Here is a 50,553-nt window from a genome sequence, read left to right as displayed (position 1 = left end):
AACGGCGCGGCAACGAGATCGAGCCGCAGCATACCCGACAGCGGGCCTCACCCGATGGGTGAGCGGGCGGGCTCGTGCAGGTGGCTGTGTGGTGCGGTTTGGCAGGGAGAGGTCACGGAGTCAGGTTATTGACACTTAAAGTCAGAGCCGAAGGGTGCATTATTTACGCGTAATCGATACCGATCTATTGAGAATTATCAAACTCGCTTATTCCGGCGCAGCGCCGTGCAAGGGACTGAATCTTCCGTCGTCAATCCCTACCCCTGCGCCCGGATCCCCGCCCTTCCCGCCAGAATCTGCGCCAGCACATCCGGCGCGTATTCGAACGAGTCGTAGTAGAGCCGGTCTTCCGGCAGGCCGGCGTCGACGAAGCGGTGGCGGGCGCTGTCGATCATGGCGGGCGGGCCGCTCATGTAGAGGTCGTGGGCGCTGAGGTCCGGGTGGTCGGCGAGCACGGCTTCGTGCACCAGGCCGACGCGGGTGTGGGCATCGTCGGCGTCGGACAGCACGGGGATGAACAGGAGATCGTGCGCGTCGCGCTGCCACTGTTCGGCCAGCGTGCGCAGGTAGAGATCGCCGTTCTGGCGCGCCCCCCAGTACACGCGCATGGCGCGGCGCGTGCCCAGCGCCAGGAAGTGCTCGACGATGGCCTTGACCGGCGCGAAGCCGGTGCCGCCGGCCATGAAGATCATCGGCCGCTCGGAATCCTCGCGCGGCACGAAGGTGCCCAGCGGGCCTTCGATGCGCAGCGTGTCGCCCACCTGCGCCCGTTCGCTCACCCATGAGGTGAAGCCGCCGCCGGCGACGTGGCGCACATGCAGTTCCAGGCTGCCGTCGGGCGCGGGCATGTTGGCGATGGAGAACGGGCGGCGCTTGCCGTCGTCCAGCAGCACGTCGAGGTATTGCCCGGCCAGGTGGCGCAGTGGGCGCTCGCCGGGCGCGGGCAGCAGGCGCAGGCCGATCACTTCCGGCGCCAGCCGGCGCTTGTCGACGATGGTGACGGTGAGCGCGCGGCGCGCGATGTCCTCCACCGAGGTGACTTCGCGTGCGGCGATGGTGAGGTCGCTGGCGGGCACGGCCTGGCACAGCAGCACGGCATGGTGCGCCCGTTCGCCGGCGTCCAGCGCCAGCGGCGGATGGCGCGGATAGTCCACCTGGCCCTCGAGCAGGATCGCCTTGCAGCTGCCGCACACGCCCGAGCGGCACGAGTACGGCAACGCGATGCCGGCACGCTGCGCCGCTTCGAGCACGGTCTCGCCCGGCTGCGCCGCGAAGCGGTGGCCGGTGGCCTGGAGGGTGATGGTGAACACGATGCGATTGTCGCCGCGGCGGGAGTGGATCGACAATGCGGCTTCGCCTCACGAGTATCAAGCATGCGCATCTGGAAGCAGGACACCGACCTGGCCCGCGTCAACGGCTGGTGCAACAACACGATGATGGAGACACTGGGCATCGCGATCACCGAGATCGGCGATGACTGGCTGCGCGGCACCATGCCGGTGGACCACCGCACGCACCAGCCGTTCGGCCTGCTGCACGGCGGCGCCTCGGTGGCGCTGGCCGAGACGCTCGGCTCCACCGCCGCCATGCTCACGCTGGACCCGGCGCAGGAACTCACCGTGGGCCTGGACATCAACGCCAACCACATCCGCGGCGTGCGCAGCGGCACCGTCACCGGCACCGCGCGGCCGCTGCACGTCGGGCGCACCACGCAGGTGTGGGAGATCCGCATCGAGAACCAGGAAGGCTCGCTGGTGTGCATCTCGCGCCTGACCATGGCGGTGGTGCCGGCACGGATGATCGGTAAGTGAGCCTGCTGCTGACTCCCTCTCCCCCTCGGGGAGAGGGTTGGGGTGAGGGGATGGGCTTGCCGAAGAGATCGGCCGTGGCGTCGAGTTCTATCTGTACTTCTTTGAGGCCTTCCCGCAAGCCCCGGCCCCTCACCCCGGCGGGGAGAGGGAGCTGGCTTTGTCGCAAGCCCCGGCCCCTCACCTCAATCCTCTCCCCGGCGGGGAGAGGAGGCGGACGCGAAAGGGGTATGTATTGAACACGGCCGCCCCCTACGCCGACCTCAGCCCCGACCTGGTGCTCAATGCGATCGAGGCCTGCGGGCTGTGGCCGGACGGCCGGCTGCTGGCGCTGAACAGCTATGAGAACCGCGTGTGGCAGGTGGGCATCGAGGATGCCGCGCCGGTGATCGCCAAGTTCTACCGGCCGGGCCGCTGGAGCGACGAGGCGATCCGCGAAGAGCACGCCTTTGCGCAGGAGCTGACGGATGCGGAGCTTCCGGTGGTGGCGCCGCTGCGCTTCGACGGGCACAGCCTGCTGCAGCACGGCGGCTATCGCTACGCCTTGTCGCCACGCCACGGCGGCCGCGCGCCCTCGCTGGAATCGCGCGACCAGCTGGAATGGCTGGGCCGGTTGATCGCGCGCATCCACACCGTGGGCGCACGCGCGCCGTTCGCCCATCGCGGGCGGCTGGACCGCGACACCATGGTGCGCCAGAGCGTGCAGGCCGTGCTCGACTCCAGCTTGCTGCCCGGTTCACTGGCCGGCCACTACCGCGCCGCCAGCGCGCGGCTGGATGACGCCATCGCGCAGCGGCTGGACGCGGTGGGCCCGGTGCGCACGCTGCGCCTGCACGGCGACTGCCATCCCGGCAACGTGCTGTGGACCGACGCCGGCCCGCACTTCGTCGACCTGGACGACGCCCGCACCGGTCCGGCCGTGCAGGACCTGTGGATGCTGGCCAACGACGAGGCGGCGATGGAGGCCCTGCTCGAGGGCTACGCCACCATGCGCGACTTCGACCCGGCCGAACTGGCGCTGGTGCCGGCGCTGCGCGCGATGCGCCAGGTGCACCACGCTGGCTGGATCGCCCAGCGCTGGCACGATCCGGCGTTCCCGCGGGCCTTCCCGTTCGTCGCCGAACCGCGCTGGTGGGAGCAGCACATCGCCGACCTGCACGAACTAGCCGACGATCTGGAATAAACCCTTCCTGTAGGAGCGCACCCTGTGCGCGAATGCTCTTGCTCCTGATCGACATCAAAGCGAAAGGCGTTCGCGCACAGGGTGCGCTCCTACAATGCACACCTTTTCCTGCCTGGAGTCGCACATGCGCAGCACGTTGTTCCGCCTGATCGGCGTCCTCGAAATTGCCGGCGGCTTGCTCGGCGTGGTGGCGAGCGTGCGCCGGCTGCTGCCGCTGGGCTCGACCTCCGAGTCGCTGATGGCGCTGATCGCGCTGGCGGTGTTCGGCTTCATCCTGGTCGCCGGCGTGCTGCTGCTGGAAGGCAGCGAGCGCGGCGTGGCGTTTTCGCGCGTGGCGCAGTTGCTGCAGCTGCCGCTGCTGGCCACGCCGGTGCTGAGCTACGCGCTGCACGCGGGCGGTTTCGTGAACGTGTTTGCCATCGTGCACGGCGGCGTGCGGCTGGGGCTGGACTACCGCCTCGGCTCGCACGGCTTCGTGCTGGCGGTGGCGGGGCCGGCGGTATGGCATATCGGCCTCAACCTGCTGGCGCTGCTGTCGTGGCTGGTACTCAAGCTGCGCTGATCTCCCACCACGATCTTCCAAAAACCTGAGGAGAGGTTTCATGGCCCGCCCCAACTACATCGAATTGCCCGCCACCGACCTCGCCGCGTCGAAGGCCTTCTACACGCAGGCGTTCGGCTGGACGCTGGCCGAGTTCGGCCCGACTTACGCGTGCACCACCACCGGCGATGTCGACATCGGCCTGCAGGGCGACCTGAGCGAAGCACCGACCGCGCCGCTGCCAGTGATCCAGGTGGACGATCTGGACGCGGCGCAGGTCGCGGTGATCGCCGCGGGCGGCAGCATCGTGCGGCCCACCTTCGCCTTTCCCGGCGGGCGCCGCTTCCAGTTCCGCGATCCGCACGGCAACGAGCTGGCGGTGATGCAGGCGGACTGAGCGCGTGACATGCCGCTCGCTGACCGCGAGCGGCGCCGGCTGACCGCGCGCAGCCGGTAGAATGCGGCGATGAACACGCCCGCCGAACTCCCCGTCATCCGCCTCAAGTCCGATCGCCCGCCGGGTCACCCGTGGGTGTGGTCGGCGCAGGTCTACAAGCCGGAAGGGCGGCTGCCGCCGGGCAGCGTGGTGGAGGTGCACGACGCGCGCGGGCGCTTCGTCGGCCGCGGCTTCTGGAACGGCCACGCGCGCATCGCGCTGCGCCTGCTGTCGACCGATGCCGCCGAGACCATTGACGCCGCATGGATCGCCGCGAAGATCGCCCGCGCCGTGCAACTGCGCCGCGAGCTGCTGCAACTGGACGCGGTGAGCGACGCCTGGCGGGTGGTGCACAGCGAGGGCGATGGCCTCTCCGGCCTGATCGTCGACCGCTATGCCGACATCCTGGTGATGGAGTATTTCGCCGCCGGCATGTGGAAGTTCCGCGAGGCGATCCACGCCGCGCTGCAGACGCACTTTCCCGGCGCGCGCATGGTGTGGTTCGCCGAGAGCCACGTGCAGAAGCAGGAGTCGTTCGACTGCCGCAGCGGCGAGATGCCTGCGCCGGTGGAAGTGCACGAGCACGGCCTGCGCTTCCACGCCGCGCCCGGGCTGGGCCACAAGACCGGCTTCTTCGCCGACCAGCGCGACAACCGCCAGCGCTTCGCCCAACTGGCCCGCGGCCGCCGCGTGCTCGACCTGTGCTGCAACGCCGGCGGTTTCGCCGTGCACGCGATGGCGGCCGGCGCACGCGAGGCGGTGGGCGTGGACATGGACGCCGGCATCCTGGAGATCGCCCGCGCCAACGCCGCCGCCAACGGCGTGGAGGTGGCGTTCGAGCAGGCCGACATCTTCGACTGGGTGCGCGCCGCGGTGGCGCGCGGCGAGCGCTACGACGCGGTGATCCTCGACCCGGCCAAGCTCACCCGCGACCGCGCCAAGGTGATGGACGCGCTGAAGAAGTACTTCGCGATGAACCGCATGGCGCTGGACATCATCCCGTCCGGCGGCCTGCTGCTCACCTGCTCGTGCACCGGGCTGGTCAGCGAGGCGGATTTCCTGGAGATGCTGCGCCGGGTGGCGCTCAACGCCGGCCGCGAGATCCAGGTGCTGGACGTGCGCGGCGCCGGCGCCGATCACCCGTTCCGCACCGACGTGCCGGAAGGGCGCTACCTCAAGGCGGTGTTCTGCCGGGTGGAGTGAGGCAGCACGCGCTCGGCTGCGCCAAGCGCGTGTTGCCTGCCCGAGTGGGCGTCCTTCGGTGCGGCTCGACGCCGCGCGTGGTGGCAGGTCTTGCTGCGAACCGTCAAAGGTGAGCAAGCGCCCGCCCGTCATCTTGAAGGCAGCTACAAGCTATGCGAGCGGCAGCAGGGAGGCGATGCCTCGGTCCTTGGTGGTGGGCAGGCGAGTGAGCGTAAGCGCCCGCCCGCCGCACCTTGAAGGTGACAGAAGCCTATGCCAGCGGCAGCAAGGATGCGATGTCGCGATCTTTGGTGGTGGGCAGGCGGGTGAGCGTGTCGGTGAGCCAGGCGTGGGGTTCGAGGCCGTTGGCCTTGGCGGTGGCGAGCAGGCTCATGATCGCGGCGGCGCGCTGGCCGGCGGTTTCGGAGCCGGCAAACATTGAGGTCGTCGAGCCTGGGCGCGAGGTAGCGTTGTCGCTCGCGGTGCCGGGCGCCGTCGTCGAGATCGCGCAGCTTCGCTTCGATGGCGTAAAGCGTACCGATGCGTTCGAGCGCTTCTTTCGCCAGCGGGCTGGCGCTGGCCTTGTGCACATCGAAGAACTTGCGTCGCGCATGCGCCCAGCAGCCGAGCTCGGTGATGCCGTTGGCAAACAGCGCCTTGTAGCCACCGTAGTCGTCGACCATCAGCGCACCGCACCAGTCGTCGAGGAAGTCCGCGGCATGCCTGCCGGCACGGCTGGCGCAGTAATCGAAGAGGATGATCGGCGGGCCATCGGCGCTGCGGTAGGCAAAGAGGTAGGCACGCTTGGTCTTGCCGGCCCCCGGATCAAGCTGCGCCACCGGCGTCTCGTCGGCGTGCAGCACGGGCGCGTCGAGCAGGCGGGTACGCAGGGCATCGACCAGCGGCTGCAGCCGCAGGCCGATCACGCCGATCCATTCGGCCAGCGTCGTGCGCGACAGTTCGATGCCGTGGCGCGCGAAGATCGCTTCCTGCCGGTACAGCGGCAGGTGGTCGGTGTACTTCTGGATCGCGACCTGGGCCAGCAGGCCGGGGGCAGCGAGGCCACGGTCGAGGATCGCCGGGGCGACCGGTTCGGCGACGATGGTTTCGCACGCGCGACAGGCGTATTGCGGATGCACGTCGCGGCGCACGAAGAACGTCATCGGCTCGACGTCGAGTTTCTCGCTGACGTGCTCACCGATCTTCACCAAGGCGGCACCGCAGCGGGCGCACTCGCAGGAGGCCGGCTCATGAATCGTCTCGATACGCGGCAGCTCGGGCGGCAGCGGGCGGCGTGGCGCGGGGCGGCGCTCGGTGGGCGGCTTGGCCGGCGGCGTCTTGAGCGCGGCCAGCTCCGCTTCCAGCGCGGCGATGTCCGCCGCCATCGCCTCGTCGAACAGCTCGCGCTGCGCCGGGTCCATGCGCTCGGACCTGGCCGCAAACTGCACGCGACGCAGCCGCGCGATCTCGTGCGTGAGCTTGGCGATCTTCGCGTCCTTGGACGCGATCGTGTGATCGCGCTGGGCGATGATCTGCAGCTGTTCAATCACCATCGCGCGCAGCGTTTGGACGTCCGAAATGTCGTTGAGCGCTGCGTGATCCATGGTCACGAAGCGTAACCGCTCACACGCGTTTTTCAAGGGGCATCGGCGCGCTCAAGCGTTGCCAATCCACGCCCGCGCACAACCACGCGAACTGCGCACGACCCAGCGACCACAGCGTCTCAGCCGACGACGGCCAGACGAACCGTCCCTGATGCAGCCGCCGCGTCGACAACCACACGCCCTGGGCATCCACCACCAGCACCTTGATGCGCGTGCTGCGGCGGTTGCGAAGCGCTTCACAACAGCGAAGCTGGTCAAGACATAGGCCGAGCCGTCCAGCGGCTCCCGTCCCAGCACCTCGCGCACGTGCACCAACAACCGGTCGGCACCACAACGAAAATCCACCGGCGCGCTCACCAGCCACCACGCGGACACCCCCGATCCCATGCCTTGCTTGCCCATCGCTTCGCTCCTGGTTTGTGAGGGGCGTAGTGCAATGGGTCCGTCACGATGGGGAAAGGTGCGGTGGGCGGACGCTTACGAGTGAGCACGTGAGTCTGTAATTTGAGCTGTGTAGCTGCTTCTTGGTAGACAAGCGGGTAGTGCTTGCGCTCGACCTTGGCCTGCGCTGATACCTTCTTCTTCGTCATCTCTCTCACCTCAGTGATGCGGTAGTAAACCGCTTATCCGCATGTCCGAGAAACGGGGGCAGGATCAAAGCCTCCCACCGAAAGTTCGAGGTGTCGGCTTTTTGTGGGCACTAGCGCCTCAAGGTCCGGGACAGCCGCGGCGAGCCCACAGGGAAGTTCGAGAGGTTCGGCTTTTTGCGGGAGCGGCTTCAGCCGCGACGCGGCTGGCCAGGTTGTCCGGGTCGCACGGTTGGAGCGGGGCAAGACGAGACGCCCGGCGCGCTTGAACTCCACCGCGGCCGCCAGCACATGGGAGGGGGCGTATCATTGCCTTCTTTGCCGGAGCCCCGCATGTCCCTCGATCCCGCCACCCGCGAACGCATCCAGTCCCTGCTCAGTGCACACCGCGTGGTGCTGTTCATGAAGGGTAACCGCCAGCAGCCGATGTGCGGCTTCTCGGCCGCCGCCACCAATACCTTGAACGAACTGCTGCCGGACTACCACACGGTCAACGTGCTGGAAGACCCCGAGATCCGCGAGGGCATCAAGATCTACGGCGAGTGGCCCACCATCCCGCAGCTGTACGTGGACGGCGAGCTGGTCGGCGGCTCGGACATCATTCGCCAGATGTACACCAGCGGCGAGCTGCACGCGCTGTTCGGCGCCGCCGCGCCCGACCGCACGCCGCCCGCGATCACCATCACCGACAAGGCGGCCGAGATGATCCGCCAGGGCACCGCCAACGCGCAGGGCATGGCGATCCACCTGGAGATCGGTCCGGACCACAGCGCCGGCTTCCAATTGGCACCGGCGGGCGACCACGACATCGTGGCGGTGTCCAACGGGCTGGAAATCCACTTCGATCCGGCCAGCGCCCAGCGCGCCAGGGGCATCGTGATCGACTGGGTCTCCACCGTGCAGGGCGAGGGCCTCAGCCTGAAGTTCCCCGGCGCGCAGGAGATCAAATCGCTGAGCGTGCAGGAACTGCAGCAGCGCCTGGCCGCCGGCGACCTCACCCTGATCGACGTGCGCCCGGCCAGCGGCCGCGCCCAGGCCGCGCCGCTGGCGCAGGCCCGCGTGCTGGAGGACGAAGGCTACGACGCCCTCGCCGCGCTGCCCAAGGACACCCCGATCGCCTTCATCTGCCACCACGGCGTATCCAGCCGCGGCGTGGCCGAGCGCTTCGCCGCGCACGGTTTCAGCCAGGTGTTCAACGTCGAGGGCGGCATGGACGCCTGGGCCGCCGAGATCGATCCGGGCGTGCCGCGTTACTGAGCCATCGCGCTTGCCTCAGGACTCATAACCCCAACGCTGCAGCCACGGTTGCAGCGTCGGCATCGCCTCTTCGAATGCAGCGGCGAAGCGCTTCCAGCGGTACGCGGCCTTCCGGTTGAGCGGCTGCACCACCTGCGCATAGCTCGGTGTGCTGATGTAACCCTTCGCCTGCGCGTGGTGCTGGTAGCGCAGCATGGGATGCGCGTCGGGCAGATCCAGGAACCTGGCCAGCTTCGTCGCGGTGCCTTCGAGGTCGTCCAGCAAGTCCTCGTATCGCACGGTCAGGCACGCGGGCGAGAGCATGTCGGTGGTATGCATCCAGCCCTGCATCGCGTTGGCATAGGCCGTGGCGATGCTGGGCAGGTCGCGGCAGAGATACTGGAACACCGGCGAGCGGAAGTTCTGCATGTAGCAGCTCAGCAGCACGTCGCAGGGGTGTCGCAGGGCGAGGATGTAGCGCGCATTGGGAAACAGCGCGGCCATCATCGGCAGCCGCAGGATATTGAGCGGGTTCTTGTCGACCAGCCGCACACCCGGGGTCAACGCCACCTGCGTGGCCACCCGCTCGAAATAGCGCGCGCGCAGGCGATCAAGATCTCGGGTATCGAGTCCGGCCAGCCCATCCGGATAGATCAGCCCGTGATCGCGCTGCATGTCGTCGATGGCGTCCTGGATGAAGGTCCGCTCATCCATCGAGGCAAGCGCAGGGTGGGCGTCCAGCATCTGCTCCAGCAGCGTGGTGCCGGATCGCGGAAACCCGACCACGAATACCGGCGATGCGTCGGCCGCCGGAGCTCCCTGCAAAAGCGGCATCCAGCCTTCGGGAAGATCGGCGAGTGCCATCGTGAGCGGTTCCGGTGGCGCCTCCACGAATGCGGGCATCGCTCGCTTGAGCATGGACACCTGGCATGCGTGCGCGGCGCCCAGGGTGGCCAGCGCTTCTGACTCCCGTCCGTGCTGGTCGACCAGCAGGCGCCCCAGATCAAATCCAATGCGTGCCCGGGTGGCTTCCCCGGGTGACGAGGCCAGCAGGGCCGCGTAGCTCTCCACCGCCGCATCGACCCGACGATCACGTGCTGCCACCGCCGCCGTCGCCTGGAGAATCTCCTGCCTGATCACCGCGTCGCCCACGGCGGAAGGCACCGGCAAGCTCGCGAGCAAGGCACGGGCCGAATCGACCTGATTCAGCCGCTCATGCAGGCCTGCCAGCAAGGCGGTGGCGCGGTCGTGCGAGGCCGGGTCGCGTCGGGCCCGCTCCCACTGCCGACGGGCCAGTTCGGTATCCCCGATCTGCGCCGCAAGAGTGCCCACCTCCACACCGAGATCGGCCGGCAACTGCTCCAGCGGCAGCCGATCCAGGCAGCTCCGGACCTGGTCGTCCTCGCACAATTCCGCTTGGCAACGGGCAAGGAACACCAGCGGCACTGCCCACCCCGGCGCCGCCCGTACCGCCGCATCGAACCGCTCCCGGGCATCAAACACGCGGGCGTCATCCAGCGCCAGCAATCCGGCATCCAGCAGCAACTGAGGATCGCCAGGCAAGAGCGCGAGCGCGGCGGCATAATGGGTTTCGGCATCACCACGTCGCCCCAGCTGGCGTTCCACGGCAGCAAGATTCTGCAGGTGCGCCGGGTCCCACGGCTCCAGTGCCGCCAGACGCGCATAAGCCTCAACGGCGGCATCCAGCCGACCACACTCACGCCGTGCAGTGGCAAGCGCAAACAACGCAAGCACCGATCCGGGCTCGATCTCGACGCGACGATGCGCCACCTGCTCCAGTTCGCTCCAGCGCTCCTGCTGAAGCAGGGCGATCAGGGTGGCATCGTCCACAACGGTCATTCGGAAAAACCTTGGTTCCCGCCAAAAAAAAAAACCGCGCAATGCAGGGCATCGCGCGGCCATGGTGCCTACATCTTGTCGAACTTAGAACTTCACCGTCAGGCGGGTCCAGTAGTAACGACCCACGGTGTCATACGTACGCTCGTCGGTGTTGCCGTTGAAGCCATACTGCCACAGCATCGGGGGCTGACGGTCGAAGGCATTGTCCACACCCACGTCGATGCGCGCATTCCAGGGCTTGAACTGGTAGCCGAACTGGATGTTGGTCATCGCGTATGCGCCGGCGTGGAAGCTCTGCGCGCCGGTGTTCGGATCGCTCACTTTGGCCACCGTGTTGTAGCCGGCCGGGGTGGATACGGTGTCGCCGAAACGCACGCCGCTCACGTAGCGGGTACGGATCGCCGCATCGAAGTCACCCAGGTTCCACAGCAGGCCGACGATGCCACGCAGGCGCGCGTAGTTGCCGTCGCCGCCGGTGGCCGACGAGGTATAGGTGCCGGCGTAGTTGTACTGGCTGCTGATGTCGCCAGCGATGGCCTCGCGGTTGTAGCTCTTCAGGTAGGTCGTATCCAGTGTCAGCATGAAGTTGCCGAAGCTGAATTCCGGCAGTTTGTACTTCACGCCGAAGTCCAGGCCCGACACCGTAACGCGACCGACGTTCTGCGAGGTGTTGTTGACCGTCTCGATATCACCGGTCTGCGGGTTGCGGGTCAGCAGTCCGCAGTAACGGCTAAAGTTGTAGCACTGGTCGATGATCGTCTGGGTACCCAGCGAGCCGATCGTGTCGTTCAGATAGATGCGCCACAGGTCGGCCGACACCGACAGGCCCTGCACATAGTGCGGGTCATACACCACGCCCCAGGAGATCGACTTTCCCTGTTCCGGCTTCAGGCTGCTGTTGCTGCCGTAGAGCGCGCGGGTCTGCGCGGTGCCCTGCACGAAACCGGCCGAAGCGCCGGCGCAGGCCGGGTTGCCGGCGCTGTAGCCGGTACCCGAGCAGGGGTCCTTGTAGGTGTCGGCACTGGGGGTAACGCCGCCGAACAGGTCTCCGATGGTCGGCGCACGGAACACCTCGTCGACCGTGCCGCGGACCAGCAGGTCGTCGACCGGGCGGTACTCGATGCCCATGCGCGAGTTGGTGGTCGAACCGGCCGACGAATACTTCGAGTAACGCGAACCGAGCGTGACGTTGAGGGACTTGACGAACGGCATGTCGGCCAGCACCGGCACGAACAGCTCGCCGTAGAGTTCCTTCACGTCGACCGAACCGGCCTGGGCCGAACGGCAGGCGTCCTGGCTGGTCTGGCAGCTGCCGAGGTTCGGATCGGTGATCAGCGAGACGTAGTCCGGGGTCAGCGAGGACGTGTCCTTGCGGTACTCGGCACCGATCGAGGCGCTGACCGCGCCGGCCGGCAGGTTGAACAGCTCGCCGTTCGCCGTCGCGTAGGCGGTCTTCTCCGAAGCGTAGCTCTGGCTGCTCGGGGTCACGCGCAGGCCGTTGAGCACCGAGACCGACTGTGCCGGATCGAACAGGTTGACCGGTGTGCAGTTGGCGATCGGGTTGGCGGCGGTACCGCAAGCCGGATTGCCGTTGGCATCGATGTAGGACGGACCCACGGCAGCGGCCAGCGCCGATTTCGAGTAGTAACCACTGAAGCTGCCCTTCTGGGTGGTACGCGCCCACACCACGCCGGCATCCCACTGCCAGCTGGACTGGCCGAAGTTGCCACGGAGGCCGAGGTTCATCTGGTCGGCCTGGGTGCGGTACTGACCGATGCGGTTGCCGCCGATCACGTCGCGCCAGCCACCGCTGGAGACGTCCACGCCGAACGGGTTGTAGATGCTGTTCTTGGACAGAATCACGCCGGAGTCGGCACCGAAGATCAGCGGCAGCGGGGCCAGCTGGTAGTTTGAGCGGGTCTTCTGGGTGAAGCCGGTGAAGTAGGCCTGCACGCTGTCTGTAAGCTGGTAGTTGCCCGTCGTGAAGATGCCGCCGCGCTCGGCAGGGGTCATCTCGATGTTGTACGGAGCATAGTTGTAGGTGTCGTTGCCGGCACCCGAACCCTTGTAGCAGCGGAAGTCACTGCCCGTGGCACCGGTGGTGCCATCGATACGGGTCACTGAGACGTTGGCGGCGGTACCGGCGCAGCTCAGCCCGCTGGCAGCGGCCACCGTGCGCGGAATCACGAAGCGACCGTTGGGGATGTACGACGACCCCAGCGGGAAGATGCTGCCGAAGTAGTTGTACAGCGCCGGGTTGGAGAACTTGCGGTTGCCGGCACTGACGGCATCCTGCTTGTTGTAGTTCACGCCGACGGTGATGCCGCCCTTGTCGCTGGTCTGGCCGAAGACTGCCGAGAAACCGCGGCGCTTGCCATCGCCATGTCCGGACACGCCGTAGTCGACGCTGATCTGCGCTCCCTGATAATTCTTGCGGGTGATGAAGTTGACCACGCCGCCGATTGCATCGGAGCCATATACCGCGGAGGCACCGTCCTTCAGCACGTCGACCCGCTCGATCATCGCCAGCGGGATCGAGTTCAGATCCTGATAGGCGACGCGATGGCCATCCAGCAGGAGCAGCGTGCGCTGTGAGCCGAGGCCGCGCAGGGACACCGTGGAGGCGCCGTCGCCGCCGCCGTTGTTCACTGCCGGGTTGGTTGCGGCGCCGGCGATTTCCGGCAGCTGCTGCACCAGGTCACCCAGGGTGAGCTTACCCGCGCGCTCGATCTGCGCACGGTCGATGGTCACCACCGGGTTGGCGGTTTCCAGATCCACGCGACGAATGCGCGAGCCGGTGACCGTGATGGTCTCCAGCGTGGTGGGATTTTTCTGGTCTGCCGAGGCGCTCTTCGTCGCGTCCTGGGCAAACGCGGGGCCGGCGATGCCCGCGGCCAGCACGGCACTCAGGGACAGCGCGGCACGCACTGATATGGTCAGTTTCTTGGTACCCGAATTCATGTGAAACCCTCCCGGAAAATTGCGTTGAAAACGATCAAGTGCCTGGACGTAGCGAGCGCTTTTTATGGTTTGTGGCACACGTCTTTATCACGTTTTTCTTACAATTGGTCAACAGCTCTCGAATTCTGCCCAGGCATGTCTTCTGAAATCAATTGCTTGCGCTAGCATCCCGACGTTCTACCCGTGACAGGACGCCGCTGGCGGATACCTCGGCCGCCAAGACACCGTAGAGCTTATGGTGGTGCACGGCATCGGCATCGACCGGTTGAATACCGGGCCTACTCGATCTCTTCCTCGAAGCGCAGGTGCTTCACGCTGCGGCCGTGGCGGCGCACCAGCTTGAGGGCTTCCACGCCGATACGGATGTGGCGCTCGACGAACTGGCCGGTGACCTGGCGGTCGCTGGCTTCGGTCTTCACGCCTTCCGGGATCATCGGCTGGTCGGACACCAGCAGCAGTGCGCCGCACGGGATGCGGTTGGCGAAGCCGGCCGCGAAGATGGTGGCGGTCTCCATGTCCACCGCCATGCAGCGAGTGCGGCGCAGGTAATCCTTGAACGCCTCGTCGTGCTCCCACACGCGGCGATTGGTGGTGTACACCGTGCCGGTCCAGTAGTCGTAGCCGAGGTCGCGGATCATCGTCGACACGCCGCGCTGCAGCTGGAACGCCGGCAGCGCCGGCACCTCCGGCAGCAGGTAGTCGTTGGAGGTGCCTTCGCCGCGGATCGCCGCGATCGGCAGCACCAGGTCGCCGATCTGGTTCTTCTTCTTCAGCCCCCCGCACTTGCCCAGGAACAGCGCGGCCTTGGGCTCGATGGCGCTGAGCAGGTCCATCATGGTGGCCGCGTTGGGGCTGCCCATGCCGAAGTTGATCAGGGTGATGCCGTCGGCGGTGGCGTTGGGCATGGGGCGGTCGCGGCCCTGCACCTCCACGCCGTGCCACTGTGCGAACAACTCCACGTAGTGGCCGAAATTGGTCAGCAGGACATGCTGGCCGAACTGCTCCAGTGGCGTGCCGGTGTAACGCGGCAGCCAGTTGGAGACGATCTCTTGCTTGCTTTTCATGGGACCTCTGTGGGTCGGCGGGAAGGTTCCACCCCGCATTACCGGCGACGCCACGCCGGCACGATGCCAAAGTCGGTGCGTCATTCTAGGAGCGTGGGCCGTAGAAACTTTGGATAGCGAGATTGGGCTATCGCCATAGGATGCGTCTATCGGAGGGTGCGCATAGTCACACTATGCAAGCCCGATGAGAGGCACAGCCTATGGATGAGAGCACAATCGCAGCCCAAAGATTTCTACGGCCCACGCTCTAGGGGCGGCATGGTGCCGCCAGCAACGCCGGCTGGCGTCCTGCCGGCCGTCATCGCGCAGGCTCAAGGTCCGCGCGGCGGTGGTCGGTAGCCTCCCATAGGGCCTGGCCAAAATGCTGCTTTGCGGCGTGGATCACGGCGTGGAGGCCCGTGTTATGTTCGGCGCGCCTTCCAGAGGGGTGACATGTTATGCGCATGGGCCTGGCCATTGATGCTTCCTGCGACCTGCCGCAGGCGTTCATCGAGGAGCACGACATCGCGGTGATGCCGATCGCCGTGCACATCGACAAGGACGTGTTCAAGGACGACCGAAACCCGACGGAGATCCAGCGCTTCCTCGACCTGAAGATGGGCAGCCGCAGCCATTCCGCCTCCACCGAGCCGTGCTCGGTGGAGGACGTGCAGAAGCTGTTCCTGGAAAAACTGGTGCTGGAGAAGGACTGCGTGTTCTGCCTGACCATCACCGCCACGCGCAGCCCGATCAACGACCACGTGATCAAGGCCAGCTTCGCGGTACTCAAGCACTATCGTGCGGTGCGCGACCAGACCACGATGCCGGGCCCGTTCCTGATGCGGGTGATCGACACGCGCTCGGTGTTCGCTGGCGCGGCGCCGGCCATCGTGGAGGCCACCCGCCTGTTCAAGGCCGGCCAGACGCCGGCGGCGATCCGCGAGCGGCTCACCTACATCGCCAACAATTCCTACGGCTACATGCTGCCGCGCGACCTCTACTACCTGCGCGCCCGCGCCAAGACCAAGGGCGATCGCAGCGTGGGCCTGTTCAGCGTGATGATGGGCTCGGCGCTGGACATCAAGCCGATGCTGCGCGCCTACCGCGGCGAGACCGGCCCGGTCGGCAAGGTGCGGGGCTTCGAGCACGGCGTGGAAGTGCTGTTCGACTACGTGATCAAGCGCGTGCACGCCGGCCTGCTGGTGCCGGCGGTGTGCCTGAGCTATGGCGGCGACCTGGCCGACGTGCCGGAGCTGCCCGGTTACGACACGCTCAAGGCCGCCTGCGACGAATGCAAGGTCGAGCTGATGCTGGCGCCGATGAGCATCACCGGCATGGTCAACGTGGGCGAGGGCGCGCTCACCGTGGGCTTTGCCGCGGAAGAGCACGTGGCCGAGTTCTGAGCGATCATCGGCCGGTCCTCACGGGATACGTCCATGACCGCGCTGCGCTCCCTGCTCTCCGGTAGCCTGCTGCTTGCCGTCATCACGCCGGCGGCGGCGAGTACCGTCTACAAGTGCACCGGCGCGGGCGGCGCCGTGACCTATCAGGACGCGCCCTGTCCGCGCACCCGGCAACAGCAGGCGATCCACCTCGTGGATACGCAGCCCGCGCCGCCGACACCTCAACCACGGGAGGCGGCGCCGGACGCCACGGAGGCCGCTCCGCCCGCGCCCGTGCAACTGCACGTTCCCAGCGCACCCCTGCCCGTGCTGTACAGCTGCCAGCGCGCCACCGACGGCAAGATCTACCTCAGCCGCAACGGCGATCCGCAGCCTTATCAGGCACCGTTCGGCGTGCTCGGCGCAGTGCAGGCGCCGCTCGCCTCGGTGTACGGCCCCGGCGGCGGCGGCGCTTCGGCGCCCGAGCTCAACCGCGGCAAGGTGACCAGCGGGCTGGTCGCCAACAATTATGTATGGGTGCAGGACGTCTGCCGCCAGCTCGGCCCGCAGGAAACCTGCGCAGCGCTGCAGGACGAGTACGACGCCAACGAGCACAAGCTCAGGCAGGCGTTCAAGAGCGAGCGGGCACCGTTCGAACAGCGCGAGACCGAGCTGCAGGCGCAGCTCATCCACTGCGGCCGCTGAGTGCGCTGCGCAAAACCTGCGCAATGTGATGCAAGTGACCGCGCGGCGGCCACTTGGGGCGATCGCCCACAGGCTTGTCCACAGGCCATCCCCAGTTGCGCTGGATAACTCCACGGAAGCCTGGCCAGGCCGGCATCAAACCGGTGAAAACTCTTGTGCCATGCGGGCTGGCCGCATCGCTCCACAGACTTGTGCGCAAGCTGTCCACAGACGTTGTGGACAACCCGCGCCGCTCAGAATCCGTAGCCGATGAAGCCGCCGTCCACCGCCAGCACCTGGCCGGTGATGTAGCTGGCGGCGGGCAGACACAGGAACGCGATCGCCGCGGCCACTTCCTCCGGCTCGCCGATCCGCCGCAGCGGCGTGCGGTCGAGCACCTCGTCCAGATAATCCGGATCGGCCAGCGCGCCGTCGGTGCGCTGCGTGCGGATGTACCACGGCGCCACCGCGTTCACGCGGATGCCGTCCACCGCCCACTCGGCCGCCAGGTTGCGGGTGAGCTGGTGCAGCGCCGCCTTGCTCATGCCGTACGGCGACCCGGTGCGCACGTGGGTGATGCCGGACACCGAGCCGACGTTCACGATCGCCGCGTTCGCGTGCTGCGCAAGCTGCGGATGCGCCAGCCGGCACAGCTCGAACGCGGAAAACAGGTTCTGCTCGAAGATCGCGCGGTAGTCGTCTTCGGCGTAGTCGAGCGTGGCCATCGGCTGGTTGCCGCCGGCGTTGTTGACCAGCAGCGAGAGCGGCGCGCCGAGATCCGCGATCCAGTCGAACACCGCCAGCCGCTCCTCCGGCTCGACGAGATCGGCGCCAAAGGCCAGCACCTCGGTGCCGGGAAAATCGTCGGCCAGTTCGGTGCGCACCTGCTCGAGGTGATCCTCGTCACGTGCCACCAGTAGCAGGTCGGCGCCCAACCCGGCCAGCTCGCGCGCGGTGGCGTAGCCGATGCCCTTGCTGGCGCCGGTCACCAGCGCGGTGTGGCCCTGCAGTTGCCATGCGTCGATGCGTGTATTCATGCGCCGAGCTTAGAACGGCCGCACCGGCGCGGGCCAGCCGCCTTGCTCCGGCGGGCCGCGCGGCGGGACACTTGGACTCACGCCGTACCGGAGCTTCCGCCATGTCGCCACGCGCACTGCTTTCCCTGCTCGCCGCCGCCGTGCTGCTTGCCGGCTGCTCGGGCAAGCCACCGACTCCGCAAGCGGACGCCAAGTCGGCGCGCGTGGCCACCCCGTGGGACGACATGAAAAAGGACGAGCAGCGTGCCAGGGACGTGCAGAAGACCGTCGACCAGCAGGCCGCCGAACAGCGCAGGCAACTGGACGCCGCCGAGCAGTGAGCGCTCCGCCCGACGCCCCGTCGGCGGACGGGGCCGAGGCGCTGCTGGAGATCGACCGGGCGACCGTACTGCGCGATGGACGGCCCGCGTTCGACGCACCGGTGACGGTGGAGCAGCGCGGCGCGTGGTACCGCGCCACGCTGGCGTCGGACTGAGAGGCTGAGACCGCGCGCTCAGCGCGGCGCGCAGAAGCAGTAGGCGTAGACGTTGGGACGACCGGCGCGGGCATTGCGCAGCAGTTGCAGCTCCGGCATCGCGCGCGGCAGCTCGGCCATCCAGCTGGGCAGGTGCAGGCCGTAGCTCTGCGCGATACGCGCCATGGCGCTCTGGTTGAGGCCCACCAGGAACTGCTCGAAGCCGCCCAGCGGCTGCTCCACGTAGCGCACCGGGTAACCCTTGGCCAGCTTCGCCTGCTGCGCAGCGTAGGCGATGGCGCTGTCGAGCCCGCCTAGCTGATCGACCAGGCCGCGATCCAGCGCCTGCTGGCCGGTCCACACGCGGCCCTGGGCGATCGCGTCGATCGCGTCGTAGTCCCTGCCGCGCGCCTTGGCCACGCCGCCGACGAAGTCGCGATAGCCCTTGTCGATGATCGCCTGGATCACCTGCCCCACGCGCGGATCGAGCGGCCGGGTGATGTCGAACGCGCCGGCCATCGGGCCGGTGGCCACGCCGTCGCTCCGCACGCCGAGCTTGGCCAGCGTGTCCGGGATCGAGTAGTACATGCCGAAGATGCCGATCGAGCCGGTGATGGTGTTCGGCTCGGCGAAGATGCGATCGGCGTTCATCGAGATCCAGTAGCCGCCGCTGGCCGCCACGTCGCCCATAGAGACGATCACCGGAATACCGGCCTTGCGGGTCAGCTCCACTTCGCGACGGATCTGCTCGGCGGCATACACCTCGCCACCGGGCGAGTTCACCCTGAGCACCAGCGCCTTGGTCTTCTTGTCCTCGCGCGCGGCGCGGATCAGTGCGGCGGTGGATTCGCCACCGATCTCGCCCTGCGGCTGCTTGCCGCCGGCGATCTCGCCCTCGGCCACCACCACCGCCACGCCGGGCTTGAACAGCGCGTCGGTATCGTCCGGCAGCTGCGCCACATAAGCGGCCAGGTTGACGGCGCGGAAGCCGCGCCCCTGCTTGCCGGCCGGCACGCCTTCGCGACGCATCATCGTTTCGACATCGGCCTCGGTGGCGAGCCCGTCGACCAGATGCTCGTCCAGCGAGAGCTGGGCGAGGTTGCCGTGGGTTTTGCCGATGTTGTCCGGCAGCTGGTCGATGTCGTTGCGCAGGGTGGCCGGATCCAGCTTGCGGCGCTTGGCCACGCTGGCCAGGTAGTTGTCCCACAGGCCGCCCATCCAGTAGCTGTCGGCCACCTTCGATTCGGGCGAGGCGTGATCGAGGATGTACGGCTCGGCCGCGCTCTTGAACTGGCCCACGCGGAACAGGTGTACCTGCACGCCGAGCCTGTCCAGCAGGTCCTTGTAGAACAGCCGGTAGTTGGCCAGCCCGGTGATCATCACGCCGCCCTGCGGATCGACCAGCAGGCGGTCGGCGTGGGAGGCGAGGTAGTACTGGCCCTGATCGTAGTTCACGCCCCAGGCGATCACCGGCTTGCCGGCGGCGCGGAAGCGGTCCAGTGCGGCGCCCACCTCGCGCAGTGCGGCGAAGCCGCCGGCCTGCAAGTGGTCGGGCAGCAGCAGGATGCGGGTGATGTGCTTGTCGGTGGCGGCCGCGTCGATCGCGCGCACCAGGTCGCGCACCTGCACTTCCTTCGGCTCGTTGCCGGACAGGCCCGACAGCGCGCGCTGCAGCGGCGCGATGCTGTACTGCTCCACCAGCCGCCCTTCCGGCTTGATCACCAGCACCGAGTCGGGCTGCAGCCCCAGCCCCGCGTGGCGCCCGGCGAATACGCCGACCACCGCCAGCAGCACGATGAGCAGCAGGCCGAAGAACACCGCGTTGATGATCACCAGCCGCAGCACGTTGAGCCCGCGCCCGAGGACGCGGAGAAAGGCCCAGAAGCCGTTGGGGCGCGAAGCGGTCATGCAGCCATCCTGTGCGGAAAGTGAAGGTTACGGATCGATCGGCAGCGTACCGGCTTGCACCGGCGCGGTCATGTGTGGGTCGTCAGGCTGCGTCGACCTGACCCAGCGCTGGCGCCACGCGCTGCGCCAGAAGCGGGTGAACAGCATCGCCGCCGACACGCTCAGGCCCGCGATCAGCCCCATCCACATGCCGCGCGCGCCCAGTCCCTGGTGGAAGGCGAGCCACCAGCCCGTTGGCATGCCCACGCCCCAGTAGGCGAACAGGGTGATCGCCATCGGCACGCGGGTGTCCTTCAGGCCGCGCAGCGCGCCGTTGGAAGCCACCTGGATGCCGTCGGAAAACTGGAACACGCCGGCCAGCAACAGCAGCTGCGCGGCCAGACCCACCACCCTGGCCTGGTCGGTATACAGCCCGGCAATCCAGTGCGGCACGCCGAACATCACCGCCGCCGACACCAGCTGGGTGACCAGGCTGAGGCCGATGCCGCAGAAGCCGGCATAGCGCACGCCGCGCGCATCGCCGCGACCGACCGCGTTGCCCACCCGCACGGTGATCGCCATCGCCAGCCCCAGCGGGATCATGAAGAACAGCGAGGCCACGTTCAGCGCCACCTGGTGGCTGGCCACCGCCTCGTCGCCGAGCCGACTGACGCCCAGCGCCACCGCGACGAACAGCCCGGCCTCGGCCAGCAGGCTGACCGCCATCGGCGCGCCGACATGCAGCAGCTCGCCGATGCGGCGCCAGTCGGGGCCTTCGAAGTGGTCGAGCAATCCCAGCCCGCGATAGTTGCGGTGGCGCAGCACGTAGATGGCGAAGGCGATCAGCTCCAGCCACAGCACCAGCGCGGTGGCCATGCCGCAGCCACGCGCGCCCTGCGGCGGCAGGCCGAGCTTGCCGTACATGAACACGTAGCCCAGCGGCACCAGCAGCACCAGGCCACCGAGGCTGAAGAACATCGACGGCCGCGTCAGCGAGAGGCCTTCGGACAGCCCGCGCAGGACAAAGTAGCCGGTCAGCGCCGGCGCACCCCAGCTGATCGCCTGCAGGAACGCACCCACGTCCTCGCGCAGGTCGGGCGCCACGCCGATCCATGCGAACAGCGGACTGGCGTGACGCACGGCGAACCACAGCCCCACGCCGGTGATCAGCGCCAGCCACAGCGCCTGGCGGAACACCGCGCCGATCGCATGCCGACGGCCGGCGCCGTCCAACTGCGCCACCGACGGCGGCACCGCCATCATCAGGCCGATGCCGGTGACGATCGCCAGCGACCACACGTTGGTGCCCACCGCCACCGCGCCGAGCACGTGGGTGCTGTAGTGGCCCGACAGCAGCGCGTCGATCACGTTGGAGCCGATCGCCGCCAGCTGGGCGGCGATCAGCGGCAGGGCGAGGCGCACGGTGGCACCGATCTCGTGCGCGACCCGCGCGCGATCGGGACGGAAGGCGTTCATGGCGGAAACAGTCGACAGGGTCGGGCATTCTAGTGGGGCGTCACCTGCTTGACGATCCTCTAGCATCCTCTAGCAGCCTGTCGGGCTTTGGTGGTCGAGGCGAGAATTTGGCTGTGCGAGGACAGATTTTCGACGATTCGCCGGCCCATAATGGTGCTATGGGCCAAGAAGCGGCGGAAATAGGGACCGCACAGACGGATTCGCAGCCCGGCCGACCAAAGCCCGACAGGCTGCTAGGCGCGGCAGGCAGCGGTCATCGGCACGGGCGTTCGCGCCGGCAGAGCGGCGCTGCGCGTTCAACCGGACGGCACGCCGCATGTGCTCGTGGCCGTGCGTGACCACACCAACATGGCCGTGCTGCCGGATCGGATGCCACTCGCCATGGAATGTGAACTCCATCACATTTTACCGCGGGTGCAGGGGGTCCATCGCCGGATCGGCCCAGGGGTTTTGCACAGCGTCATCGGAGTGTCAACCGGATCGCACGGTCTGTGGCAGGTCGATGAAGCGGGTTCGCATGAAATTTCAACTTGTTGATATGAAAAGATATTTCAGCATGGTTAAAACTTGCCCATGGCGTCGCGGAGGGCGTCACGCCGGGGCTGAAGCCCGCCCTTCCCCGTCGCATCCACAGAGTTATCCACAGCAACTGTGGATAAGGCCGAAAAGGGCCGACGAGACGTCACTTACCCTGGTTTCCTAGAGTCCGGTACAGCAAGCGAGTCCAACGCGGCGTCGCGCCGGGAGGCGGACGAAAGCATGCCGCCGCGGGCAGCAGGCCCGCGTATCCGGGGGCCTGTCGGGCCTTGCTGGTCGAGGCGAAAATCTGTCCTCGCGCCGCCCGATTTGCAGCCCGGCCGACCAAAGCCCGACAGGCTCCCGGCCCGGCCGCTACACTGACCGGCCCGCGAGGTAGCCATGCCCACCGTCGTCCGTGTCGCCCTGCCGGTGCCCCTGCCCACCCTGTTCGATTACCTGCCGCCCGCCAGTGGCGAGCCGCAGGCCGGCAGCCGGGTGCGGGTACCGTTCGGACGTGGCAGCAGGGTGGGCATCGTGGTCGATCCCGCGGCTGCGGCGAGCGTGGCCGAAGGCCGGCTCAAACCGGTGGCCGAGGTGCTCGATCCGGCCCCGCTGCTGGACGGCGAACTGATGCAGACGCTGGCCTGGGCCGCCGACTACTGGCTGGCGGCGCCGGGCGAGGCCTATGCCAACGCGCTGCCGCTGGCGCTGCGCGAGCCGCGCCCGTGGCCGGACACGCGCGAGGAGTACTGGCAACTCACCACGACCGGCCGCAGCGCGCTGGATGCGGGCAGCCGGCGCGGCGCCAGTCACCTGCTGCTGCAATTGCTGGCCGATGGCCCGCAGCGTGCCGACACCCTGGGTGAACGGCTGCCGTCCTGGCGCGCGGCCGCCCGCCGCCTCGCGCCGGCCGGACTGATCGAACGCCACACGGCCGTGGCCGCGGCCATGCCGGCCGGCGCACCGTTGCCGCTCAGCGCCGAACAACGGCAGGCGGTCGCCGCGATCGCGGCCGAGCGTGGCCGTTTCCAGCCGTTCCTGCTGGACGGTGTCACCGGCAGCGGCAAGACCGAGGTCTATCTCGCCTTGATCGAGCAGGCGCTGGCCGAAGGCAAGCAGAGCCTGCTGCTGGTGCCGGAGATCGGCCTGGCGCCGCAGACCCTGCGCCGGCTGCGCGACCGCCTCGGCGTGGCGGTGGAAGTACTGCATTCCAACCTCGCCGAGGGCGCGCGCACGCGCGCCTGGCTGCGCGCCCGCAGCGGCGAGGCGCGGGTGATCGTGGGCACGCGCTCGGCGGTGTTCACGCCACTGCCGCAGGCCGGATTGATCGTGGTCGACGAGGAGCACGACGCGGCCTACAAACAGCAGGAGGGATTCCGCTATCACGCGCGCGACCTCGCCCTGGTGCGCGCCCGCGCGCTGGGTGTGCCGATCGTGCTGGGCAGCGCCACGCCGTCGCTGGAGTCGCTGGCCAACGTGGCGGCCGGGCGCTACCGCGCACTGGCCCTGCGCGCCCGTCCCGCCGCCGTGCATGCGCCGCAGGTGCAGATCGTCGACGTGCGCTCGCAGCACCTCGATCACGGCCTGTCGCCCGCGCTGCAGGCGGCGGTGCGCGACACGGTGGCGCGCGGCGAGCAGGTGCTGGTGTTCCGCAACCGCCGCGGCTATGCACCGGTACTGCTGTGCCACGCCTGCGGCTGGCACGCCGACTGTCCGCGCTGCGAGCGGCCGCTCACCCTGCACGCGGGACAGCGCCAGCTGCGCTGCCATCACTGCGACTATCGCAGCAAGGTGCCGTCGGCGTGCCCGGCCTGCGGTGCCGGCGCGCTGTGGCCACAGGGCCAGGGCACCGAGCGGCTGGAGGAAGCGCTCCTCGCGCTGTTCCCCGAGGTCCCCGTGCTGCGCATCGACCGCGAGACGACCCGTCACCGCGACGCCTTCGAGCACCTGCTGGACGGCCTGCGTGCGGATGCGCCGGCGATCCTGGTCGGCACCCAAATGCTGGCCAAGGGCCACGACCTGCCCAACCTCACCCTGGTCGCCATCGTGGGCGTGGACGAGGGCCTGCACAGCATCGACTTCCGCGCCGGCGAGCGGCTGGCGCAGCTGGTGGTGCAGGTGGCCGGACGTGCCGGGCGCGCGGCCAAGCCCGGCCGCGTGCTGCTGCAGACCCATCACCCGGACCATCCGCTGCTGCGCAGCCTGCTGGCGCACGGCTACGGCGCCGCCGCCAGGGCGCTGCTGGCCGAACGCGAGCAGGCCGCGCTGCCGCCGTACAGCCACCAGATCCTGCTGCGCGCCGATGCGCACGAGCGCAGCGCAGTCGACGCCTTCCTTGCCGCCGCCGCCGCCGCGCTGCCGGCCGACCATGCACTGCAACTGGCCGGCCCGATGCCGGCGCCGATGGCGCTGCGTGCCGGCCGCCACCGCGGACAACTGCTCTTGGAAGCGTCCAGCCGCGCGCAGCTGCATGCGGTGGCGCGCCCGTGGCAACGCGGGCTCGGCCAGCTGCCGACCGCGCGGCGCGTGCGCTGGTCGCTCGATGTGGATCCGATCGACCTGTACTGAACCACGCAGCGCTCACGGGATCGCCACCCCTGCCGCCTATACTTGTCGGCTGACAGTCAGGAGGCCCCCATGGCATCGCAGCTCGAACAACTTCGCCTGTACACCACCGTGGTCGCCGACACCGGCGACATCGAGGCGATCACCCGCTACAAGCCGGTCGACGCCACCACCAATCCCTCGCTGCTGCTCAAGGCCGCCGGCATTCCCGCCTACGCGCCGCTGCTGGACGAGGCGTTGACGTGGGCGAAGTCGCGCAGCCACGACCGCGAGCAGCAGATCGTCGACGCCGGCGACCATCTCGCCGTGGCGGTCGGCCGCAAGATCCTCGACCTGGTGCCGGGCCGGGTGTCGACCGAGGTCGATGCGCGACTGTCCTTCGACACCGATGCGACCATCGCCAAGGCCGAGCGGCTGATCGGGCTGTACGAGGACGCCGGCGTGAAGCGCGACCGGATCCTGATCAAGATCGCCTCCACCTGGGAAGGCATCCGCGCCGCCGAGCAGCTGGAACGGCATGGCATCCAGTGCAACCTCACCTTGCTGTTCTCGTTTGAGCAGGCGGTGGCCTGCGCCGAGGCGGGCGTGTTCCTGATCTCGCCGTTCGTCGGGCGCATCATGGACTGGTACGTGGCCAACACCGACGCGACATCGTTCGAGCCCGAGCAGGATCCCGGCGTGCAGTCGGTACGCCGCATCTACGACTGGTACAAGCGCCACGGCTTCGAGACGGTGGTGATGGGGGCGAGCTTCCGCAACGCGGGGCAGATCCGCGCACTGGCCGGCTGCGACCGTCTCACCATCAGCCCCGAGCTGCTGGAGAAGCTCGACGCCAGCCACGATCCGCTGCCGCGCGCACTCCAGGACACTGGCCGTCGCGAGCCGCATCCGGCGCCGCTCAGCGAGCCGGCCTTCCGCTGGGGCCATAACCAGGACGCGATGGCGAGCGACAAGCTGGCCGACGGCATCCGCAAGTTCGCCGCCGACCAGGTGAAGCTGGAAAAGCTGCTGGCTGCCAGGCTCTAGCAGCCCGTCGGGCTTTGCTCGGCCGGGCTGCGGATCCGGCTGTACGGTCCATATTTCCGCCGCTTCGCTGCCCCATAGAACCACTATGGGCCGACGAAACGTCGAAAATCTGTCCTCGCCTCGCACAGCCGACTTCTCGCCTCTATCAGCAAAGCCCGACAGGCTGCTGGCGAAAACGCCCGACAGCAACGAAAACGGCCCCTCGCGGGGCCGTTTTTTGCTTGCTGCTGATGACGCGTCGATCAGGCCGTGGCGGCAAACAGCCCGCGCATCTTCTTCATCGCATTGGCCTCGACCTGGCGGATGCGCTCGGCCGACACGCCGTACTCGTCGGCCAGATCCTGCAGCGTGGCCTTGTCGTCGTTGAGCCAGCGGCGCTGGATGATGTCGCGCGAGCGGCCGTCCAGCTTCTCCAGCGCGGCCGACAGCGTTTCGAGCTGGTTGTCGGAGTGATCGGCGTCGGACACGTTGTCGTACGGATCGGCACCATCGTCCACCAGGAATGCGGCCGGCGCGGGCTTGGCGTCTTCGTCCGCATCGACGGGGGCCTCGAAGCCGACGTCGCGACCGGACAGCCGCGATTCCATCTCGCGCACGGTCGCCTCGGGCACGCCCAGATCCTTCGCCACCGTGCGTACTTCCTCGGCGTTCATCCAGCCCAGGCGCTTCTTGCTCTTGCGCAGGTTGAAGAACAGCTTGCGCTGCGCCTTGGTGGTGGCGACCTTCACGATGCGCCAGTTCTTGAGGATGAACTCGTGCATCTCGGCACGGATCCAGTGCACGGCAAAGCTCACCAGGCGCACGCCCTGGTCGGGGTCGAAACGCTTGACCGCCTTCATCAGGCCGATGTTGCCTTCCTGGATCAGGTCGCCGAGCTGCAGACCGTAGCCCGAGTAACCGCGGGCCACGTGCACCACGAAACGCAGGTGCGACATCACCAGTTTCCTGGCCGACGACAGGTCGTTTTCTTCGAGGTAGCGGCGCGACAGCGCCTGCTCCTCTTCCTGGCTGAGCACCGGAATGCGGTGCACCGCCGAGATATAGGCATCCAGACTACCAACGAGGTTGGGTACCGGAATGTTGGCGGTGACCAAGGCCTGGGACATGGACGAAACCTCCTGAATGGGGAGCAGCTTAGTACTCGGTTGTTTGGAGTGCTAAAGCCGGCACAAAGTTCCGGCGCGGGAGATGGCCGCCGCGTCGACTTATTGAACCGAATGGTACAGAAAGGCCGACAGGAAATCCAGTCGGCCGGGGCAGGCGCAGCATTCTCCGCGTTGGACATTCACCTTGTGTGAAGCCCGGCTCCGTCTGCCAGCGCCGCCCGCGGCGGCAGCGACCAGTCGATCGGCGTCATCTCTTCCCGCTGCAGCCAGGCATTGGCGGCCGAAAAGTGCCCGCAGCCGATGAAACCGCGATGGGCCGAGAGCGGCGAGGGATGCACCGCGGTGAGTACATGATGGCGCCGGGTGTCGATCAGCCGCCCCTTGCGCTGGGCGTAGCTGCCCCAGAGCAGGAACACGATACCCTCGCGCTCGCGGTTGAGCGCCTCGATCGCCGCGTCGGTGAAGCCTTCCCAGCCCTTGCCCTGGTGCGAACCGGCCTGGCCGCGCTGCACGGTCAGCACCGCGTTGAGCAGCAGCACGCCGCGGTCGGCCCACGGCGTGAGGCAGCCGTGGTCGGGCCGCGGGATGCCCAGGTCGCGGCTGATTTCCTTGAAGATGTTGTCCAGCGACGGCGGCACCGGCACGCCCGGACGCACCGAGAAGCACAGGCCGTGCGCCTGGCCCGGCCCGTGGTACGGGTCCTGGCCGAGGATCACCACCCGCACCGCGTCGAACGGCGTGTGGTCGAACGCAGCGAAGATCTCCGGCCCCGGAGGATAGATCTCCTTGCCGGCGCGTTTTTCCGTGCGCAGGAAATCGGCCAGCGCGCGCATTTCCGGGCGTTCGAGGTAATCGCCGATGCGGGTCTTCCAGCCGGCCTCCAGCCGGATGCGCTCGCCACTCATGCCGGCGGCTCGTTGAGCGAGCGCAGGTGCTGCGCCATGCGCAGTTGGAACAGCAGCTTGGTGATCAGCAGGTGTTCTTCCACCGGCTTCTCGACCAGGTCGTTGGCGCCCGCCTTGAGCAGGGCCGCCTGGTTGGCCGGGTTCTCGTCGCCGGTCATCACCAGCACCGGCAGCCGTCCCTTGCCGTAGCCGAAGTCGGTGCGGATGCGCTCGAGCAGGTCGCCGCCGGTCAGCTCGCCCTTCAGGCTGACGTCGGTGAGCACCACGTCGGCGCCCACCCAGCCGAGCTCGCGATCGGCTTCCAGCAGCGCCAGCGCGTCTTCCACGCTCACCACGTGGCGCACGGTGAGGCCGATCTTTTCCATCATGCGGCGGGTCGCCAGCGCCACCACGCGGCTGTCCTCGACGTAGAGCACGGTACCGGAGGCGGTTTCCTGCGGACTCACGTAGCCGCGAATGAACGCGCCCAGCGCCGGGAAGCCCAGCGACTTGTCGAAGTAGTCGGTGACGTGCTCGCCCAGCGCGCGCCGGTGCAGGCGGTCGTCCACGTCGCCGGAGACCACCACGATGGGCACGTAGGCCTGCGGCGCCGATTCGCGCACGTAGCGAGCCAGCTCCAGTCCGTCCATGTCCGGCAGGCGCAACGCCACCGTGATGAAGTCGAACGCGCCGGACTGCAGCTCGCGCTGCGCCTCCTCGCCGGTGGCGCAACCGACCACCTGGGCCGCCGGCAGCTCGCTGGCCAGCACGCGCGTGATCAGCTGGCGCACCACCTTCGAACCGTCGACCACCAGCACGCGCGGCGCCTCGCCCACGCTGCGGCCGCTGATGCCGCCGCTCATCGCCTCGATTCCCGCATGGCGGCTGCCGCCAAGGTCCGCACGTCGATCACCGCCTCTCCCGCCCCGATCCCCGGCGCTCCGCCGGAATCGTCGATCCTGCAACGTCGCCCGCCGTCGCGCCTGCGATCGCCATCACCAATGCATGAATGCAGCGCATCAGACCGTCGCCCGCCGCAGCTGCCACGCGCTGACCAGTCGCGCCCCCAGCCAGCCGAGCACCGCGGCGGCCAGCGGCGTGGCCAGCAGCAGCCACAGCGGCAGTGCGCCGAGTTCGAGCTGCCCGGCATAGGCCGCGTTGAGCTGCTCCACCGGCGCCACCAGCGACAGCTCGATCGCCACCGCCAGCAGCGAAGCCAGCACGCCGCCGAACAGCCCGTACCAGATGCCCGCGTAGAGATAGGGCCGGCGCACGAACGGGCGACTCGCGCCGATCAGCAGCAGCACGCCGATCTCCTCGACCCGGCTGGCGATGTCCACCCGCACCGTGTTGCCGACCACCAGCAGGGCGGCCAGCGAAAGCAGCAGCGCCAGCACCGCGACGATGCGGTTGCCCAGCCCGAGCAGCGCGTCCAGCCGCTGCCGCCAGCTGCCGCTGTCCTGCACCATGTCCACCCCGCGCAGGTCGCGCAGCTGGGTGACCAGATCCTGCACGGCGCCGGCATCGAGCGCATCCTTCGGCATCACCTGCAGGACGTAGGGCAGCGGGTTGTCGTCCAGCGCGTGCAGCGCGCCGCTGAAACCCTGCATCGCGGCCAGTTCGTCCATGCCCTGCTGCGGCGTCTTCACCGTTACCGCGGCCACATCGGCGCGCTCGCGCACGCTGGTGGCCATCAGCTGAGCCGCGGCCCCACTCTGCCCCGGTTGCAGGAACACGCTGATCGCCTGCCGCTGGCCGAGCGCATCGCCCATCCGCTGCACATTCCCGAGCAGCAGGTAGAACGCCAGCGGCAGCGCCAGCGCCAGGCCGATCACCGCCACTGTCATCAAGGTGCCGAACGGCCGCGCCAGCAGGCGGCGCAGGCTGGCCGCCGCGCTCCAGCGATGGTGCTCGCTCCAGCTGGCGATCCGGCGCGATCCGCTGCGGCGGCCGCCGCGCGGGCCGGTGGCGGCATCGTCCGCGGCGGCGGGTTCGGGGCGCTTGCTCACAGCACCTCCTGCGCGGCGACGTCCGCCACCAGGCGGCCGTGATCGAGCACGATCACCCGCTTGCGCATGCGCTTGATCAGCGGCAGGTCGTGGCTGGCCACCAGCACGGTGGTGCCGACCTGCTGGAACTCGGCGAACAGTCCCATGATTTCCACCGCCAGCTGCGGATCGAGGTTGCCGGTGGGTTCGTCGGCGATCAGCAGACTCGGTCGCGCCACGATGGCGCGGGCGATGCCCACGCGCTGCTGCTCGCCGGTGGACAAGCTATCCGGCAGCTGCCGCTCGTAGGCGAGCAGGCCGACCTTCTCCAGCGCCGCGCGCACGCGCCTGGCGCGTTCGGCCGGGGCCAGCGCGCCGATCACCAGCGGCAGCTCGACATTGGCGAACACGCTGCGATCCATCAGCAGCCGATGATCCTGGAACACCATGCCGATGCGCCGGCGCAGGCCGGGAATGCCGCGCCGGCCGACTTTCGACAGATTGAGCTCGTCGAGATGGATCTGCCCGTGCGACGGCCGCTCGATCAGCGCCAGCAGCTTGAGCAGCGTGCTCTTGCCGGCACCGGAGTGGCCGGTGACGAAGGCCATCTCGCCGTCAGCCACTTCGAACGACAACTGCGAGATCGCCTCGTGGCCACCGTCATAGCGCTTGCTTACCTGATCAAGGCGGATCACCGCGTTCCCCGACGTTGCCATCCCATCCAGCGGTAAGGATACGGGATGCGCGCGGCAAGGTGAGCCCCCGCGCCGCGCGCGGGGCCCACCCTCGGCCCATGCTCAGCGGCCGGTGAAAAGACGCGTGAGGCGACGGAAGAAGCCGGGCTTCTTCGACGCGGCCGACACGGCCGGCATGCCGGACTGCACCGTCACCTGACGCGACGGCCGCGTGCCGGCAACATCGCTGGACGGACGGCGCTCGCGCGGCGGACGACGCTCGTCGCGCGGGGCATTGGTCTGCGCCGCGGCGCCCGCTTCGGCCGGAGCCCCCTCGCCGTCACGGCGATGGCGGCCGCGGCCGCCGCGGCGGCGGCGCTTGCGCGGCGCGCCAGTGGCGTCGCTGGGCGTGCCGTCCGGCGCGGTGGCCGGGCTCGCCGTGGCGACCTCGACCACCGCAGCCACTGCCGCCTCGGCGACGGCGGCGCGCGGCGGGCGCGCCTCGGCCGAACGCGGCGGACGCGGGCCGCGCCCTTCACGCTTGCCGTCGCGGCTGCCGCTGCGGCTGCCGCGCGCGCCCTTGTCGCCCTCGCGCGGTTCGACGCGGTCGCCGAACGCGGCGCTGTCGGCCGCCGCGTCGGCGACGAACTGCGCGTCGATCGCCTTCGGCCTGGGCATCACCAGCAACTCCGGATCGACCGAGGCGACCGGAATCTTCTGCCCGATGTAGGTCTCGATGTCCGGCAGGCTCATCGCGTACAGGTCGCAGGCGAAGCTGATCGCATCGCCCTCGGCGCCCAGTCGCGCGGTGCGGCCGATGCGGTGGACGTAGTCCTCGGCGTCCTGCGGCAGGTCGTAGTTGAAGACGTGGCTGACCGCGGGAATGTGCAGGCCGCGCGCGGCCACGTCGGTGCACACCAGCATGTCGAGCTGGCCTTCCTGGAAACGCTGCAGCAGCTTCTGGCGCTTGAGCTGCGGCACGTCGCCAGACAGCGCGCCCACGCGATAGCCCTGGCGCTTCACGCGCTCGGTGATGCGCTCGGCGGCGGCCTTGGTGTTGACGAAGATGATGCTGCGCTCGGCCTGGGTGCGCTCGAGCAGGTTCAGCAGCAGCGGCATCTTCTCTTCCTTGGCGGGGAAGTAGACCAGCTGGCGCACGCGGTCGGCGGTGACGTTGTCGGTCTCCACCACCAGCTTCTCGGCCTCGTGCATGTGCTCGTAGGCCAGCTCCAGCACGCGGTGGCTCAGCGTGGCGGAGAACAGCAGCACCTGGCGCTGCTCGCGCGCCGGCAGGCGGCGGAAGATGAAGCGCACGTCCTTGATGAAGCCGAGGTCGAACATGCGGTCGGCCTCGTCGATCACCATCACCTCGACGCTGGTGAGGCCGAACACGTTCTGCTTGTAGTAGTCGAGCAGGCGACCGGGCGTGGCGATGATGATGTCGCAGCCGTCCTTGAGCTGCTGGCGCTGCTTGTCGTAGTCGACGCCGCCGTAGATCAGCGCCGTGCGCAGGCCGGTGTGGCGGCCGATCGACTGGGCATCCCTGTCGATCTGGATCGCCAGCTCGCGGGTCGGCGCGATCACCAGCGCGCGCGGGTCGGAATCCTTGCGGTCGGCGGCGGCCGGCTGGGTCAGCAGGCGGTTCATCAGCGCCACCAGGAAGGCGCAGGTCTTGCCGGTGCCGGTCTGCGCCTGGCCGGCGACGTCGCGCCCGGCCAGTGCCATCGGCAGGGTCAGCTCCTGGATCGGCGTGCAGCGGGTGAAGCCTGCGTCGTCCAGACCCTGCTTGAGCAGCGGATGCAGATCGAAGTTGGTGAAGAAGGTATCGGTGAGAACGGTTTCGGACATGGGAGGCCAGTTTCGCTGCGGGCGGCGCATGGCGGCTCGCCCGGTCCCGCCGCCGCGCGGCCTTGGGACAGGTGGTTGGATGCGGCGCGAGGAGTAGGCGTGGGGCGCCGCGCCGGCCGCTGAGGCTGGCGCGGCCGCCGACACGAACCGTGACGAGCGCCGGAGTGGAACGGCCCGAACCGGCGGTTCCGCTGGCATAGGCAAGGCGTCTGGCGGTAAGGCCACCGCGCAAGGGGCTTGCCTATGTCAACGGAACCACCCGCTGGCCGGGCCCTTGAATCGCTTGAATCGCGCCCCGAGTTAGGCTGGAATGCGCGGACGCCGCAACGGCGATCGCGCTTCCCCAAGTCCGGAACGACCCGCGCTTCATGGGCGCCCCAGTGTAGCCGATGCCGGCCGCGCGGTCGCCCTCATCCCACCGCCTACCCTCGGAGAACCCCGGTGAGCGAACTCATTACCCACGTCAGCGATGCAGCCTTCGAGCAGGAAGTGCTGAAGTCCGACACCCCCGTGCTGCTCGACTTCTGGGCCGAGTGGTGCGGCCCGTGCAAGGCCATCGCGCCGGTGCTGGACGAGCTGGCCAGGCAGTACGAAGGCAAGCTGCGGGTGGTCAAGATCAACATCGACCAGAACCAGCAGACGCCGCGCACCTACGGCGTGCGCGGCATTCCCACCCTGATGGTGTTCAAGAACGGCAAGGTCGAGGCGACCCAGATCGGCGCCGTCGGCAAGGGCCAGCTGACCCAGATGATCGACAAGGCGCTCTGACGCGCCCTGCGCACCCGCCGCCGCGCTTTACGGCGCTGCGCGGCGGGTGCTAGATTCCAGCCTGTTCGGAACAGTCCTGTTCCGCCGCGCGTTCTGCGCAACGTGTCCTCCCTCCCTCCTGTACCAACGGCGCCCCCACGAGGTTTGCCCGTGTCCGATATCGAAAGCAAAGAACCCAGCGACGCCTCGGGCGCCGAGTCCCGGCCTGCGGGCGAACCGCGCCAGCGCGCGCCACGCAAGGCCGCCGCGCCGAAAGCGGAGAAGTCGTCCGCCGAGGCAGCGGCAACGCCCGGGGCCGGCGAAACGCCGCGCCCGGCCCCGGCGCCCCAGCAGGACAGCCTGCCGGTGGATCGCGGCAACGAGCGCGCGGCGGTCGAGCGCACCGCACCCGCCGCCGACGGCAACACCCGCCCGGCGGCCGAGGCGGATCCGCCCGCATCCGGGAGCCAGGGCGGCAGCGCCAACCCACCGTCGCAGGGCGGCAGCCAAGGCGGACAGAGCCAGGGTGGACAGGGTGGCGGCAACGGCGAGGCGAGGCGCAACGATCGCAATGACCGCAACGACCGGGGCCGCCGCCGCCGCCACGAGCGCGGCCAGCGTGGCGGCCAGGGCGGCAGCCAGCGCAACCCGAACGGGCTGCCGATGGATGACGACGAGACCGGCGACGTCGGCAGCAACGACCGCCTGATCAACCTCACCGAACTCAAGCGCATGAAGGCACCGCAGCTGCTGGCCTTCGCCGAGTCGCTGGGCATCCAGGAAGGCGTGGCGCGCCAGCGCAAGCAGGACGTGATCTTCAACATCCTCAAGGCGCACGCCCGTTCCGGCGGCGGCATCTGGGCCGAGGGCGTGCTGGAGATCCTGCAGGACGGCTTCGGCTTCCTGCGCTCGGCCGACGAGAGCTACCTGGCCGGCCCCGACGACATCTACGTCAGCCCCAGCCAGATCCGCCGCTTCAACCTGCGCACCGGCGACTACATCACCGGGCGCGTGCGCCATCCGAAGGAAGGCGAGCGCTACTTCGCCATGCTGCGCGTCGACGACATCAACGGCGATCCGCCGGAAGCGTCGAAGAACAAGATGCTGTTCGAGAACCTCACGCCGCTGTTCCCGCGCAAGGCATTCAAGCTCGAGCGCGGCAACGGGTCGAGCGAGGACATCACCGGCCGCATCCTCGACCTGGTGGCGCCGATCGGCCGCGGCCAGCGCGGCCTGATCGTCTCCCAGCCCAAGTCGGGCAAGACGATGATGCTGCAGAACATCGCCCAGGCGATCACCTACAACCACCCCGACGCGCACCTGATCATGCTGCTGATCGACGAGCGCCCGGAGGAAGTGACCGAGATCGCCCGCACCGTGCGCGCCGAGGTGATCAGCTCCACCTTCGACGAACCGGCCGTGCGCCACGTGCAGGTGGCCGAAATGGTGATCGAGCGGGCCAAGCGCCTGGTCGAGCACAAGAAGGACGTGGTGATCCTGCTCGACTCGATCACCCGCCTGGCGCGCGCCTACAACACCGTGGTGCCCAGCTCCGGCAAGGTGCTCACCGGCGGCGTCGACGCCAACGCGCTGCAGCGTCCCAAGCGCTTCTTCGGCGCCGCGCGCAACGTCGAGGAAGGCGGCAGCCTGACCATCATCGCCACCGCGCTGACCGACACCGGCAGCAAGATGGACGAAGTGATCTACGAGGAGTTCAAGGGCACCGGCAACATGGAAGTGCACCTGTCCCGCCGCATCTCCGAGAAGCGCGTCTATCCGGCCATCGACATCAATCGCTCCGGCACCCGCCGCGAGGACCTGCTGATCGACCCGGACCTGCTGGCCAAGATCTGGATCCTACGCAAGCTGCTGCACCCGATGGACGAGCTGGCCGCGATGGAGTTCATGCTCGACAAGATGAAGAGCACCAAGTCCAACGACGAGTTCTTCAACTCGATGAAGCGCTGAGGGCTGGCTGAGCCAGCCCTCAGCGCGCCACGGACGGCGCGCTCGCCGCTCGATCGCATCGAGATCGAGCGGCGGGAGCCGGTTTCGGGCCATGCCCGAAACCGGCGAGCCCGGAAAGGGCAGGACAGTCCATTCCGGGTATCCAGCACAGGCTCTGGCCCCGACGCACCACCCATCCACCGCACCAAGGCCGGCCACGCGCCTGCCTTGTCGTTTCCGCTTGCCGCGGCTTGCGACAGGTTCCATGCTGGCGATACCTGATGCGAGGAAACACGGAATGCTCACTCGTCTCGCCCTGCTCGCCTGCGCGCTTTACGTGATGCAGCCCGCCTTCGCCCAGGAGCCGGTCCCCACCACCAACCTCTGCCGGCAAACGATGCCCGCGGTCCGCGAACTCTGGCAACACGATCTCTACGACGCACCGCCCGCTGTGGCCGCCGTGATGCTCGACGCCATCGACGGCAAGCTGCCGCAGGTGCGGCAAGGTCTTGCCGCACTGCCGCCGCACGAGCAGGCGCATTGGCGTCAGGTCGCCATGATTACCGCCGCCAATACGTTCCGACCCGCCGTGGTCGATGGCCTGCTGGCCGATGGCGCCGATGCGGATGCACCGGTGCGGCTGCCGCCGTTCAAGAGCGGCTTCTACCAGCAGACCGTGAGCGACATGGCACACGATCCGCGTTTCGGCCCCAAGGCCGTGGCGGCGTTCCAGTCGGCCGGCCTCATGGGCAATAGCGGGAACCTCGTCGGTCCGGCCCTGCCGCTGGCTGCCCTGTGCGACGACGTGGCCACGCTGGACGTGCTGCTGCGCCATCACGCCAACACCATGGCGCGGGAGGCTCCCGGCGTGGGCGACGCCTTGACCACGGCCGTCATCGGCGGCCACGCTGAGATCGTGCAACACCTGCTCGACCACGGCGCCGATGCCTGTGCGGACGACCGGCTGATCCGCAAGCCCGGCGCCACGCTGGCCAGCATCGGTCGCCGCCGGCACCTGCCCGGTGCACTGCTGCAACGCCTGGCCTGCCCGGCCTACGACTCTCACTGAGGTCGGCCCGGCCTGCACCTGTACCGCCTCGTACAAAAATTTTCCGTCAACCCCTTTTCGCGGCCGCGTGACGCCTCCATAGTCGGTGACTCACTCAGCGAGGCCGTGCCCGTGTCCATCCCCAGCGCCGTCAAGAGCACGCCCATCGCAGGTCGCCAGCAGCTGGTCGACTACCTCGCCGCCGGCGAGAAGCCGCGCGAGGCGTGGCGCATCGGCACCGAGCACGAGAAGTTCGGCTTCCGCACCGACGACCTGCGGCCGCCCGCGTACGAAGGCGAGCGCGGCATCCGTGCCCTGCTGGAGGGCATCGCCGCACAGCATGGCTGGGAAATCGCGCGCGAAGGCGAGTTGCCCGTGGCGCTCATCCGCGACAAGGCCAACATCACGCTGGAACCGGCCGGCCAGCTCGAGCTCTCCGGCGCGCCGCTGGAAACCATCCACCAGACCTGCAGCGAGGTGAACGCCCATCTCGCCGAAGTGCGCTCGATCGCCGACGGCATGGGCCTGGGCTTCCTCGGCATGGGCTTCCAGCCGAAGTGGTCGCGCGAGCAGATGCCGTGGATGCCCAAGGGCCGCTACCGGATCATGCGCCAGTACATGCCCAGGGTCGGTGCGCTCGGCCTGGACATGATGACCCGCACCTGCACCGTGCAGGTCAACCTGGATTTCTCCAGCGAAGCGGACATGATCCGAAAGTTCCGCGTGAGCCTGGCGCTGCAGCCCATCGCCACCGCGCTGTTCGCCGATTCGCCGTTCACCGAGGGCCGGCCCAACGGCTACCAGTCCTACCGCTCGCACATCTGGACCGACACCGACGCCGATCGCACCGGCATGCTCGACTTCGTGTTCGCCGACGGCTTCGGCTACGAGCGCTACGTCGACTACATCCTCGATGTGCCGATGTACTTCAGCTACCAGGACGGCAAGTACATCGACCTGGCCGGGCAGGACTTCAAGCGCTTCATGGCCGGCGAGCTGGCCGCCCTGCCGGGCACCCGCGCCACCATGAAGGACTACGCCGACCACCTCACCACCGCCTTCCCCGAGGTGCGCCTGAAGCAGTACCTGGAGATGCGCGGCGCCGACGGCGGCCCGTGGGGCCGGCTGTGCGCGCTGCCCGCGCTGTGGGTCGGCCTGCTCTACGACGACGAGGCGCTGGACGCGGCCTGGGATCTGGTCAAGGACTTCACCCACGCCGAGCGCCACGCCCTGCGTGATGGCGTGCCGAAGCACGCGCTGAAGCTGCCGTTCCGCGGCGGCAGCGTGCGCGACTTGGCGCGCGAGGCGCTGAAGATCGCCGCGCACGGCCTCAAGCGTCGCGCCCGCCTCAACGCCGGCGGCGCGGACGAGCGCATCTTCCTGCAGCCGCTGATCGAGATCGTCGAGGCCAACCAGACCCCGGCCGAACGCAAGCTGGAGCTGTTCCACGGCGCCTGGGGCGGCAGCGTCGACCCGGTGTTCCGCGAGTTTGCCTACTGACCAGCCCTGCGCGAACCCGACTGCGCCGAGACGTCATTCCCGCGCAAGCGGGAGGCGCTTTTCAACAGCGAATACCGACCATCCATCGTTCCCGCTTGCCGTAGGAGCGCACCCTGTGCGCGAAGGCTTTTGCTCCTGATCGACATCAAGACCAGAAGCATTCGCGCACAGGGTGCGCTCCTACGGAGGAGATGACGCGCCGGCTTATTTCTTCGGCGCGTCCTTGAGGCCGCGATCGATCAGCATCGGCTCCACGCTGGGCGCCTTGCCGCGCCACGCCTCGTACATCTTCTGCAGGTCCTCGGTATTGCCGCGCGAGAGGATCATGGCGCGGAAGCGGTCGCCGTTGGCGCGGGTCAGGCCGCCGTGCTCCTTGAACCACTCGAAGCCGTCGTCGGCCAGCATCTCGGTCCACAGGTAGGCGTAGTAGCCCGCGGCGTAGCCGTTGCCCCAGATGTGCTGGAAGTAGCTGGAGCGGTAGCGCGGCGGCACGTAGCCGAGGTCGATCTTGTCGTCCTTCAGGGTCTTGGCCTCGAACGCGTCGGCGTCCTGCTTGGGTGCATCGGCCGGCAGGGTGTGCCAGCCCATGTCCAGCAGGGCGGCCGAGACCAGTTCGGTCATGTCGTAGCCCTTGTTGAAGGTACCGGCCTTCTTGAGCTTGTCCACCAGCGCCTGCGGCATCGGCTTGCCGGTCTTGTAGTTGATCGCGTAGTGCGCGAACACCTTCGGATCGGTCGCCCAGTGCTCGTTGAACTGCGACGGGAACTCGACGAAATCACGCGCGGTGCTGGTGCCGGAAAGCGTGGGGTACTGCTCGTCGGCGAACAGGCCGTGCAGCGCGTGGCCGAACTCGTGGAACATGGTGATCACGTCGTCGAACGACAGCAGCGCCGGCTGGCCGGCGGCCGGCTTGGTGAAGTTGGCCACGTTGTAGATCACCGGCCTGGTGCCCAGCAGCTTCGACTGGTCGACGAAGTTGCTCATCCACGCACCGCCGCCCTTGTTGTCGCGCTTGAAGTAGTCGCAGTAGAACAGCGCCATCGACTTGCCGTCCTTGTCGAATACCTCGAACACGCGCACGTCCGGCTGGTAGACGGGGATGTCCTTGCGCTCCTTGAAAGTGAGCCCGTAGAGCTGGTTGGCGGCGTAGAACACGCCGTTCTGCAGCACGTTGTCCAGCTCGAAGTACGGCTTGATCTGGTTCTCGTCCAGGTCGTACTTCGCCTTGCGCACCTGCTCGGCGTAGTGCTGCCAGTCCCAGGCCTGCACCTTGAAGCCACCCTTCTGCCGGTCGATCACCGCCTGGATGTCCTTCGCCTCGCGCTCGGCGCGGGCGGTGACGGCGGGCACCAGGTTTTGCATGAAGGTGATCGCCGTCTGTGGCGTCTTGGCCATCTGGTCTTCGAGCTTCCACGCGGCGTAGTTCGGGAAGCCCAGCAGTTTGGCCTGTTCGGCGCGAATCTGCGCGATGCGCTCGATGATGGCGCGGGTGTCGTTGGCGCCGCCGTGCTCGGCGCGGTCCCACGACGCCTTGAACAGCGCCTCGCGGGTGGCGCGATCGGCCAGATCCCGCAGCGCCGGCTGCTGCGTGGTGTTCTGCAGCGCGATCACCCATTTGCCGTCGAGGCCGCGGTCCCTGGCCGCCTGCGCCGCGGCGGCGATGTCGCCGTCGGAGAGGCCGGCCAGCCTGGCCTTGTCGTCCACCACCAGCGCGCCGTCCTTGGTGGCGGCGAGCAGGGTGTTGGTGAACCGGGTGCTGAGGGTCGACTCTTCCTTGTTGAGGTCCTTCAGCTTGGCCTTGTCGGCGTCGGACAGCTTGGCGCCATGGTGCACGAAGTTGCGGTAGACCACCTCGACCAGGCGCAGCGATTCGGGATCGAGCTTGAGCGACGCGCGCTGGTTGTAGACCGACTCCACCCGCGCGAACAGCTTGCTGTCGAGGTAGATCGCATCCTGGTGGGAGGCCAGCCTGGGCGCCTCCTCTTCCTGCACCTTCTGCAGGGTGTCGTCGGTGTTGGCGCCGGTGACCGCGTCGAACACCGCCATCACGCGCCTGAGCAGCGCGCCGGACTTCTCCATCGCCACGAAGGTGTTGTCGAAGGTGGCCGGCTGGGCGTTGTTGGCGATGGCCTCGATCTCGGCCAGGTGCCGGCGCATGCCCTCCTCGATCGCCGGCTGGTAGTCGGCGTCGGTGATCTTGTCGAACGGCGGCGCCTGGTAGTCCAGCGTGCTGGCCTTGGCGAACGGGTTGGCGTCGGTGAACGGCGCCGCGGCGGCCGTGCTGGCGGCCTTGGCCGGCGCGGGCGCGGCCGGGGCGGCGGACTTGGCCGGTTCGTTGCCGTGCTGCGAACAGGCGGCGAGGGCGATGCTGGTGGCCATGGCGAGGGTGCGGAGTCGGAGCATGCGGGGTTCCCCTTCGAAGCGCGCGCCCGACGACCGGGCGCTTGAATGCGGCAGCCCTCGACTGTACCGGTGCCGGGGCGACGCTTCCAAGCCGCAGCGCGCCAAATTCAGGCCGCGCGTATGTCCCGCAGCGTCCAGTGGCTGCCGATCAGCAGGCTGAGCCGGTGGCGCACCAGGCTCATCGGCAGCGAGGTGACCAGATCGACGTACACACGCTGCATGTCGTCCACCGTGGCGCGCGCCTCGGCGGCGGCGTCGGTGACGCCGAGCGCGGGGTCGACGTCATCGGGATCCTCCTGCCTGGCGCGCCAGCGCTCGAACAGTTGCGGAGTGCGCAGCGCCTCGGTGAGCGCCGCGGCGAAGTCGTTCGGGCCGACGCCATCGTAGCTCAGCGACTCCACCGGCCCGCGCGCGTGGGCGAGGTCATCGATGGCGAGGTAGTAGTGGTTGCGTTGCGGCATGGGCCTCTCCATGGGGAAACATCGGGTCGCGCATCAAAGCATCCACGGCCGGCACGGCGCGTGAAGGCCAGCCCGGGCAGATCATCAGGCCAGCGCCGCCAGCGCGGCATCGAGATGGCGCGCGGCCGACGACGGGGGTTCGCCGTGCGGCAGCACGCCCAGGCAGGGGGCCGGCAGCAGTGCGCGCAGCGTGGCGAGATTCTCTTCCGCCGCCGCCATCGCCGGATCGATGCGGTTGCCGATCCAGCCGAGCAGCTCGCAGCCGTCGTCGACGATCGCCCGCGCGCTGAGCAGCGCATGGTTGAGGCAGCCCAGGCGCAGGCCGACGACAAGGATCACCGGCAGCCCCCATGCGCGCGGCAGCTCCGACGCCAGCAGGCTCGGCGCCAGCGGCACCCGCCAGCCGCCGACGCCCTCCACCACCACCGGCGCATGCTGCGCGCGCAAGCGGGCGAACGCCTCGGCCAGCGGCGGCAGGGCGATCGTGACGCCGTCGCGCGCGGCGGCGAGATGCGGCGAGAGCGGATCGCGCAAGGTGAGCGGATTGATCCGCGCATACGGCACGCCGGCCGGACCGGCCGCCTGCAGCGCCAGCGCATCCTCGTTGCGCAGGCCGTCGGGCGTGCTCTCGCAGCCGCTGGCCACCGGCTTCATGCCCACCGCATCGTGACCGGCGGCACGCAGCGCATGCAGCAGCGCACACGACGCGTGGGTCTTGCCGATGCCGGTATCGGTGCCGGCGATGAACACGGCCGCGCGCATCAGTGCCGGCACCGTGCCGAAAAAACGGACAGCGACATCAAAAGCCTCCTCGGGCAGCGCGGCGCATAATAGGCGCTTTGCCGCCGGACGCCCACGCATGTTCGAAATCGCTACCCACGCGCACGCCAGCAAGCGCGAGCACTACCAGGAGCTGGTGGAGCAGGCGCGCGGCCTGCTGGCCGGCGAGCGCAACCTGATCGCCAACGCCGCCAACTTCAGCGCCCTGCTGTTCCACAGCCTGCCCGACCTCAACTGGGCCGGTTTCTATCTCTACGACGGCAGCGAGCTGGTGGTCGGCCCGTTCCAGGGCAAGCCGGCGTGCATCCGCATCGCGCTCGGCCGCGGCGTGTGCGGCACGGCGGCGCAGACGCGGCAGACCCAACTGGTGGCGGACGTGCACGCGTTCGACGGGCACATCGCCTGCGACTCGGCGTCGAACTCGGAGATCGTGGTGCCGCTGGTGCAGGCCGACGGCAGCCTGCTCGGCGTGTGGGACGTGGACAGCCCGCTCGCCGGCCGCTTCGACGACGAGGATCGCGTCGGCATGGAAGCGCTGTGCGCGGTGTTCATGCAGGCGGTCGAGGCCGCCTGATCGCCCGCGACCGCGCAGCGGCATAGTGTCGCCAGCAGCCTGTCGGGCTTTGCTGGTCGAGGCGAGAAGTCGGCTGTGCGAGGACGATTTTCGACGTTTCGTCGGCCCATGGTGGTTCCATGGGTCGGCGAGGCGGCGGAAACAGGGACCGCGCAGACGGATTCGCAGCCCGGCCGAGCAAAGCCCGACAGGCTGCTAGGGATTCTTGCGAATCAGCCCGCGCGCGGTCGGCGCAGCAGCTCGAGCACGCGCGCGCGTGCCTCGTCGACGCCGCTCGGCGCGCTGGAGGAAAAACCCTGCACGGTGGCCTGGCGCCCTTCGGTGACGAACTGCCGGCGCATCGCCGCCACCGTCTGCATCGCCTGGCTGCGCGAGAGCTTGTCGGCCTTGGTCAGCAGCAGGTGGCACGGCAGCGCGGTGGCGAAGCAGAAGTCCAGCATCATCCGGTCGAATTCCTTCAGCGGATGGCGGATGTCCGCGATCAGCACCACGCCGCGCAGACTGCGGCGCTGATGCAGATAGGCGTCGATCTCGGTCTTCCAGTGCGCGCGCAGATCCTCCGGCACCTTGGCGTAGCCGTAGCCGGGCAGGTCGATCAGGCGCGCGTCGAACGGCGCCTCGCCGTCGACCGGCGGCAGCGGCGGCAGCGAGAACGCCACCATCTGCTGGGTGCGGCCGGGTGTCTTGGAGGTGCGCGCCAGGCCGCGATGGCCGGTGAGTGCATTGAGCGCACTGGACTTGCCGGCGTTGGAGCGGCCGGCGAACGCCACCTCCGCGCCCTGGTCGGCGGGCAGTTGGCTGATACGGTGGGCAGCGAGCACGAACTGCGCGCCCTGCAGCGGATTGGGAGGCATGGGAATGGTTTGACCGGTCAGGGTGGCACGGCGATAATTCTGCGGTTTCTGCCCAAGGCAGGCCGCGCGGCGGCTTCACGGCAGCATTTGCAGTCTTTCAGGAGACAAGTGTATGAGTTTTCGGCCCGCCGATTTTCGGCACGCTGTGCTTGGGGCGGCCGTCGCCCTCACCTTCGCGCTGTCCGCCGGCGCGGTGACGGCCCAGGACGCCAGGCCCGCCGCTGCCTCCAGCGCGGCGCCGGCAGCGGCGGCCAGCGCAGCGGCACCTGCGGCAGCAGCGCCGGCCGAAGCGGCGACCGCCGCGGTCAAGCCCGGCGACGCCACGGCCGGCCAGGGCAAGGCCGCCGCGTGCGGCGCGTGCCACGGCATCGACGGCAACTCGACCGATCCGCAGTATCCGAAGCTTGCCGGCCAGCACGAGTCGTACATCGCGCGCCAGCTCACCAGCTTCAAGGACGGCAAGCGGCAGAACCCGATCATGTTCGGCATGACCGCGCCGCTCTCCGAGCAGGACATGCACGACATCGGCGCCTACTTCGCCGCCAAGCAGTCGCGCCCGGGCGTGGCCGACGAGGCGCTGGTCGCGCTGGGCCAGAAGCTCTACCGCGAAGGCGATGCCGGGCGCGGCATTCCGGCCTGCATGGCCTGCCACCTCATCGACGGTCGCGGCAATCCCGGCGCGATCTATCCGCAGCTTGCCGGCCAGCACGCGCAGTACGTGGAGGCCACGCTGAAGTCCTGGCATGACGGCACCGTGTGGGGCGATGACGCCCATGCGCAGATCATGCCGGCGATCGCCAGGAAACTGGAACCCAAGGACATCACCGCGCTGGCCAGCTACATCGAAGGCCTGCATGCGGCCGACGGCGGCGACGCCGCGGCGGCGGCGGCGCCCTGATCGACGAGCACACGCCGACCTCCGGGTCGGCGTTGTCGTCTTGCCCCCTGCGTCTGTTGCTTTTCCGCTGTCGAATCGAAGGAACCTCCCCATGCTGAAGCGCCTGCCGATCCTGTGTTTCGCCCTGCTCACGCTCGCCGCGTGCAGCCACGACAGCAACAGCCCGGCGCCGGCTGCCTCCGCCCCGTCCTCTTCCGCCAGTGCACCGGTCCAGGCGTCGGCCGCCGCCACGCCGGCGCCGGCCACGGCAAGCACCGCGGCGGCCGGCAGTCCGGCCGAATCGGGCAGCGCGCCGGCCGCCGCCGGCACCACCGCATCGACCACGCCGGCCGCCCCGGCCGACGTCCCGGCCGACGTCCCGGCGTTCGTCGAGGACCCGAAGTGGGTCGAGGGCAAGAACTATTTCCGCATCGAACCGACGCAGCCGAAGGTCAGCAACACCGACAAGGTCGAGGTGGCCGAGGTGTTCTCCTATGCCTGCCCTTCGTGCAACGCCTTCCACCCGATGGTCGACGAACTGGCCAGGAGCCTGCCCTCGTATGCGGTGATGGCCTACCTGCCGGTATCGTTCATGCCGCAGGAGAATTTTCCGATGTTCCAGCGCGCCTTCCTCACCGCGCAGGCGCTGGGCGTGGCCGAGAAGGCCAACGATGCCATGTACGACGCGGTGTGGAAGAGCAAGGAGCTGAGCTCCGAGCGCGCCGACGGCCAGGGCCTGAAGCCGATGTCCGAGCTGCCCACGCTGGCCGACGCCGCGAAGTTCTACGCCAGGTACGGCGTCGATCCGAAGGAGTTCCTGGCGGTCGCCAACTCCTTCAGCATCAACACCCAGGTCAAGCGCGCGGACCAGCTGGTGAAGGCTTACGGCGTGGAAGGCACGCCGACCCTCGTGATCGACGGCAAGTACCGCATCGACGGCCCCAGCGCGGGTGGCTACGCGCAGATGGTGGAACTGGCCAAGTACCTCGCGGCGAAGGAAGCGGCCGGCAAGTAAGTGTCCGCCGTGGCACCTTTGCCGCTCGCCGCGGTCCTGCATCGCTGCCCCTCTGTGCACCGGAGTCGATCCATGCTCAAGCCCCTGTCCCGCCGCCTGCGCCTGTTCGCCCTGCTGGGCGGGCTGCTGCTCGCCACCGCCTGTACCGCCGGTGCCGGCGCCGACCCGTCCGCCCCTTACACCGAGGGCAACGAATACGTCACCCTGCCCGGCCCGGCCCAGCGCTACAGCGCCGAGGGCAAGGTGGAGGTGGTCGAGGTGTTCTCCTACGGCTGCATCCACTGCGCGCATTTCGCGCCCATCGCCGAGAAGCTGCGCGCCGCGCTGCCCAAGGGCGTGGCGTTCAAGCTGGTGCCGGCGCCGTTCAGCGCCGAGTGGCTGCCGTTCGCCCGCGCCTACTACGCGGCGAAGAAGCTCGGCGTGGTCGAGCGCACCCACCTGGAGCTGTTCAAGGAGAAGTTCGAGCAGAACTATCCGCTCAACACGCTCGACGACCTGGCCGACTTCTACGCCCGCCAGGGCGTGGACCGCGCCGAGTTCATGCGCATCGCCACGTCGGACGCGGTCACCGCGCAGATGAAGAGCGACCTGGCGCTGATCCAGAAGTGGGGCGTCACCGGCACACCGACCATCGTGGTGGACGGCAAGTACCGCAGCGCCAACGTGCACAGCTTCGACCAGCTCGCCGCGATGACCCAGTGGCTGGTCAAGCGCGAGCTGGCCGGCAAGTAATCCCCGCGACGCATTCGGACGCCGCGGCTGTCGCGGTGTTCACGCGCCGCGCGGCATGCTCGCCGTTTCCGTTTCGCGTGCCTGACCGCCCGAGCCCATGAGCCGCGCCACCGCCATCATCCCCGCTGCCGTTCCCGAGCGCCGCCTGCGGCTGCTCAGCTGCAACATCCTGGCCGGCGGCAGTGTGCAGCGTTACCGCGAGTACGTCACCCGCAGCCTGCACGGCGTGCTGCCCGGGCGCAGCAAGATGGACAACCTCGACCGCCTCGCCGAACTGCTGCCGCAGTTCGACGTGGTCGGCCTGCAGGAAGCCGATGCCGGCAGCCTGCGCTCGGGCTTCCTCAACCAGACGCGCTACCTCGCCGAAACCGCGGGCATGCCGTTCTGGAGCCACCAGCCGAACCGCCCGATGGCGCGGCTGGCGCATTCGGCCAACGGCCTGATCAGCCGGCTCGAACCGCACAGCGTGCTCGACTATCCGCTGCCCAGCCGCATTCCCGGGCGCGGCGCGATGCTGGCGCGCTTCGGCGAGGGCGACGATGCGCTGGCGGTGATGGTCGCCCACCTCTCGCTCAGCGCGCCGGCGCGTGCCAAACAGCTGGCCTTCATCGGCGAGGTGCTGGCGGACTTTCCGCACGCCGTGCTGATGGGCGACCTCAATACCGAAGCGCACAGCAACGAGATGCGCCACCTGTTCGCCAAGTGTCGGCTGCAGCCGCCCGAGCAGGCCACGCCGACCTTTCCCAGCTGGAAGCCGCGACGCGCGCTGGACCACATCCTCACCTCGGCCGACATCCAGCTGGACAAGGTGTGGACGCTGCCGCAGGCGTTTTCCGACCACCTGCCGCTGGCCGCCGAGATCCGCATGCCCGCGCATATCGCCCCGCGCCTGCACAAGGTGCTCCGTCGATGAGCCGCCGCCGCTGGGGAACGATGCTGCTTGCATGGAGCGGACTGCTCGCCGTCGGCGCGCTGGCTGCATGGCTGCGCTACCGGCTGGTCGAGCCGCCCGCGCTGGGCGAACGCTGCGCCGTGGCCACGCTCGACGGCTGGTGCACGCTGCGTGGCTGGGTGGTCGCCGGGTTCCTCGGCAACGCCTTCGGCTACGCCGCGCTGGCCGCTGGCGCATGCGCGCTGCTGCGCCAGCGCGCATGGACGGCATGGCTGGCCGCCGCGCTCGGTGCGTTCGCGCTGCAGTTGTACTGCTACCAGTCCGGCGCGTTGGCGCTACTGGTCGGCACCGTGCTGCTGGTGCGCGGTGCGCCGCGACGGCAGCAGCACGGCGAGACCGGGCAACACATTCAAGCCCAGCCATAACCACGCCACCGGGCTGATGCCCCGCTCCTGCGCCAGCACGATCGCCGCCAGCAGCGACACCACGACCGCAAGAAACGCCTCCTCGCGTCGACGGGTACCGGCCGGTTCGACCCCGGCCAGCGCCACCAACGCATAACCCACCGCCGGCAGCGCGAACAGGCCCAGCGGAAAGTCGCGGTAGCGCCCGTCGAACACCAGCAGCAGACCGTAGTAGGCCAGCGCGAACAGCCAGCCGAAGCGCCAGTTCCGCGACGGCGGTGCCGCCGCATCACCCTGCAGCGCGGTCGCCAGCGTGCGTGCCAGCATCAGCGCGGTGACCAGTGCGGCGGCGCAGGCGGTGCCGCCAAGCAGCCATTCCCACAGCGGGCCGCAGGCGTACAGCATCTGCCGCACCTGCCAGGCCAGCGCCGTGCCGCTGGCGATGCCGGCCAGGATCAGCGCCAGTGCGTCGCGACGACCGCGCGGTCGCCCCACCGCCATGAACAGCACGCCGCCCAGCGCCGCGGCCAGCCAGCCCAGCCACCAGCGCGGCACTTCCGTCACCGGACCCTGCATCGGAAATTTCGGCCGCGCCTGGGCATCGAAGATGCCCCAGTAGCCGCCCACCGTGCCTTCCTGGGCGCGTTTCCAGCCCTGGTCGAACGCCTCGATCACGTTGTAGGGCATCTGCACGGTGGCGGCGTAGCGCAGGAACTCGCGCAGGTAGCGGGCCTCGTTCACCACGCTCGCCGTGGCGCCCTGGCGCGGGCGGCCGGCGCTGGGCCAGCCGGTTTCGCCGATCATCACCGGCTTGCCGGGAAACGCAGCGCGCACGCGCGCATAGACCTCGGCCACGTGCCGCACGGCGCGCGCCGGCGGCACCGGATCGTCCTCCCAGTACGGCAGCACGTGCACCGTGATGTAGTCGACCGACCCGGCCAGTTCCGGGTGGCGCAGCCAGAACTCCCACACGTCGGCATAGCTGACCGGCACCGCCGGCGGCAGCGCCGCGCGCGCCTGGCGCAGGTAGCCGGCCAGCGCGGCGGGCGACTGCTCGCCGCGCAACAGCACCTCGTTGCCCACGATCACGCCGCGCAGCACCTCCGGATGCGCCCGCGCGGCGGCCGCGGCCAGCGCGATCTCGCGCGCGTTCGCCGCCGCGTCGCGACCGATCCACACGCCCAGCAGCACCTTCATGCCGTAGCGCCCGGCAATCGCCGGCACGGCATCCAGCCCCTGGCCCTGCGAATAGGTGCGCACGCAGTCGAAGCGGCGCGACAGCGCCTTGAGATCGGCGTCGATCTGCTGCGGCGAAATGAAGGTGGCCGGGTCGTACGGCGTCTGCCCCTCGCGGCGGTACGGCGCGTAGGACACGCAGGCGATGCGCGCCGACGGCGCATCCGGCAAATCGATCGGCCGTCCCACCGACCACCACCAAGCCAGCCCCGCCAGCGCGACGAGCAGCAGCCCCAGCCACACCGACCAGTGCGATCGCATGGAGGGCGTGGACGCAGGCGTCATGGCGTTCCCGGAGATGGCGAGCGCGCCAGTCTATCAGCGTGCTGCACGTCGTCATCGCGCCTCCCGCGGCAACGTGCCGGACCGGCCATTCAAGGGCCATCCGCTACACTCATCGTTCAAGCAAATCAGGAGGCACGATGCCCGTTTCCCGCCCCTCCCCCCAGCGCCTTTCGTCCCCGCTCATGTGTGGTCTCGCCGGCATCGCGATCGTCGTGCTGGCGCTGGTGCGCAGTGCGTCGGCCAGCGCGGCGGACGCATCCACCGACGCCCGGCGCGCGGCGTTCAAGCAGGCCTACGCCACCGCGCAGCAGCAGGGCGGCGATGCGTGGCGCGCGCAGGCGCGGGGACTGCGCGACTACGTGCTCTATCCCTACCTCGAGGCGGCCGCGCTCGAACACGACCTGGCCACGCTCGACCTTGCCCGCGTGCAGGCCTACCTCAGCCGCCATCCCGGATCGATCCCCGCCGACGACCTGCGCCGCGCCTTTCTCGGCGAGCTGGCGCGGCGGCAGGACTGGACCGGCTTCCTCGCGCTCTACCGGGGCGGCCTCGGCGACGCGCTGACCTGCGACGCGCTGCAGGCGCACATGGCGCAGGGCCAGCGGCTGGACTTCGATCGCGATCTGGCCGCGCTGTGGCAGAAGCCGTCGCTGCCGGATGCGTGCGATCCGGTGCTCGCCGCCGCGCACGAGGCCGGCCTGCTCACGCCGACGCGGCTGTGGGCGCGCATCGACCGCGCCGTGGCGGCCGGTGCCGGCGGCACCGTCGCCGCGCTGGCCAACTGGCTGCCCCGCCGCGACGCGGTGGCGGCGCAGCGCCTGGCGCTGGCGCTGCGCGATCCGGCCGCGGCCGCGGCCCAGGCCGCACGCTGGCCGGATACGCCGCACCACCGCCAGGCCGTGGCGATCGCCCTGCAGCGGCTGGCGCGGAGCGACGCCAACCAGGCGGACAAGGCCTGGCTCACGCTGCGCAGGCGCTTCCACTTCAGCGACGAGCAGCGCAACGGCGTGCTCAACGCGCTGGCGCTGTTCCACGCCACCGACTTCGACGACCACGCGCTGCAGCGGCTGGCCGAGCTGCCGGCCGCGGCGCAGTCCGACGCCACCCGCGAATGGCGCGTGCGCGTGGCGCTGGCCGAGCAGGACTGGCGCGCCGTGCTCAGCGCAATCGACGCGCTCAGCCCCGAGCAGCAGCGCGACGGCGAGTGGCGCTATTTCCGCGCGCGCGCGCTGGCCGCACTGGGCAAGCCGGCGCAGGCGCAGCGGCAATACACGGCGCTGGCCGGCGAGCCGACCTACTTCGGCTTCCTCGCCGCCGATCGTTCGGATGCGCCATATGCGCTGTGTCCGTGGACGCTGGGCGACGACGACGCGCGCGCCCGTTCGCTGCTGGCCGACATCGGCATGCAGCGGGCGTTCGAGCTGTTCGCGGTGGACCTGCCGCGCGACGCGCGACGCGAGTGGGCACGCGCCCTGCGCGGCAGCGACGAGGCGACCCGCCGCCAGGCCGCCCTGCTCGCCTACCGCCGCGGCTGGTACGACCGCGCGATATTCACCTTCTCCAGCGGCGACGCGCTGCGGTTGTACGAGCAGCGCTTTCCGCTGGCCAGCCAGGACGGCGTGGTGCCGCAGGCGCAGCAGGCCGGCATCGATCCATCCTGGGCGTACGCGATCGCCCGCGCCGAAAGCGCGTGGATGAGCGACGCGCACTCTGGCGCCGACGCGCGCGGCCTGATGCAGCTGCTGCCCGCCACCGGCGCGCAGGTGGCGCGCCGCTACGGCCTGCCGTGGAGCGGCGCCGACTCGCTGTACGACCCGGTGGTGAACGTGCAGCTGGGCACGCGCTACCTGGCGCAGATGGCGCAGCGCTACAACGGCGCGCCGTGGCTGGCCAGCGCCGCCTACAACGCCGGGCCGGTCAAGCTCGACCAGTGGCTGGCCGCGCGCGGCACGCTGCCGCCGGACGTCTTTACCGCCACCATCCCGTACAAGGAGACGCGCGAATACGTGGCGCGGGTGATGGCCTTCAGCGTGATCTACGACTGGCGCCTGTCCGGCAGCGCGGTGCCGCTGGACCAGCGCCTGACGCCGATCGGCACCACGTATCTGCCGCCCGCCGCCGATACCGTACGCAAGGCGGTGCGCTGCCCGGCGGATGCCGGCACGCAGCCGGCTGCGTCCGGCTCCGGTGTCGCGCCTGCGGCGGCATCTTCCGCCCCCGACTCCTGACCTCGCGAGATCGACGCCCCATGACTCCACTGCGCCTCGTCATCCTCGGCGGCACCGGCTTCGTCGGCGGCCACCTGCTGAACCGGCTCGCCCGCGACGGCCACCCGCTCACCGTGCTCACCCGCAACCGCGAGAAGCACCGCGCGATCGGCGTGATCCCCGGCGTGCGCCTGCAGAGCGCCGACGTGCACGATCCGGCGCAGCTGCGCGCGGCGTTCGAGGGCGCGGACGCGGTGATCAACCTCGTCGGCATCCTCAACAATGCCGGGCGCGAGACGTTCCAGCGCGTGCACGTGGAGCTGACCCGGCAGGTGATCGAGGCGTGCAGGGCGGCCGGCGTGCCGCGCCTGCACCAGATGAGCTCGCTCAAGGCCGGCCAGGGCCTGAGCCAGTACCTCAAGACGCGCGGTGAAGCCGAGGCGCTGGTGCGCCAGTCCGGGCTGGGCTGGACGCTGTACCAGCCCAGCGTGATCTTCGGCGACGGCGACGGCCTGGTCGGACGCTTCGCCAGGATCCTCAGGCTCACGCCGGTACTGCCGCTGGCGCGCAGCACGTCGAGGCTCGCACCCACCTTCGTCGGCGACGTGGTCGAGGCGATT

Annotated in this window: 42 protein-coding genes and 3 pseudogenes (1 of these 45 running past the window's edge); 24 read left to right on the top strand and 21 right to left on the bottom strand. The window is 69.0% G+C overall.

Annotated elements, in window-relative coordinates; translation table 11 throughout:
* Nucleotides 1-257 precede the first annotated feature (257 nt).
* Complete coding sequence (locus tag ACO2Q2_RS08905) at nt 258-1,310, bottom strand: 2Fe-2S iron-sulfur cluster-binding protein (protein ID WP_423255414.1); 1,053 nt, start codon at nt 1,308-1,310, stop codon at nt 258-260.
* 63 nt (nt 1,311-1,373) lie between these two features.
* On the opposite strand from ACO2Q2_RS08905, the gene ACO2Q2_RS08900 reads away from it, so the two are divergent.
* The 5 genes from ACO2Q2_RS08900 (at nt 1,374) to ACO2Q2_RS08880 (ending at nt 5,171) form a co-directional block, all read left to right on the top strand.
* Complete coding sequence (locus ACO2Q2_RS08900; RefSeq protein WP_423255408.1) at nt 1,374-1,811, top strand: hotdog fold thioesterase; 438 nt, start codon at nt 1,374-1,376, stop codon at nt 1,809-1,811.
* A gap of 232 nt (nt 1,812-2,043) precedes the next feature.
* Nucleotides 2,044-2,991, top strand: coding sequence for a serine/threonine protein kinase (locus ACO2Q2_RS08895; protein WP_423255407.1), 948 nt, complete (start codon nt 2,044-2,046; stop codon nt 2,989-2,991).
* Nucleotides 2,992-3,115: 124 nt separating this feature from the next.
* A complete protein-coding gene (locus ACO2Q2_RS08890; RefSeq protein WP_423255406.1) occupies nt 3,116-3,553 on the top strand; it encodes a hypothetical protein in 438 nt (145 codons plus the stop codon).
* 40 nt (nt 3,554-3,593) lie between these two features.
* Nucleotides 3,594-3,929 carry a VOC family protein gene (locus ACO2Q2_RS08885; protein WP_423255405.1) on the top strand — a complete coding sequence of 112 codons (336 nt, stop codon included), beginning with the start codon at nt 3,594-3,596 and terminating at the stop codon, nt 3,927-3,929.
* A gap of 69 nt (nt 3,930-3,998) precedes the next feature.
* Nucleotides 3,999-5,171 carry a class I SAM-dependent rRNA methyltransferase gene (locus ACO2Q2_RS08880; RefSeq protein WP_423255404.1) on the top strand — a complete coding sequence of 391 codons (1,173 nt, stop codon included), beginning with the start codon at nt 3,999-4,001 and terminating at the stop codon, nt 5,169-5,171.
* Nucleotides 5,172-5,421: 250 nt separating this feature from the next.
* Here the strand turns inward: ACO2Q2_RS08880 and tnpC are convergent.
* From tnpC to ACO2Q2_RS08865, 3 pseudogenes are all read right to left on the bottom strand, one after another.
* Nucleotides 5,422-6,754 (bottom strand): annotated as a pseudogene (gene tnpC / locus ACO2Q2_RS08875) (IS66 family transposase).
* A 19-nt stretch (nt 6,755-6,773) separates the two neighbouring features.
* Nucleotides 6,774-6,971, bottom strand: a pseudogene (gene tnpB / locus ACO2Q2_RS08870) (IS66 family insertion sequence element accessory protein TnpB); the annotation flags it as partial.
* A 50-nt stretch (nt 6,972-7,021) separates the two neighbouring features.
* Nucleotides 7,022-7,141 (bottom strand): annotated as a pseudogene (locus ACO2Q2_RS08865) (hypothetical protein); the annotation flags it as partial.
* Nucleotides 7,142-7,674: 533 nt separating this feature from the next.
* On the opposite strand from ACO2Q2_RS08865, the gene grxD reads away from it, so the two are divergent.
* A complete protein-coding gene (gene grxD, locus ACO2Q2_RS08860; protein ID WP_423255403.1) occupies nt 7,675-8,598 on the top strand; it encodes a Grx4 family monothiol glutaredoxin in 924 nt (307 codons plus the stop codon).
* A 15-nt stretch (nt 8,599-8,613) separates the two neighbouring features.
* On the opposite strand, the gene ACO2Q2_RS08855 is transcribed toward grxD, so the two are convergent.
* From ACO2Q2_RS08855 to ACO2Q2_RS08845, 3 genes are all read right to left on the bottom strand, one after another.
* Nucleotides 8,614-10,437: a tetratricopeptide repeat-containing sulfotransferase family protein gene (locus ACO2Q2_RS08855; RefSeq protein ID WP_423255402.1), complete on the bottom strand. Its 1,824-nt coding sequence runs from the start codon at nt 10,435-10,437 to the stop codon at nt 8,614-8,616.
* Nucleotides 10,438-10,521: 84 nt separating this feature from the next.
* Nucleotides 10,522-13,398 carry a TonB-dependent receptor domain-containing protein gene (locus ACO2Q2_RS08850; RefSeq protein ID WP_423255401.1) on the bottom strand — a complete coding sequence of 959 codons (2,877 nt, stop codon included), beginning with the start codon at nt 13,396-13,398 and terminating at the stop codon, nt 10,522-10,524.
* Nucleotides 13,399-13,676: 278 nt separating this feature from the next.
* Nucleotides 13,677-14,462, bottom strand: a complete 786-nt coding sequence (locus tag ACO2Q2_RS08845; RefSeq protein WP_423255400.1) for an AMP nucleosidase — start codon at nt 14,460-14,462, stop codon at nt 13,677-13,679.
* A 437-nt stretch (nt 14,463-14,899) separates the two neighbouring features.
* Between ACO2Q2_RS08845 and ACO2Q2_RS08840 the strand changes: the two genes are divergently transcribed.
* Together ACO2Q2_RS08840 and ACO2Q2_RS08835 are read left to right on the top strand one after the other, a co-directional pair.
* Nucleotides 14,900-15,844 (top strand): DegV family protein, encoded by a 945-nt coding sequence (locus tag ACO2Q2_RS08840; protein WP_423255399.1) that lies wholly within the window; start codon nt 14,900-14,902, stop codon nt 15,842-15,844.
* A 33-nt stretch (nt 15,845-15,877) separates the two neighbouring features.
* Entirely contained in the window at nt 15,878-16,528 is a 651-nt protein-coding gene (locus tag ACO2Q2_RS08835; protein ID WP_423255398.1) for a DUF4124 domain-containing protein, read from the top strand.
* Nucleotides 16,529-16,761: 233 nt separating this feature from the next.
* Here ACO2Q2_RS08835 and ACO2Q2_RS08830 read toward each other — a convergent pair whose 3' ends face one another.
* A complete protein-coding gene (locus ACO2Q2_RS08830; protein ID WP_423255397.1) occupies nt 16,762-17,544 on the bottom strand; it encodes an SDR family oxidoreductase in 783 nt (260 codons plus the stop codon).
* A 101-nt stretch (nt 17,545-17,645) separates the two neighbouring features.
* Between ACO2Q2_RS08830 and ACO2Q2_RS08825 the strand changes: the two genes are divergently transcribed.
* Both ACO2Q2_RS08825 and ACO2Q2_RS08820 read left to right on the top strand, forming a co-directional pair.
* On the top strand, nt 17,646-17,864 hold the full coding sequence (locus tag ACO2Q2_RS08825; protein WP_423255396.1) for a hypothetical protein: 219 nt from the start codon (nt 17,646-17,648) through the stop codon (nt 17,862-17,864).
* Nucleotides 17,861-18,019 (top strand): hypothetical protein, encoded by a 159-nt coding sequence (locus ACO2Q2_RS08820; protein ID WP_423255395.1) that lies wholly within the window; start codon nt 17,861-17,863, stop codon nt 18,017-18,019. The genes ACO2Q2_RS08825 and ACO2Q2_RS08820 overlap by 4 nt, the downstream gene beginning before the upstream one ends.
* Before the next feature lie 18 nt (nt 18,020-18,037).
* Here the strand turns inward: ACO2Q2_RS08820 and sppA are convergent, their stop codons facing one another.
* Complete coding sequence (gene sppA, locus ACO2Q2_RS08815) at nt 18,038-19,906, bottom strand: signal peptide peptidase SppA (protein WP_423255394.1); 1,869 nt, start codon at nt 19,904-19,906, stop codon at nt 18,038-18,040.
* A gap of 27 nt (nt 19,907-19,933) precedes the next feature.
* Entirely contained in the window at nt 19,934-21,361 is a 1,428-nt protein-coding gene (locus ACO2Q2_RS08810) for an MATE family efflux transporter (RefSeq protein WP_423255393.1), read from the bottom strand.
* Between the two features lie 918 nt (nt 21,362-22,279).
* Here ACO2Q2_RS08810 and ACO2Q2_RS08805 point away from each other — a divergent pair.
* On the top strand, nt 22,280-24,448 hold the full coding sequence (locus tag ACO2Q2_RS08805) for a primosomal protein N' (protein WP_423255392.1): 2,169 nt from the start codon (nt 22,280-22,282) through the stop codon (nt 24,446-24,448).
* A 69-nt stretch (nt 24,449-24,517) separates the two neighbouring features.
* Nucleotides 24,518-25,471: a transaldolase gene (gene tal, locus ACO2Q2_RS08800; protein WP_423255391.1), complete on the top strand. Its 954-nt coding sequence runs from the start codon at nt 24,518-24,520 to the stop codon at nt 25,469-25,471.
* 242 nt (nt 25,472-25,713) lie between these two features.
* On the opposite strand, the gene rpoH is transcribed toward tal, so the two are convergent.
* The 6 genes from rpoH to ACO2Q2_RS08770 form a co-directional block, all read right to left on the bottom strand.
* Nucleotides 25,714-26,577: an RNA polymerase sigma factor RpoH gene (gene rpoH, locus ACO2Q2_RS08795; RefSeq protein ID WP_423255390.1), complete on the bottom strand. Its 864-nt coding sequence runs from the start codon at nt 26,575-26,577 to the stop codon at nt 25,714-25,716.
* Nucleotides 26,578-26,756: 179 nt separating this feature from the next.
* The gene (gene ung / locus ACO2Q2_RS08790) at nt 26,757-27,482 is read right to left on the bottom strand and encodes a uracil-DNA glycosylase (RefSeq protein WP_423255389.1); all 726 of its coding nucleotides are present in this window, start codon (nt 27,480-27,482) and stop codon (nt 26,757-26,759) included.
* The gene (locus ACO2Q2_RS08785; RefSeq protein ID WP_423255388.1) at nt 27,479-28,324 is read right to left on the bottom strand and encodes a response regulator; all 846 of its coding nucleotides are present in this window, start codon (nt 28,322-28,324) and stop codon (nt 27,479-27,481) included. Before ACO2Q2_RS08785 ends, ung begins: the two co-directional genes overlap by 4 nt.
* A gap of 156 nt (nt 28,325-28,480) precedes the next feature.
* A complete protein-coding gene (gene ftsX, locus ACO2Q2_RS08780) occupies nt 28,481-29,470 on the bottom strand; it encodes a permease-like cell division protein FtsX (RefSeq protein WP_423255387.1) in 990 nt (329 codons plus the stop codon).
* Complete coding sequence (locus ACO2Q2_RS08775) at nt 29,467-30,165, bottom strand: cell division ATP-binding protein FtsE (protein ID WP_423255386.1); 699 nt, start codon at nt 30,163-30,165, stop codon at nt 29,467-29,469. The genes ftsX and ACO2Q2_RS08775 overlap by 4 nt, the downstream gene beginning before the upstream one ends.
* 81 nt (nt 30,166-30,246) lie before the next feature.
* Nucleotides 30,247-31,971, bottom strand: coding sequence for a DEAD/DEAH box helicase (locus ACO2Q2_RS08770; RefSeq protein WP_423255385.1), 1,725 nt, complete (start codon nt 31,969-31,971; stop codon nt 30,247-30,249).
* 441 nt (nt 31,972-32,412) lie between these two features.
* Between ACO2Q2_RS08770 and trxA the strand changes: the two genes are divergently transcribed.
* The 4 genes from trxA (at nt 32,413) to ACO2Q2_RS08750 (ending at nt 37,213) form a co-directional block, all read left to right on the top strand.
* Nucleotides 32,413-32,739: a thioredoxin TrxA gene (gene trxA, locus ACO2Q2_RS08765; RefSeq protein WP_423255384.1), complete on the top strand. Its 327-nt coding sequence runs from the start codon at nt 32,413-32,415 to the stop codon at nt 32,737-32,739.
* 150 nt (nt 32,740-32,889) lie between these two features.
* Nucleotides 32,890-34,686 (top strand): transcription termination factor Rho, encoded by a 1,797-nt coding sequence (gene rho, locus ACO2Q2_RS08760; RefSeq protein WP_423255383.1) that lies wholly within the window; start codon nt 32,890-32,892, stop codon nt 34,684-34,686.
* 277 nt (nt 34,687-34,963) lie between these two features.
* A complete protein-coding gene (locus tag ACO2Q2_RS08755; RefSeq protein WP_423255382.1) occupies nt 34,964-35,734 on the top strand; it encodes a hypothetical protein in 771 nt (256 codons plus the stop codon).
* 111 nt (nt 35,735-35,845) lie between these two features.
* Nucleotides 35,846-37,213 (top strand): glutamate--cysteine ligase, encoded by a 1,368-nt coding sequence (locus tag ACO2Q2_RS08750; RefSeq protein WP_423255381.1) that lies wholly within the window; start codon nt 35,846-35,848, stop codon nt 37,211-37,213.
* A gap of 204 nt (nt 37,214-37,417) precedes the next feature.
* Here ACO2Q2_RS08750 and dcp read toward each other — a convergent pair whose 3' ends face one another.
* The 3 genes from dcp to bioD all read right to left on the bottom strand — a co-directional run bounded on the left by dcp (nt 37,418) and on the right by bioD (nt 40,842).
* Complete coding sequence (gene dcp, locus ACO2Q2_RS08745; protein ID WP_423255380.1) at nt 37,418-39,616, bottom strand: peptidyl-dipeptidase Dcp; 2,199 nt, start codon at nt 39,614-39,616, stop codon at nt 37,418-37,420.
* Nucleotides 39,617-39,723: 107 nt separating this feature from the next.
* Complete coding sequence (locus ACO2Q2_RS08740) at nt 39,724-40,077, bottom strand: hypothetical protein (protein ID WP_423255379.1); 354 nt, start codon at nt 40,075-40,077, stop codon at nt 39,724-39,726.
* Between the two features lie 84 nt (nt 40,078-40,161).
* Nucleotides 40,162-40,842: a dethiobiotin synthase gene (gene bioD / locus ACO2Q2_RS08735; protein ID WP_423255413.1), complete on the bottom strand. Its 681-nt coding sequence runs from the start codon at nt 40,840-40,842 to the stop codon at nt 40,162-40,164.
* A 94-nt stretch (nt 40,843-40,936) separates the two neighbouring features.
* Here bioD and ACO2Q2_RS08730 point away from each other — a divergent pair, with 94 nt between their 5' ends.
* A complete protein-coding gene (locus tag ACO2Q2_RS08730) occupies nt 40,937-41,431 on the top strand; it encodes a GAF domain-containing protein (protein ID WP_423255378.1) in 495 nt (164 codons plus the stop codon).
* A gap of 212 nt (nt 41,432-41,643) precedes the next feature.
* On the opposite strand, the gene yihA is transcribed toward ACO2Q2_RS08730, so the two are convergent.
* Nucleotides 41,644-42,285 carry a ribosome biogenesis GTP-binding protein YihA/YsxC gene (gene yihA / locus ACO2Q2_RS08725; RefSeq protein ID WP_423255377.1) on the bottom strand — a complete coding sequence of 214 codons (642 nt, stop codon included), beginning with the start codon at nt 42,283-42,285 and terminating at the stop codon, nt 41,644-41,646.
* Between the two features lie 112 nt (nt 42,286-42,397).
* Here yihA and ACO2Q2_RS08720 point away from each other — a divergent pair, with 112 nt between their 5' ends.
* The 5 genes from ACO2Q2_RS08720 to ACO2Q2_RS08700 all read left to right on the top strand — a co-directional run bounded on the left by ACO2Q2_RS08720 (nt 42,398) and on the right by ACO2Q2_RS08700 (nt 46,226).
* Complete coding sequence (locus ACO2Q2_RS08720) at nt 42,398-43,183, top strand: c-type cytochrome (RefSeq protein ID WP_423255376.1); 786 nt, start codon at nt 42,398-42,400, stop codon at nt 43,181-43,183.
* Between the two features lie 91 nt (nt 43,184-43,274).
* Nucleotides 43,275-44,177: a thiol:disulfide interchange protein DsbA/DsbL gene (locus tag ACO2Q2_RS08715; protein WP_423255375.1), complete on the top strand. Its 903-nt coding sequence runs from the start codon at nt 43,275-43,277 to the stop codon at nt 44,175-44,177.
* Nucleotides 44,178-44,249: 72 nt separating this feature from the next.
* Complete coding sequence (locus ACO2Q2_RS08710; RefSeq protein ID WP_423255374.1) at nt 44,250-44,909, top strand: thiol:disulfide interchange protein DsbA/DsbL; 660 nt, start codon at nt 44,250-44,252, stop codon at nt 44,907-44,909.
* Between the two features lie 97 nt (nt 44,910-45,006).
* On the top strand, nt 45,007-45,822 hold the full coding sequence (locus tag ACO2Q2_RS08705; RefSeq protein ID WP_423255373.1) for an endonuclease/exonuclease/phosphatase family protein: 816 nt from the start codon (nt 45,007-45,009) through the stop codon (nt 45,820-45,822).
* Entirely contained in the window at nt 45,819-46,226 is a 408-nt protein-coding gene (locus tag ACO2Q2_RS08700) for a hypothetical protein (protein ID WP_423255372.1), read from the top strand. The genes ACO2Q2_RS08705 and ACO2Q2_RS08700 overlap by 4 nt, the downstream gene beginning before the upstream one ends.
* On the opposite strand, the gene ACO2Q2_RS08695 is transcribed toward ACO2Q2_RS08700, so the two are convergent.
* Complete coding sequence (locus tag ACO2Q2_RS08695) at nt 46,137-47,726, bottom strand: glycoside hydrolase family 17 (RefSeq protein ID WP_423255371.1); 1,590 nt, start codon at nt 47,724-47,726, stop codon at nt 46,137-46,139. The two genes, ACO2Q2_RS08700 and ACO2Q2_RS08695, sit on opposite strands and share 90 nt — an antisense overlap.
* Nucleotides 47,727-47,908: 182 nt before the next feature.
* On the opposite strand from ACO2Q2_RS08695, the gene ACO2Q2_RS08690 reads away from it, so the two are divergent.
* Complete coding sequence (locus tag ACO2Q2_RS08690; protein WP_423255370.1) at nt 47,909-49,954, top strand: transglycosylase SLT domain-containing protein; 2,046 nt, start codon at nt 47,909-47,911, stop codon at nt 49,952-49,954.
* A 20-nt stretch (nt 49,955-49,974) separates the two neighbouring features.
* A protein-coding gene (locus ACO2Q2_RS08685) for a complex I NDUFA9 subunit family protein (RefSeq protein ID WP_423255369.1) crosses the window boundary here: on the top strand, nt 49,975-50,553 show its 5' portion. 360 nt of this gene lie beyond the right edge of the window; the window shows 579 of its 939 coding nt (coding positions 1-579); it begins with the start codon at nt 49,975-49,977; its stop codon lies beyond the right edge, outside the window.

The sequence above is a fragment of the Dyella sp. KRB-257 genome, from assembly GCF_049445995.1.
GTDB lineage: Bacteria > Pseudomonadota > Gammaproteobacteria > Xanthomonadales > Rhodanobacteraceae > Dyella_A.
The sequence above is the reverse complement of the archived record's forward strand: the minus strand, read 5'-3'. Positions and strand labels throughout refer to the sequence as shown.

What these genes read in the sequence shown, in the direction of transcription:
- ACO2Q2_RS08900 (WP_423255408.1), top strand. Translation starts at nt 1,374, where the DNA reads ATGCGCATCTGGAAGCAGGACACCGACCTGGCCCGCGTCAACGGCTGG.
- ACO2Q2_RS08890 (WP_423255406.1), top strand. Translation starts at nt 3,116, where the DNA reads ATGCGCAGCACGTTGTTCCGCCTGATCGGCGTCCTCGAAATTGCCGGC.
- ACO2Q2_RS08885 (WP_423255405.1), top strand. Translation starts at nt 3,594, where the DNA reads ATGGCCCGCCCCAACTACATCGAATTGCCCGCCACCGACCTCGCCGCG.
- ACO2Q2_RS08880 (WP_423255404.1), top strand. Translation starts at nt 3,999, where the DNA reads ATGAACACGCCCGCCGAACTCCCCGTCATCCGCCTCAAGTCCGATCGC.
- grxD (WP_423255403.1), top strand. Translation starts at nt 7,675, where the DNA reads ATGTCCCTCGATCCCGCCACCCGCGAACGCATCCAGTCCCTGCTCAGT.
- ACO2Q2_RS08855 (WP_423255402.1), bottom strand. Translation starts at nt 10,437, where the DNA reads ATGACCGTTGTGGACGATGCCACCCTGATCGCCCTGCTTCAGCAGGAG.
- ACO2Q2_RS08850 (WP_423255401.1), bottom strand. Translation starts at nt 13,398, where the DNA reads ATGAATTCGGGTACCAAGAAACTGACCATATCAGTGCGTGCCGCGCTG.
- ACO2Q2_RS08845 (WP_423255400.1), bottom strand. Translation starts at nt 14,462, where the DNA reads ATGAAAAGCAAGCAAGAGATCGTCTCCAACTGGCTGCCGCGTTACACC.
- ACO2Q2_RS08840 (WP_423255399.1), top strand. Translation starts at nt 14,900, where the DNA reads ATGCGCATGGGCCTGGCCATTGATGCTTCCTGCGACCTGCCGCAGGCG.
- ACO2Q2_RS08835 (WP_423255398.1), top strand. Translation starts at nt 15,878, where the DNA reads ATGACCGCGCTGCGCTCCCTGCTCTCCGGTAGCCTGCTGCTTGCCGTC.
- ACO2Q2_RS08830 (WP_423255397.1), bottom strand. Translation starts at nt 17,544, where the DNA reads ATGAATACACGCATCGACGCATGGCAACTGCAGGGCCACACCGCGCTG.
- ACO2Q2_RS08825 (WP_423255396.1), top strand. Translation starts at nt 17,646, where the DNA reads ATGTCGCCACGCGCACTGCTTTCCCTGCTCGCCGCCGCCGTGCTGCTT.
- sppA (WP_423255394.1), bottom strand. Translation starts at nt 19,906, where the DNA reads ATGACCGCTTCGCGCCCCAACGGCTTCTGGGCCTTTCTCCGCGTCCTC.
- ACO2Q2_RS08810 (WP_423255393.1), bottom strand. Translation starts at nt 21,361, where the DNA reads ATGAACGCCTTCCGTCCCGATCGCGCGCGGGTCGCGCACGAGATCGGT.
- ACO2Q2_RS08805 (WP_423255392.1), top strand. Translation starts at nt 22,280, where the DNA reads ATGCCCACCGTCGTCCGTGTCGCCCTGCCGGTGCCCCTGCCCACCCTG.
- tal (WP_423255391.1), top strand. Translation starts at nt 24,518, where the DNA reads ATGGCATCGCAGCTCGAACAACTTCGCCTGTACACCACCGTGGTCGCC.
- rpoH (WP_423255390.1), bottom strand. Translation starts at nt 26,577, where the DNA reads ATGTCCCAGGCCTTGGTCACCGCCAACATTCCGGTACCCAACCTCGTT.
- ung (WP_423255389.1), bottom strand. Translation starts at nt 27,482, where the DNA reads ATGAGTGGCGAGCGCATCCGGCTGGAGGCCGGCTGGAAGACCCGCATC.
- ACO2Q2_RS08785 (WP_423255388.1), bottom strand. Translation starts at nt 28,324, where the DNA reads ATGAGCGGCGGCATCAGCGGCCGCAGCGTGGGCGAGGCGCCGCGCGTG.
- ACO2Q2_RS08775 (WP_423255386.1), bottom strand. Translation starts at nt 30,165, where the DNA reads ATGGCAACGTCGGGGAACGCGGTGATCCGCCTTGATCAGGTAAGCAAG.
- ACO2Q2_RS08770 (WP_423255385.1), bottom strand. Translation starts at nt 31,971, where the DNA reads ATGTCCGAAACCGTTCTCACCGATACCTTCTTCACCAACTTCGATCTG.
- ACO2Q2_RS08755 (WP_423255382.1), top strand. Translation starts at nt 34,964, where the DNA reads ATGCTCACTCGTCTCGCCCTGCTCGCCTGCGCGCTTTACGTGATGCAG.
- dcp (WP_423255380.1), bottom strand. Translation starts at nt 39,616, where the DNA reads ATGCTCCGACTCCGCACCCTCGCCATGGCCACCAGCATCGCCCTCGCC.
- ACO2Q2_RS08740 (WP_423255379.1), bottom strand. Translation starts at nt 40,077, where the DNA reads ATGCCGCAACGCAACCACTACTACCTCGCCATCGATGACCTCGCCCAC.
- ACO2Q2_RS08730 (WP_423255378.1), top strand. Translation starts at nt 40,937, where the DNA reads ATGTTCGAAATCGCTACCCACGCGCACGCCAGCAAGCGCGAGCACTAC.
- yihA (WP_423255377.1), bottom strand. Translation starts at nt 42,285, where the DNA reads ATGCCTCCCAATCCGCTGCAGGGCGCGCAGTTCGTGCTCGCTGCCCAC.
- ACO2Q2_RS08720 (WP_423255376.1), top strand. Translation starts at nt 42,398, where the DNA reads ATGAGTTTTCGGCCCGCCGATTTTCGGCACGCTGTGCTTGGGGCGGCC.
- ACO2Q2_RS08715 (WP_423255375.1), top strand. Translation starts at nt 43,275, where the DNA reads ATGCTGAAGCGCCTGCCGATCCTGTGTTTCGCCCTGCTCACGCTCGCC.
- ACO2Q2_RS08710 (WP_423255374.1), top strand. Translation starts at nt 44,250, where the DNA reads ATGCTCAAGCCCCTGTCCCGCCGCCTGCGCCTGTTCGCCCTGCTGGGC.
- ACO2Q2_RS08705 (WP_423255373.1), top strand. Translation starts at nt 45,007, where the DNA reads ATGAGCCGCGCCACCGCCATCATCCCCGCTGCCGTTCCCGAGCGCCGC.
- ACO2Q2_RS08700 (WP_423255372.1), top strand. Translation starts at nt 45,819, where the DNA reads ATGAGCCGCCGCCGCTGGGGAACGATGCTGCTTGCATGGAGCGGACTG.
- ACO2Q2_RS08695 (WP_423255371.1), bottom strand. Translation starts at nt 47,726, where the DNA reads ATGACGCCTGCGTCCACGCCCTCCATGCGATCGCACTGGTCGGTGTGG.
- ACO2Q2_RS08690 (WP_423255370.1), top strand. Translation starts at nt 47,909, where the DNA reads ATGTGTGGTCTCGCCGGCATCGCGATCGTCGTGCTGGCGCTGGTGCGC.